General features: G+C 29.7%; 56 protein-coding genes, 2 tRNA genes, 1 rRNA gene and 1 other annotated feature. Of the genes, 48 read left to right on the top strand and 11 right to left on the bottom strand.

Annotated elements, in window-relative coordinates; all coding sequences use genetic code 11:
• Positions 1-8: 8 nt before the first annotated feature.
• From rrf to ACREV6_RS23750, 4 genes are all read left to right on the top strand, one after another.
• Positions 9-125: ribosomal RNA gene (gene rrf, locus ACREV6_RS23735) — 5S ribosomal RNA — on the top strand.
• 5 nt (positions 126-130) lie between these two features.
• Positions 131-206: transfer RNA gene (locus ACREV6_RS23740), tRNA-Phe, on the top strand.
• A gap of 6 nt (positions 207-212) precedes the next feature.
• Positions 213-287, top strand: a tRNA-Cys gene (locus tag ACREV6_RS23745).
• A gap of 663 nt (positions 288-950) precedes the next feature.
• Complete coding sequence (locus tag ACREV6_RS23750; protein WP_431580521.1) at positions 951-1,442, top strand: DUF6106 family protein; 492 nt, start codon at positions 951-953, stop codon at positions 1,440-1,442.
• Positions 1,443-1,536: 94 nt separating this feature from the next.
• Here ACREV6_RS23750 and ACREV6_RS23755 read toward each other — a convergent pair whose 3' ends face one another.
• Positions 1,537-2,682, bottom strand: a complete 1,146-nt coding sequence (locus ACREV6_RS23755) for a zinc-binding metallopeptidase family protein (protein ID WP_431580522.1) — start codon at positions 2,680-2,682, stop codon at positions 1,537-1,539.
• Positions 2,683-2,972: 290 nt separating this feature from the next.
• Here ACREV6_RS23755 and ACREV6_RS23760 point away from each other — a divergent pair, with 290 nt between their 5' ends.
• The 9 genes from ACREV6_RS23760 (at position 2,973) to ACREV6_RS23800 (ending at position 9,059) form a co-directional block, all read left to right on the top strand.
• Entirely contained in the window at positions 2,973-3,185 is a 213-nt protein-coding gene (locus tag ACREV6_RS23760) for a sigma factor G inhibitor Gin (protein WP_431580523.1), read from the top strand.
• On the top strand, positions 3,164-4,612 hold the full coding sequence (locus ACREV6_RS23765) for an aminotransferase class I/II-fold pyridoxal phosphate-dependent enzyme (protein WP_431580524.1): 1,449 nt from the start codon (positions 3,164-3,166) through the stop codon (positions 4,610-4,612). The genes ACREV6_RS23760 and ACREV6_RS23765 overlap by 22 nt, the downstream gene beginning before the upstream one ends.
• Positions 4,613-4,648: 36 nt before the next feature.
• Positions 4,649-5,269, top strand: a complete 621-nt coding sequence (gene tmk / locus ACREV6_RS23770; RefSeq protein WP_431580525.1) for a dTMP kinase — start codon at positions 4,649-4,651, stop codon at positions 5,267-5,269.
• Positions 5,270-5,283: 14 nt separating this feature from the next.
• Positions 5,284-5,613: a cyclic di-AMP receptor DarA gene (gene darA, locus ACREV6_RS23775; RefSeq protein ID WP_431580526.1), complete on the top strand. Its 330-nt coding sequence runs from the start codon at positions 5,284-5,286 to the stop codon at positions 5,611-5,613.
• Between the two features lie 57 nt (positions 5,614-5,670).
• A complete protein-coding gene (locus tag ACREV6_RS23780) occupies positions 5,671-6,615 on the top strand; it encodes a DNA polymerase III subunit delta' (protein ID WP_431580527.1) in 945 nt (314 codons plus the stop codon).
• 1 nt (position 6,616) lies between these two features.
• Positions 6,617-7,534 (top strand): PSP1 domain-containing protein, encoded by a 918-nt coding sequence (locus ACREV6_RS23785; RefSeq protein WP_431580528.1) that lies wholly within the window; start codon positions 6,617-6,619, stop codon positions 7,532-7,534.
• 10 nt (positions 7,535-7,544) lie between these two features.
• Entirely contained in the window at positions 7,545-7,748 is a 204-nt protein-coding gene (locus ACREV6_RS23790) for a heavy-metal-associated domain-containing protein (RefSeq protein WP_431580529.1), read from the top strand.
• A gap of 177 nt (positions 7,749-7,925) precedes the next feature.
• Positions 7,926-8,177 carry a YkuS family protein gene (locus ACREV6_RS23795; protein ID WP_431580530.1) on the top strand — a complete coding sequence of 84 codons (252 nt, stop codon included), beginning with the start codon at positions 7,926-7,928 and terminating at the stop codon, positions 8,175-8,177.
• A gap of 240 nt (positions 8,178-8,417) precedes the next feature.
• The gene (locus ACREV6_RS23800; RefSeq protein ID WP_431580531.1) at positions 8,418-9,059 is read left to right on the top strand and encodes a LysM peptidoglycan-binding domain-containing protein; all 642 of its coding nucleotides are present in this window, start codon (positions 8,418-8,420) and stop codon (positions 9,057-9,059) included.
• 71 nt (positions 9,060-9,130) lie between these two features.
• On the opposite strand, the gene ACREV6_RS23805 is transcribed toward ACREV6_RS23800, so the two are convergent.
• Positions 9,131-9,787, bottom strand: coding sequence for a PIN domain-containing protein (locus tag ACREV6_RS23805; RefSeq protein WP_431580532.1), 657 nt, complete (start codon positions 9,785-9,787; stop codon positions 9,131-9,133).
• 198 nt (positions 9,788-9,985) lie between these two features.
• On the opposite strand from ACREV6_RS23805, the gene ACREV6_RS23810 reads away from it, so the two are divergent.
• The 3 genes from ACREV6_RS23810 to ACREV6_RS23820 all read left to right on the top strand — a co-directional run bounded on the left by ACREV6_RS23810 (position 9,986) and on the right by ACREV6_RS23820 (position 12,908).
• Complete coding sequence (locus ACREV6_RS23810) at positions 9,986-10,729, top strand: tRNA1(Val) (adenine(37)-N6)-methyltransferase (RefSeq protein ID WP_431580533.1); 744 nt, start codon at positions 9,986-9,988, stop codon at positions 10,727-10,729.
• Positions 10,730-10,763: 34 nt separating this feature from the next.
• Entirely contained in the window at positions 10,764-11,606 is an 843-nt protein-coding gene (rsmI, locus tag ACREV6_RS23815) for a 16S rRNA (cytidine(1402)-2'-O)-methyltransferase (protein ID WP_431580534.1), read from the top strand.
• Positions 11,607-11,807: 201 nt separating this feature from the next.
• On the top strand, positions 11,808-12,908 hold the full coding sequence (locus ACREV6_RS23820) for a C40 family peptidase (protein WP_431580535.1): 1,101 nt from the start codon (positions 11,808-11,810) through the stop codon (positions 12,906-12,908).
• A gap of 112 nt (positions 12,909-13,020) precedes the next feature.
• Here ACREV6_RS23820 and ACREV6_RS23825 read toward each other — a convergent pair whose 3' ends face one another.
• Positions 13,021-13,266: an AbrB/MazE/SpoVT family DNA-binding domain-containing protein gene (locus tag ACREV6_RS23825; protein WP_124996827.1), complete on the bottom strand. Its 246-nt coding sequence runs from the start codon at positions 13,264-13,266 to the stop codon at positions 13,021-13,023.
• Between the two features lie 670 nt (positions 13,267-13,936).
• On the opposite strand from ACREV6_RS23825, the gene fsa reads away from it, so the two are divergent.
• Positions 13,937-14,581 (top strand): fructose-6-phosphate aldolase, encoded by a 645-nt coding sequence (fsa, locus tag ACREV6_RS23830; RefSeq protein ID WP_431580536.1) that lies wholly within the window; start codon positions 13,937-13,939, stop codon positions 14,579-14,581.
• Positions 14,582-14,862: 281 nt separating this feature from the next.
• On the opposite strand, the gene ACREV6_RS23835 is transcribed toward fsa, so the two are convergent.
• On the bottom strand, positions 14,863-15,507 hold the full coding sequence (locus ACREV6_RS23835) for a PspA/IM30 family protein (RefSeq protein WP_431580537.1): 645 nt from the start codon (positions 15,505-15,507) through the stop codon (positions 14,863-14,865).
• Between the two features lie 297 nt (positions 15,508-15,804).
• On the opposite strand from ACREV6_RS23835, the gene ACREV6_RS23840 reads away from it, so the two are divergent.
• Positions 15,805-16,395, top strand: a complete 591-nt coding sequence (locus ACREV6_RS23840; RefSeq protein WP_431580538.1) for a DUF1836 domain-containing protein — start codon at positions 15,805-15,807, stop codon at positions 16,393-16,395.
• Positions 16,396-16,466: 71 nt separating this feature from the next.
• On the opposite strand, the gene ACREV6_RS23845 is transcribed toward ACREV6_RS23840, so the two are convergent.
• On the bottom strand, positions 16,467-16,652 hold the full coding sequence (locus ACREV6_RS23845; RefSeq protein ID WP_431580539.1) for a hypothetical protein: 186 nt from the start codon (positions 16,650-16,652) through the stop codon (positions 16,467-16,469).
• A gap of 463 nt (positions 16,653-17,115) precedes the next feature.
• Here ACREV6_RS23845 and arcC point away from each other — a divergent pair, with 463 nt between their 5' ends.
• From arcC to ACREV6_RS23870, 5 genes are all read left to right on the top strand, one after another.
• The gene (gene arcC / locus ACREV6_RS23850; protein ID WP_431580540.1) at positions 17,116-18,060 is read left to right on the top strand and encodes a carbamate kinase; all 945 of its coding nucleotides are present in this window, start codon (positions 17,116-17,118) and stop codon (positions 18,058-18,060) included.
• Between the two features lie 27 nt (positions 18,061-18,087).
• Positions 18,088-19,296 carry an arginine deiminase gene (arcA, locus tag ACREV6_RS23855; RefSeq protein ID WP_431580541.1) on the top strand — a complete coding sequence of 403 codons (1,209 nt, stop codon included), beginning with the start codon at positions 18,088-18,090 and terminating at the stop codon, positions 19,294-19,296.
• Positions 19,297-19,336: 40 nt separating this feature from the next.
• Positions 19,337-20,335: an ornithine carbamoyltransferase gene (gene argF / locus ACREV6_RS23860; protein WP_431580542.1), complete on the top strand. Its 999-nt coding sequence runs from the start codon at positions 19,337-19,339 to the stop codon at positions 20,333-20,335.
• A gap of 227 nt (positions 20,336-20,562) precedes the next feature.
• Positions 20,563-20,769: a hypothetical protein gene (locus ACREV6_RS23865; protein WP_431580543.1), complete on the top strand. Its 207-nt coding sequence runs from the start codon at positions 20,563-20,565 to the stop codon at positions 20,767-20,769.
• 361 nt (positions 20,770-21,130) lie between these two features.
• Entirely contained in the window at positions 21,131-23,044 is a 1,914-nt protein-coding gene (locus ACREV6_RS23870; RefSeq protein ID WP_431580544.1) for an EAL domain-containing protein, read from the top strand.
• A gap of 56 nt (positions 23,045-23,100) precedes the next feature.
• Here ACREV6_RS23870 and ispF read toward each other — a convergent pair whose 3' ends face one another.
• A complete protein-coding gene (gene ispF, locus ACREV6_RS23875) occupies positions 23,101-23,568 on the bottom strand; it encodes a 2-C-methyl-D-erythritol 2,4-cyclodiphosphate synthase (RefSeq protein ID WP_431580545.1) in 468 nt (155 codons plus the stop codon).
• A gap of 242 nt (positions 23,569-23,810) precedes the next feature.
• Between ispF and ACREV6_RS23880 the strand changes: the two genes are divergently transcribed.
• Complete coding sequence (locus ACREV6_RS23880; RefSeq protein WP_431580546.1) at positions 23,811-24,407, top strand: class D sortase; 597 nt, start codon at positions 23,811-23,813, stop codon at positions 24,405-24,407.
• Between the two features lie 573 nt (positions 24,408-24,980).
• Here ACREV6_RS23880 and rluF read toward each other — a convergent pair.
• The gene (gene rluF / locus ACREV6_RS23885) at positions 24,981-25,766 is read right to left on the bottom strand and encodes a 23S rRNA pseudouridine(2604) synthase RluF (RefSeq protein WP_431580547.1); all 786 of its coding nucleotides are present in this window, start codon (positions 25,764-25,766) and stop codon (positions 24,981-24,983) included.
• A gap of 276 nt (positions 25,767-26,042) precedes the next feature.
• Between rluF and ACREV6_RS23890 the strand changes: the two genes are divergently transcribed.
• On the top strand, positions 26,043-27,212 hold the full coding sequence (locus tag ACREV6_RS23890) for an N-acetylglucosaminidase (protein WP_431580548.1): 1,170 nt from the start codon (positions 26,043-26,045) through the stop codon (positions 27,210-27,212).
• 28 nt (positions 27,213-27,240) lie between these two features.
• Here the strand turns inward: ACREV6_RS23890 and ACREV6_RS23895 are convergent, their stop codons facing one another.
• Positions 27,241-27,813, bottom strand: a complete 573-nt coding sequence (locus tag ACREV6_RS23895) for an anti-sigma-I factor RsgI family protein (protein ID WP_431580549.1) — start codon at positions 27,811-27,813, stop codon at positions 27,241-27,243.
• Between the two features lie 235 nt (positions 27,814-28,048).
• On the opposite strand from ACREV6_RS23895, the gene ACREV6_RS23900 reads away from it, so the two are divergent.
• From ACREV6_RS23900 to ACREV6_RS23930, 7 genes are all read left to right on the top strand, one after another.
• Positions 28,049-29,401: a GAF domain-containing sensor histidine kinase gene (locus tag ACREV6_RS23900; RefSeq protein WP_431580550.1), complete on the top strand. Its 1,353-nt coding sequence runs from the start codon at positions 28,049-28,051 to the stop codon at positions 29,399-29,401.
• A 199-nt stretch (positions 29,402-29,600) separates the two neighbouring features.
• Entirely contained in the window at positions 29,601-31,961 is a 2,361-nt protein-coding gene (locus tag ACREV6_RS23905) for a DUF5050 domain-containing protein (protein WP_431580551.1), read from the top strand.
• A 134-nt stretch (positions 31,962-32,095) separates the two neighbouring features.
• Complete coding sequence (locus tag ACREV6_RS23910; RefSeq protein WP_431580552.1) at positions 32,096-33,655, top strand: hypothetical protein; 1,560 nt, start codon at positions 32,096-32,098, stop codon at positions 33,653-33,655.
• A 169-nt stretch (positions 33,656-33,824) separates the two neighbouring features.
• Positions 33,825-34,799, top strand: a complete 975-nt coding sequence (locus ACREV6_RS23915; RefSeq protein ID WP_431580553.1) for a hypothetical protein — start codon at positions 33,825-33,827, stop codon at positions 34,797-34,799.
• A gap of 5 nt (positions 34,800-34,804) precedes the next feature.
• The gene (locus ACREV6_RS23920; protein WP_431580554.1) at positions 34,805-35,350 is read left to right on the top strand and encodes an RNA polymerase sigma factor; all 546 of its coding nucleotides are present in this window, start codon (positions 34,805-34,807) and stop codon (positions 35,348-35,350) included.
• The gene (locus ACREV6_RS23925) at positions 35,326-35,643 is read left to right on the top strand and encodes a hypothetical protein (protein WP_431580555.1); all 318 of its coding nucleotides are present in this window, start codon (positions 35,326-35,328) and stop codon (positions 35,641-35,643) included. Before ACREV6_RS23920 ends, ACREV6_RS23925 begins: the two co-directional genes overlap by 25 nt.
• Complete coding sequence (locus ACREV6_RS23930) at positions 35,627-36,163, top strand: hypothetical protein (protein ID WP_431580556.1); 537 nt, start codon at positions 35,627-35,629, stop codon at positions 36,161-36,163. Before ACREV6_RS23925 ends, ACREV6_RS23930 begins: the two co-directional genes overlap by 17 nt.
• An 80-nt stretch (positions 36,164-36,243) precedes the next feature.
• On the opposite strand, the gene cls is transcribed toward ACREV6_RS23930, so the two are convergent.
• Complete coding sequence (cls, locus tag ACREV6_RS23935; RefSeq protein WP_431580557.1) at positions 36,244-37,698, bottom strand: cardiolipin synthase; 1,455 nt, start codon at positions 37,696-37,698, stop codon at positions 36,244-36,246.
• A 213-nt stretch (positions 37,699-37,911) separates the two neighbouring features.
• On the opposite strand from cls, the gene ACREV6_RS23940 reads away from it, so the two are divergent.
• Both ACREV6_RS23940 and truA read left to right on the top strand, forming a co-directional pair.
• Positions 37,912-39,444, top strand: a complete 1,533-nt coding sequence (locus tag ACREV6_RS23940) for a YiiX/YebB-like N1pC/P60 family cysteine hydrolase (RefSeq protein ID WP_431580558.1) — start codon at positions 37,912-37,914, stop codon at positions 39,442-39,444.
• Between the two features lie 95 nt (positions 39,445-39,539).
• Positions 39,540-40,277, top strand: a complete 738-nt coding sequence (truA, locus tag ACREV6_RS23945) for a tRNA pseudouridine(38-40) synthase TruA (RefSeq protein WP_431580559.1) — start codon at positions 39,540-39,542, stop codon at positions 40,275-40,277.
• Between the two features lie 233 nt (positions 40,278-40,510).
• Here truA and ACREV6_RS23950 read toward each other — a convergent pair whose 3' ends face one another.
• Positions 40,511-40,696, bottom strand: coding sequence for a hypothetical protein (locus tag ACREV6_RS23950; RefSeq protein WP_431580560.1), 186 nt, complete (start codon positions 40,694-40,696; stop codon positions 40,511-40,513).
• Between the two features lie 107 nt (positions 40,697-40,803).
• The gene (locus tag ACREV6_RS23955; protein WP_431580561.1) at positions 40,804-41,664 is read right to left on the bottom strand and encodes a putative ABC transporter permease; all 861 of its coding nucleotides are present in this window, start codon (positions 41,662-41,664) and stop codon (positions 40,804-40,806) included.
• A gap of 374 nt (positions 41,665-42,038) precedes the next feature.
• On the opposite strand from ACREV6_RS23955, the gene ACREV6_RS23960 reads away from it, so the two are divergent.
• The 14 genes from ACREV6_RS23960 to ACREV6_RS24025 all read left to right on the top strand — a co-directional run bounded on the left by ACREV6_RS23960 (position 42,039) and on the right by ACREV6_RS24025 (position 57,621).
• On the top strand, positions 42,039-42,614 hold the full coding sequence (locus tag ACREV6_RS23960) for a nucleoside recognition domain-containing protein (RefSeq protein WP_431580562.1): 576 nt from the start codon (positions 42,039-42,041) through the stop codon (positions 42,612-42,614).
• 172 nt (positions 42,615-42,786) lie between these two features.
• On the top strand, positions 42,787-43,254 hold the full coding sequence (locus ACREV6_RS23965) for a spore maturation protein (RefSeq protein ID WP_431580576.1): 468 nt from the start codon (positions 42,787-42,789) through the stop codon (positions 43,252-43,254).
• Between the two features lie 190 nt (positions 43,255-43,444).
• On the top strand, positions 43,445-44,170 hold the full coding sequence (locus ACREV6_RS23970; protein WP_431580563.1) for an ABC transporter ATP-binding protein: 726 nt from the start codon (positions 43,445-43,447) through the stop codon (positions 44,168-44,170).
• Complete coding sequence (locus ACREV6_RS23975) at positions 44,163-45,827, top strand: putative ABC transporter permease subunit (protein WP_431580564.1); 1,665 nt, start codon at positions 44,163-44,165, stop codon at positions 45,825-45,827. The genes ACREV6_RS23970 and ACREV6_RS23975 overlap by 8 nt, the downstream gene beginning before the upstream one ends.
• 82 nt (positions 45,828-45,909) lie before the next feature.
• Positions 45,910-46,144: a binding site (T-box leader), on the top strand.
• A 146-nt stretch (positions 46,145-46,290) separates the two neighbouring features.
• The gene (metG, locus tag ACREV6_RS23980) at positions 46,291-48,231 is read left to right on the top strand and encodes a methionine--tRNA ligase (protein WP_431580565.1); all 1,941 of its coding nucleotides are present in this window, start codon (positions 46,291-46,293) and stop codon (positions 48,229-48,231) included.
• Between the two features lie 233 nt (positions 48,232-48,464).
• Positions 48,465-49,982 (top strand): DUF445 family protein, encoded by a 1,518-nt coding sequence (locus ACREV6_RS23985; protein ID WP_431580566.1) that lies wholly within the window; start codon positions 48,465-48,467, stop codon positions 49,980-49,982.
• Positions 49,983-50,050: 68 nt separating this feature from the next.
• Positions 50,051-50,818: a TatD family hydrolase gene (locus ACREV6_RS23990; RefSeq protein WP_431580577.1), complete on the top strand. Its 768-nt coding sequence runs from the start codon at positions 50,051-50,053 to the stop codon at positions 50,816-50,818.
• Between the two features lie 284 nt (positions 50,819-51,102).
• Entirely contained in the window at positions 51,103-52,143 is a 1,041-nt protein-coding gene (locus ACREV6_RS23995) for a resuscitation-promoting factor (protein ID WP_431580567.1), read from the top strand.
• Positions 52,144-52,342: 199 nt separating this feature from the next.
• Entirely contained in the window at positions 52,343-52,906 is a 564-nt protein-coding gene (gene rnmV / locus ACREV6_RS24000; RefSeq protein WP_431580578.1) for a ribonuclease M5, read from the top strand.
• Positions 52,887-53,723 carry a 16S rRNA (adenine(1518)-N(6)/adenine(1519)-N(6))-dimethyltransferase RsmA gene (rsmA, locus tag ACREV6_RS24005; RefSeq protein WP_431580568.1) on the top strand — a complete coding sequence of 279 codons (837 nt, stop codon included), beginning with the start codon at positions 52,887-52,889 and terminating at the stop codon, positions 53,721-53,723. The genes rnmV and rsmA overlap by 20 nt, the downstream gene beginning before the upstream one ends.
• 77 nt (positions 53,724-53,800) lie before the next feature.
• Positions 53,801-55,012, top strand: coding sequence for a DUF7922 domain-containing protein (locus ACREV6_RS24010; protein ID WP_431580569.1), 1,212 nt, complete (start codon positions 53,801-53,803; stop codon positions 55,010-55,012).
• A gap of 111 nt (positions 55,013-55,123) precedes the next feature.
• Positions 55,124-55,708 carry a hypothetical protein gene (locus tag ACREV6_RS24015; protein WP_431580570.1) on the top strand — a complete coding sequence of 195 codons (585 nt, stop codon included), beginning with the start codon at positions 55,124-55,126 and terminating at the stop codon, positions 55,706-55,708.
• Between the two features lie 254 nt (positions 55,709-55,962).
• Positions 55,963-56,721: a prolipoprotein diacylglyceryl transferase gene (locus ACREV6_RS24020; protein ID WP_431580571.1), complete on the top strand. Its 759-nt coding sequence runs from the start codon at positions 55,963-55,965 to the stop codon at positions 56,719-56,721.
• A gap of 66 nt (positions 56,722-56,787) precedes the next feature.
• Positions 56,788-57,621 (top strand): YhfM domain-containing protein, encoded by an 834-nt coding sequence (locus ACREV6_RS24025; RefSeq protein ID WP_431580572.1) that lies wholly within the window; start codon positions 56,788-56,790, stop codon positions 57,619-57,621.
• Positions 57,622-57,671: the final 50 nt, after the last annotated feature.

A 57,671-nucleotide genomic window follows, 5' to 3' on the forward strand; every position in this document is an offset into this window, starting at 1 on the left:
TTTCTCAATCTGGTGATTATGGCATGAAGGTAACACCCCTTCCCATACCGAACAGGTAGGTTAAGCTTCAATGCGCTAATGGTACTGCAGGGGCAACCTTGTGGGAGAGTAAGTCGTCGCCAGGTAATGTGGCTGGATAGCTCAGTCGGTAGAGCAGAGGACTGAAAATCCTCGTGTCCCTGGTTCGATTCCTGGTCTAGCCACCAGGTTATGGCGCTATAGCCAAGCGGTAAGGTCAAGGTCTGCAAAACCTTTATTCCCCGGTTCAAATCCGGGTGGCGCCTCCAAAACAATAGAAAAGTAGTCTAAATGCTGATATTTCAGCAGATAGACTACTTTTTTTATTTTATAATCATTTCTAACTGCTATTTTTTATACAAAACAATAAATGGGTAATGCCAATTTATCCAATATAAGAAAGTATATTCCGTCACACTTGGATAGACAGAGAATATACCTTTGAAAAAGATGATACGGGAGAGCTTTATTTTGATGGAATTAAGAAAAAGATTAAAATTTAATTTAGTTTTTATTAAAAGGTATTAATTAAGATAGTAAAGGGTACTACAGATGAATTATAAAGTAGGTAATCCTATAAAATATTGTAAAATAAGAAAATATATAATAGATAATTTTATAAGTTGAATGTATAAGTTTACATTTATATTGATACAACTATATTAAGCTCATATTTTTTAAGAACTATAAATAAATGAAATATCCATAAATCTTTATGAAAAGTAGCAATTTAGAGATAAACTTAGAAATACATATGTTGATGCATACATATTAGTATAAACAGGATATATGCTAATATACTAAGCCTATACATACTATAGGGAACTTAGTACAAGTAGATTTATATATCAAATGCTAGTATAATCACATATGTTGGACACAAAACTTTTTATGCCTAACATTTTAAATGATATTAGGGGGTCTAAAATTTTATGTATAAAGAGATGGTTCAAAGAAAAAAGTTTCCAGCTGTGGTACTGTTGTTTATTACACTAATTACGTTTATATGCCTATCAGACTTATTACCTAAGATAAGTGTAGGTAGAATAAATTTAAAAACGTTTATAAATATGTTCTTTAATACACTAATGATAGCTCTTTGTTATATTGAATTTTCAAAATGTAAGGTTAAGTATAAGTATTCTATTGTAGCAGATCAATTCATTATTCATAAAATAATAGGTGAAGAGGTTAGAATACTAGAGGATATTAAATTAAAGGATATTGAGTTTATTGGTAAATATAGTAATTGCAATGCAGATGTTCATATTACTAGCTGCAAAAAGTATATTTGTTCTACGTTTAATGGAAGTAAGTTTTGTTGTGTATATAAAACAGGAGATAAATTCAAAAAGTTTTACTTTCAACCTAGTGATGGGCTTATTAATAAGATTAGATCAATAAAAGCAAAACCATTATTTTAAAAAATAAATATTAGATATATATAAGAAGTATAATTGCATTAAGATTATACTTCTTTTTTTATTATAAAGATATTTGTCAAATATTAATTCTATGCTATTTTAATTCAACTATAATTTCTTTTAATAAATCTTGTTTTTCAATAATGTCCAGGCCAGTTATAGCAAGAGCTGTTGCAGCTTTTATAGTATTATTTTTACAAAAGTCTGTTTGAGTTTCTAAAGCAAATGCTGGCGACGGACAACTTATTAGTGATTTATCTGTAATAGATATTGATGGGTATATGCATGGCGTAATATGGCTTATAGAGCCTATTCCGAGGCCATAGGTTGCATTTTTATGAGTAGCAATATTAATAATGCCACATTCTTTTAAGTTATGTGTAAATATCCTTGATAGTGATTTATTAGTCAGAAGTTCTTCTGAAGGTAATTCAAATAGGCTAAAGTCTGCAGTCATATTGGTTATTTCAGACATTGACTGGATAAAATCCACCATAGTTTTTTCTAATACTTTAGCTTCAGTTAATTTAGCAGCTGTCAAATAAAGTTTAGCCTCAGATTGGGAACGTAAGTTAGGGCAAGAGGAAGCATTATTTATAGAGATAGCATCAATAGAACAATTGTTGTTTAATCCTTTTAACAATTGACTGAATGTATTAAGTATAAACAAATAGGCATCTAAAGATGAAAAATTACCAATATCTTTATTCTTGGTATTAGTATCTTGCTTATACACAATTTTAATTGGGATGGTAGCCATGGAAGTACCACTCTCCGCATTGCTTATATCGCAGTGAGGTGCAAATATAACATCCATATCCTCCAAGCATTTTTCTTTCGCTAAAGTAAGTTCTGATCCATTGGAGTAACCACCTGGACATCCTAGTAAAATTACACTTCCTCCAATTTTAGATATTACCTTTGATAAACCTAATGCTGCAGCAGTAGAAATACTTGCATTCACGTTATTACCAAAAATATGACCTACATTTTCAGTTGATGTGTATTTGCATATATAACATATCTTAGGGTGACCACTACCATATTTGGCATAAAAGGAAGTAGGAATATTACAATAGCTTTCTTGTATTTCAAAATCATGATCTTTTAACATATTTATTATATAAGAACAACCTTTATATTCTTTATAACTTGTTTCTGGATTATCATAAAGATATTTAGATAAACTATATATATCTTCTTTTATAGTGCTTAAATAACTTATAATTTTTTGTTTCATGGAACGACCTCCTCTCAAATTTTTGTTATTAATAACACAGTTAGTATAACCTAAGGTACATAAATATATTGATAAGAACAAATAAAGTTTTATAAGGTCATATAACAATTTTTAATAGAGTGTTTTGACTTAAAATGTAGATAAATATATTTCCAATAATTATGTGGACAAAATAAGAAATCGTACTTACTTGAATAAAATATATTATAAGAGGCTATACTTTAGGTAGTTTTAACGACGTTTTAGTACCATAAGTTATGATTTAAGAGAGCAAGTTTAAGGGGGAAAATATGAAAAAAGAAAAATGTATTATATGTAGAAAGCCTCTAAATGATGGTATAATGATAAATGGAAGAGGAATTTGTGTGAATTGCGAAGGAAGAATCATAAAGGCAAAGGCTAATACGGATTTCTATGAATATTACAAGAACTGTATAAGAAAGACTTTGATACAGTGCTTGCCAAGAGGAGTGACTAAGGATTGCCAAGACTACCACTTGTAGAAGGAGTGTTAAAATATATAAAAGAAAAAAATATTCCCTTTTCTATGCCAGGTCATAAGGGGGGGCTCGGGTTTTTAAAAACGTTGCAAGGCAAGGAGCTTTATGAAAATCTTATAAAAGGAGATATTACTGAGGTTGATGGATTAGATAATCTTCATTGTGCAGAAGGAATAATAAAAGAATCTCAAAAGTTATTGAGTGAATACTATGGAAGTATTAAATCATATTTTCTAGTGAATGGTAGTACTAGTGGGAATTTAGCTATGATTTTTTCATGTTTTAATGAGGGTGACAAAATTATTGTAGAGAGAAATTGTCATCGTTCTATATTTAATGCCATTATCATGAGAAAATTGAAACCAGTATATATTAAAAATAAAATTAATTCGAAATATGATGCTCCTTTTCCCTTAGATAAGGAGCATTTTTTCTATTTAATTAATAAAAATAAAGATGCTAAAGGGATTATTGTTACCTACCCTAATTATTATGGTATATGCTTAGATTTACCATATGTAATTGAAACAGCTAGAAAATATGACATGAAGGTATTAGTAGATGCTGCACATGGTGCTCATTTTGGGGCATCTGTGTTATTACCTCAAAATCCTTTGAAAATGGGAGCGGATATGGTAGTTATGAGCGCACATAAAACACTACCTAGCTTAACACAAACAGCTTTTTTACATGTAGGAGAAGGCATTGATATTAGTAAGGTGGATTTTTATGTAAGTGCTTTTTTAAGTACAAGTCCCTCCTATATGCTTTTATGCTCTATGGATTATGCAAGATTTTATATGGAGGAGTATGGTGAAAATGACTATGAAAAGTTAATTGAACTCTGCCAGTTTTATAGAGAAAAAATTAATAGCCTTAAAAAAATTTATGTTTTAGGACCTGAAGATTTACGTGAGATGTCAGAAAATTATGATGAAGATATTAATAAGTATACTATGGATTTAACTAGGTATATACTAAATGTACCTAAAGGGTACAGTGGGCATAAGTTATTAGAATATTTAAGAGTAAATAAAATTCAAGCTGAAATGAGTGATAGTAGAAATGTAGTTTTAATATTTTCTCCCTTTAATTCGCAGCAAGAGTTTCAGTCCTTATACATAGCGCTTAAAGACTGTGATATGAATAATTTAAAGCAGGAATATGTAGATTTAATAGGTTACGGTATTCCCATTCCCCTTATGTACCCATATGAAGTAATGGATAGAGAAAAAACTATGATAGAATTAAGGGATTCAGAGGGTAAAATAAGTGCAGTAGCAATAGTTCCATATCCACCAGGAATACCTATTGTAATGCCTGGAGAAAGACTAGAGGAGCATACGATAGCGGTCATAGAATATTACATGCAGTGCAATGTAACAGTGATTGGAATTAATGAAGGAAAAGTAGCAATAGTAGAGAAATAGACATTATTATATATACATATTGGTGGAGGGGATTGCATGGAAATAGGTCGTCTAATAGCATTAGAAGGTCCAGATGGTTCAGGAAAAACTACTCAAATAGAATTACTAGAACAGTATCTAAAAGAATCGGGGTATGAGGTAGTAAGAACAAGAGAGCCAGGAGGAACAGAAATTAGCGAGAAAATCAGAGATATAATACTAGACAATGATAATTCTAGTATGAGCTATATGTGTGAAGCATTACTATATGCTGCATCTCGTGCACAGCTAGTTAATGAGGTTATAAAGCCAGCATTAGCGCTTGGTAAGATGGTTATATGTGATCGGTTTGTTTATTCTTCAATGGTGTATCAAGGGATTGGTAGAGGACTTGGTATGGAAAGAATAAGAGGTATTAATCAAGCGGCATTAGAGGGACTAGAGGCAGATTTAACTTTTATGATTACCATCCCCTATGAAGAAGGGCTAAAGAGAAAAAAAATGCAAGGGACTTTAGATCGTTTAGAAAACAGTGGAAATGAGTTTCATAAAAAAGTTTTTGAAGGTTACTTAGATATTTGTAAAAAATATGATAAAATAGAAGTAATCAATGGTAATAGAAATGTAGATGAAATACATAAAGATATAATAAGAACTATTAAAAAAATAAAATTATAAAAGGATGGGATTATATGAAATTAGTAATTGCAATAGTACAAGATGATGATGCAGGTGATTTAATTGAGGTATTAACAGATAAAGGCTTTAGAGTTACAAAACTTGCGACTACTGGCGGGTTTTTAAAGTCAGGAAATACAACATTGCTAATAGGTGTAGATAAAGAAAAGGTAGATGAAGTTTTGGCTATTATCAAGGATGTATGTAAGTCAAGAAAGCAAATAGTAACATCACCTTCACCTGTAGCAGGATCCACAGGAGTATACATGCCATTTCCTATTGAAGTGGATGCAGGTGGAGCCAATGTATTTGTAGTTGACGTAGATAAGTATATAAAGATATAACTATTTATAAGCAAGTATATAAATCTATACTTGCTTATATGTTTATGGAGGACTAAAATGAGTTTTGAGAGCATAATAGGTCATAATAATATAAAGAATCAAATAAGTAAATCTATAAATTCAGATAAGCTATCACATGCTCATCTTTTAGTTGGAGAGGATGGAATAGGGAAAAGTAAACTCGCCAGGGATATAGGGTTTAAAATTTTAGGAAAGAATAAAGACATGCAATATGTTGATTTAGTGGAATGGCACGTAGAAAAAAATAAAAGTACAATAGGTGTAAGTTCTATAAGAACTCTAATTGAAGAAATTAATAAAAAACCCTATGAAGGGGATAAGAAAGTTATAATTATTTACGGAGCTGATAAAATGACGGCGCAAGCCCAAAATGCATTCTTAAAAACAATTGAGGAGCCACCTAAGAATGTGACTATACTTTTATTATGTGAAAATCTAGAAGTTATATTAGACACAATAAAATCAAGATGCCAAATACATAAACTGAAAAGCTTAACTGTAGATGAGATGAAAAAATTTTTAAAAATAAATTATCCGAATTTATCTTTAGAGGAAATAAAAGTTATTGTGGCTTTTAGTGATGGAATACCTGGGAAAGCAGAAAAATTTCTTTACGATAATAATTTCAAGGATATTAGAAATATTACCTTGGAAATATTACTCCAGCTTAATAAAGTGGGAACTGAAGAATTAATAAAATATGAAAAGAAATTATCGAATCAAAAGGAAAATTTCAAAGAAATATTAACTGCATTTCTTTCTTATATTAGGGATACTATAATATATAAAGAAATTGAAGAAGAGAATATAATTATTAACATAGATAAGTTATTAAGTATAAAAGAATTAGCTAATATATTTTCATTTAACAAATTGAATGGTATTATAAATATAATAAATGATACTAGAGAAAATCTAGATAGGAACGTTAATCCAGGGCTTACGTTTCAAGTAATGCTACTTAAAATGCAGGAGGTTTAAAATGGTTACAGTCATAGGAGTAAGATTTAAAAAAGCAGGTAAAATATATTATTTTAGCCCAAACGATATAGATATTCAAAAGGGAAATAAGGTTATTGTTGAAACAGTAAGAGGTATAGAATTTGGAGAATGCGTTATTGGCATAAAGGAAATAAAAGAAGATGATATAGTATCTCCTCTAAAATGCGTTATTAGAAAGGCTACAGATGCAGATGCAGAAAAGGATTCGGAAAATAAAAGAAAAGAAACGGAAGCCTATGATGTTTGCTTAGATAAAATTCATAAACATGAACTTGATATGAAACTTATAGATGTAGAATATACTTTTGATAATAATAAAGTTATATTTTACTTCACAGCGGATGGAAGAGTAGATTTCCGAGAACTGGTAAAGGATCTTGCGGCAGTATTTAGAACAAGAATAGAACTTAGACAAATAGGAGTTAGAGATGAAGCAAAAATGATAGGTGGCCTTGGACCATGTGGTAGACCTATGTGTTGTTCAACTTTTTTAGGAGAATTTGCACCGGTGTCTATAAAAATGGCCAAAGAGCAAAATCTATCATTAAACCCTACAAAAATTTCAGGTATATGTGGAAGGCTAATGTGTTGCTTAAATTATGAGCAGGATACATATGAAAAAATAAGAAAAACATTACCGACTTTAGGGTCCATAGTTGATACACCTTATGGCAGAGCGGAAGTTATAGGAAATAGTGTAGTAAAAGAAGCTGTTAAAATTAAGATAAAACTTAATGGTAGCGATGAAGAAATAGTGGAGGTTAAAATTGAAGACCTAACATTAATTTCAGGAAGCTATGAAGATGCTGTAGTTGTGGAGGATATTAAATTAAAATTAGAATTGGTTGGAAATGAAGAAGATTCATATATAATAAAAGAATTATTTAAAGAGAACTAGGGGGATAGAGATGAAGTCAGTTATAAAAGTATGCAATATGAATACTTCAAATGATATTAGTAACGTTAATGTAGCAATATCAAATAACCAAGGAGTTATTGCTTGCCAAATAAATAGTGAAAGCAAAGAAATAGAAATAATATACGATGATTATTTTGTTTCATTAGATAATTTAATTGAGTCCATTGAAGACGCTGGGTACGCAGTTATATAAAAAACAGAAAAGACCCACAATTAGAATTTTGTAAATACTGAGTAGATAGTTTAAATAACTATTTATTTGGTATTTTTTTATTTGATTTTTTATAATGTTAAAGCCTTAAGTATAATAACTCCCTGTGAATACTCTTTTTTTTATTGGAGATAATAATTTTGAAGGGAGGCATGAAATATGAAGAAAGTGGCAGTACAAAATGGGTTGAGCATAATTAGTGATTACTTATGCAAAGAAGGATATATAGTGAAAGAGTTTGATAACAGAAAAAAAAATGCAGGCAATTTTTTAAATAAGTATGATGCAATTGTTGTTACAGGTGAAAATCAAAACATTATGGGAATAGAGGATACTATCTCAAGTACTCCAATTATTGATGCAACTGGAATGACAGCCCAGGAAGTTATTCAGAGAATAGAAGCTAAGTAATAGATAGTCAACTGCCCTAAAGGGATAGTGGGTACGTTAAAAATTTATAAAATAGGGAATATGGAGGTTGTTAACTTATATGCAAAGTTAACAACCTATTTTTGTTTGCAAAGGCCCTTTTAATTATATTTTAAAAAGATTAATTCAAATAAAAAATATATTTTATGTATGAGATTTTTAAATTTTGTCAATAATTTAAATGTAAATAATTTACTAATAAATATGAAAGGGGTTATAAATATGAGGATGAAAAAAGGAATAATTACTGTATCTACTATTGCTGTAGTAATCTTAGGAGTATTTTTTGCATTAAGGTTTATTGGAGGAAGAGAAACTGCTACTAATGTAAAAACAAAGAATGATAGCATAGTTCAAAAAAATAATGAGGTATTAACAAAAGGAAATGAAGAAAGTAAACTAAGTGTTAGTGAACCAGAGCAAGAAATTGAAAATACTGAGGAACAAAGTACTAATGAAATGGACGCTGCTTATATAAATGACAAAAGTAATGTTGGAATTTATACTGTTAAAAAAGATGATACAGTGTTCAGCATAGCAAAAACATATATGCCTAGTCAGGATAAAAGCAAAATTGTTGGGTTTATTAAAAATAGAAACAGTATAAATGAATCTTATAAGATTTCAGAGGGGCAGAAGATAGTGATTCCTTATGAAAAAGCAGTAAAAACAGCAAAGGCTTTAGAGTCAGACGTTATTACTAAGGAATACATTATTAAAAAGCAAGATACCTTAACTTCAATTGCTAAAAATAATATGCCTTCTTATGGTGTAAAACAGGCTATAGAAATGATAAAACAAACAAATGAAATTACAGATGAGAATAAGATTAAAGAAGGTACACAAATTTATATTCCAAAATAATAGTTAAAAAAGAAGCGTATTTTGACACAATCAAAATACGCTTCTTTTTTAGCTTAATTAATTTAAATGATCTAAATCTTAAGTATTTTCATTTTACTACTTTCAGCAAAAAGAAAATCACCGTCCAAAGTCAGTAAAAAATCTATATTATTGTACTCCGCAGTAGCTAGGTGGAAGGCATCATTCACAGACAATAAGTTTTCGCACATAAAATTTTTAACTAGAGATATACATTCTTCAGAAATGTTGAGATATTTTATATTTATAATTTTTTCTAGTTCTGAAATTATTTCCACGGACTTATTATAATAGATATTCAATAAATTTCGTCTCATAGAATTTTTAGAAATATTATCAAAATATCTTTTATATGGAATATGAATAAGCCTATCTTCTTTCCTTTGTTTCAAAATTTTGGTGTCATGGCGACTAAAGCTACTTGTTATGGATCTAATGTTGTCAATTGAGTTATAGGGGCTAGTATTATTTATTTTAGATTCAATGTCACTAATGAATAATTTATAAAGTATTTGATTTAAGACTTCAGCAGATATTATACTGGTAGTGTAAAATTGGGAACTTCCTTCAGAGAGTTGTTTTAAGCATGATAGACAATCACTATGTTTAATATCATCATCATATATCAAGCTAAGCACGAAAGAAGCATCTAATAATACGGAATTTTTATTGAAAACTATATTTTTAAAAGGGTATAATATTAATTCCATTTTAACCTCATTAAAATCAATTATTCTATAATTAATATATATTCAGCAATAGTTACTAATAGTAGTTTTATAAAGTATGAATAATGAATTTATTATTTTATAAATAGTATCCCCTTGATTTAGCAATAAAAATTGAGGTATACTTCTTTTAATGCTATTTATATAGTTAACATAAATTTCATAGAGAGGAGATACATAATGGAGTTTTTAAGAAGTGATGAAACTTTGGATGATCTTCAACTAAAGGGTATTCGGGTTATTCAAAAAAAAGACGCTTTTAGGTTTGGTGTGGATGCAGTACTACTTGCTAATTTTGCTAAAGTAAGAAAAAATGCCAAAGTTGTTGATTTATGCAGTGGCACGGGAATAATTCCTTTCATATTAGCAGGTAAAACCTACGCAAGTGATTTAATTGGTGTAGAGCTTCAAGAAGAACTTGTTGATATGGCAAACCGTTCCATAGAGTTTAATAAATTAGAAGATAAAATGAAATTTATATGTGGAGACTTAAAGGATATAAAACTTATTAAAACCATTCCTAAAGTAGACATTGTTACAGTTAATCCACCATATAAACTTCATAACTCAGGTTTAATAAATTTAAACGATAAAAATGCCATAGCAAGGCATGAGATTTGTTGCACATTAGAAGACGTAATTATTGCAACTAGAATTCTACTAAGGGATAGCGGAAGGGTTTATATGGTACATAGACCTGATAGATTAGTTGATATTCTATGTACTATGAGAAAGCATAGAATTGAGCCTAAACGTATAAGAATGGTTCATCCTAGTGTGAATAAGGCACCAAATATTGTGCTTATAGAGGGGCAAAGAGATGGGGGAACCTTTTTAAAATGGGAGACACCGCTTTATGTTCACAGGGAAGATGGTGGGTATACTCAGGAGATTGTTGATATGTACAGTTCGGATACAATTTAAATTAATGCAAATATCAAAGTAAAGGGTGATAAGAATGGTAGGAAAATTATACTTAGTTCCAACTCCTATAGGAAATCTAAAGGATATTACACTAAGAGCATTAGAAGTGCTACAAAATGTAGATATAATAGCAGCAGAAGATACAAGGCAAAGCTTAAAACTATTAAATCATTTTAATATAAAAAAAACACTTATAAGTTATCATCAACATAATGAGCAAGGGAAAAGTGAAAATTTAATTGATCAGATTAAAGCGGGTAAAAATATAGCTATTATTAGTGACGCTGGTACACCGGGAATATCAGACCCTGGAAGTGTCATAGTTCAAAAGTGCATAGAGCAGAATATAAAATTTGAAGTGTTGCCTGGAGCCACAGCAATTACTACTGCGCTTGTATATTCAGGGCTTGATACTACAAAATTTATATTTAGAGGATTTTTGCCTAGAGAGAATAAAGAAAGAAAGCCTATTATTGATGACTTATTAAATAGGAGCGAAACTTTAATTTTTTACGAGGCTCCTCATAGACTTTTAAGTACATTAGAATTTTTATATGAAAATATTGGTAATAGAAAAATATCAATGTGTAGAGAACTTACAAAATTGTATGAAGAAATAATTAGAATGAATTTAGAACAAGCTATAGAATACTATAAAGGAAAAGCTCCAAGAGGAGAATATGTATTAGTGATTGAAGGTAAGAGTAAGGAAGATATAGAGAAAGATGAAAAAGCAAAATGGGATACACTAACTATAGAAGAACATATAGAAAAATATATGAAGGTGGGAATGGATAAAAAAGATGCCATGAAAAAGGTTGCAAAGGATAGAGGTATGGCTAAATCTGAAATATACAAGCATTCATTGAACATATAATATACAAATAAAGGGAATAAAGTGCTATTTTTACAATAATTTTAAAAATATATGCTAAAATTTAAAGAAGTGTCAAAAAGTTTACATTTTAATGTAAACTTTTCATTGAGGTTGGTATAAAGTAGTGTTATAATAAAATTGTTGATTTAAGAAGGCTTAAATTATTTAAATACATATATATACATATAAGGGGGAATTACATTGCGTAGAAGGATGATATCATTGATAGTAACACTTGGACTAGTTACTACAATAAGTATGCCAATATTTGCAGACCCATTATCAGACAAGCTTAAAAACCAAAAGACACAGCTTGAGCAGCAAAAGAGCGCATATAAGCAAGCTCAAAGTAAGATTGATAACATAGAAGCTTCTATTGAAAAAATGGATGCAAACATAGAAAAAATTTATGCAGAAGTAGATAAAGCAAAAGCGAAAATAGGAAAAACACAAGGGCAAATAGAAAAAACTACAAAAGATATAGGAGTTGCAGAGGAAAGTATTAAAGAAGAGGAAGACTTATTTAATAAGAGAATGCGAAGCATGTATATAAATGGTGTGGATAGCTATGTAGAAGTTTTATTAGATTCAGAGGGAATATCAGATTTTATTTCAAGAGTTGAGAACATTAAAAAAATTGTTGAATATGATAATAAAATTATCGGAGAATTAACAGATAAAAAGAGTAAAATTGAAGATACGAAGATAACGCTTGAAAATGAAAAGACTAAATTAGTACTTTTGAAAACTGATAATGAAAATAAAATAGCCAACATTAAAGTAAAAAGAAAAGAACAAGAAATATTAATTACAGAAGCTGACAAGCAAAAACAATTATATTCTGGCAAAATAGGTGATGCAGAGGCAATTGTAAATGCTACTATGAAGAAAATACAGGCATCAATAGCTAAGACACCTAAGTATACGCCATCTAGAGGATCTTCATCACTTAGCTCTGATTCTGTAGTTGCATATGCAAGTAATTTTTTGGGAGTAGCGTATGTTTGGGGTGCCGCAGGTCCTACAAATTTTGATTGTTCTGGTTTTATGCAATATGTATATAATCATTTTGGTGTTTCATTAAGTAGAACTACCTTTACACAGATAAATGAAGGATCATATGTTGCTAGAGAAAATTTACAAGCGGGAGATTTAATTTTCTTTGGTTCAGATTCAAATCCACATCATGTGGGAATGTATGTAGGTAATAATTCATATATTCATGCGCCGCGTACCGGAGATGTTATTAAAATATCAGCATTGACGAGAGGCGATTATCTTACTGCAAGAAGAGTTAAATAACTTTAAAATTGGACAGGCTATTTTTAATAGCCTGTTTTTAATAATATAATTTCTATGGTAAATAAAAAAGAATCCTATAATTTATAGGATTCTTTTTTATTAGTTATTTGATTTATTTTTCTTGTTTAAGTTGTTCAAGGCAAGGTTTGCAGATATTTTTACCTCTGTAGTTAACTACATCTCTAGCATCACCACAGAAAATACAAGCTGGTTGATATTTTTTTAGAATAATTAGCTCGCCATCAACGTAAATTTCTAAAGCATCCTTTTCAGCAATATCTAGAGTTCTTCTAAGTTCTATAGGGATAACAATTCTTCCAAGTTCATCGACTCTTCTTACAACACCTGTTGATTTCATAATAATTCCTCCTTAGGATAACAATTTACGACATCTTAATATTGAAATATTAATAAATTGACGTATAAAGTCAAAATTTCGCTTGATTAATTTAGTTAATATTACAAAATTAATATTTAATTCCATCTAAAGTTAATATACTACCATATAATACAAATGTCAATATGTTTTTTTAAAAAAATACAAATTTTTACTATAGTTGCTAAGTCTTTAAAATCAATAAATAAAACTAGAAAAACCTTGTGAAGCCATAAAATTCAATGGGAAAAACAGTTTTTATAATATAGAAATATATCAAAAGTAAAATAGTAATTTTATGGATATATTTATTAATATATGTCGAAGGGTTGTACTACCAATTGTTTATATAATAAATTATTACTTGTAAAAAGCAAAATGAAATATAAATCATTAAAAAAATTTGACTATTTTAACATTAGTGGATATAATTATAAAATTAAAATTAAAAATAAAGTACAAAATCATTTTAGAATATTGGATTGTAAAAAAAAAGAAAATTTATTGTAAATACAATATTTAAAAAATAAAATTTATAAAAAAAGATAAAAGGCATAGTGGATTAAGAAATTTTTGTTAAATTTAGTGTGTTCATACAAATAAAGTGCTATAGTTATGAAGTGAATATTTTTAAAATGAAGGAGAGGATAACATGAAAATTTTTATCGATACTGCCAATGTAAACGAAATTAAAAAAATTGCAGAATTAGGAATAATAGATGGAGTAACTACAAATCCTTCTTTGATAGCAAAAGAAGGAAGAAATATAAAAGAAGTAATAGAAGAGATATGTACTATTGTTGACGGACCAATAAGTGCAGAAGTTATAAATATGACTGCTAGTAAAATGGTGGAAGAAGGTAGAGAGCTTTCAAAATTTCATAAGAATGTAGTTGTTAAAATACCTATGTGCCAGGAGGGGCTGAAAGCTGTTAATATTCTTTCAAAAGAAAACATAAAAACAAATGTTACTTTAATATTTTCACCCCAACAAGCATTATTGGCTTCCAAAGCAGGCGCAAATTATGTAAGTCCTTTTATGGGAAGATTAGATGATATAGGATCTTCTAGTTCTCAAGTAATTTCAGATATAGTTCAAATTTTTAAAATGTATAATATAAATACAGAAATTATAGCTGCTAGCATTAGAAATCCTATACATATTTTAGACTGTGCAAAAGTTGGGGTTAATATAGCTACAATTCCTTATAAACTAATAATGGATATGATTAAGCACCCTCTTACTGATAAAGGCATAGCAAAATTTTTAGAGGACTACAATAATTCATTGAGATAATACAAAAAACAAATAGCAGAAAAAGATAAAAATTGAAGGTAGATAAGAAATATGGTACTATTTATTCCACACAAGGATTAACAAGTTATGCACAGTCAGTAATAGACAATGTGGATAATAAACTTGTCAGAATTACTTTTAATATCAAAAAGCCTCTAAATAGTGCTTTTCAATATAACTTAAGTTATCAACAGCTTCTGTTGATTAAATGTTAAAAACTGTGGATAACTTAATTTTAATATTTAGGATTTGCCTCTTTGCAATATTAACTGTGAGTTAAATCACATGTATTTTTTTAGTTCTAAGCTTAAGTCTAGACTAGTAAGGCTTGCTATTTCATTATATAATTCATTATCAAAATTCAAGTCTGTCATGGCGGATATAAAGCATTCTCTCTTTTGTATAATCGCTTCAACATTTGAAATGCACAAAGAACTATTTTTAGTTGATATATTACCAATGAGTTCATTTATTTTTTTATGAGCTTCAGCTGCAGTGTATCTTGCGAATGCTTCATTTCTGTATATTTTTATATCATATATATTTTGCTGTAGTTGCCTTAGTTGTAATTTTAAAGCTTCACCTTTGGAAGTTGCATGATTATAACTTGTGTTTAATGAGGTAAAATATTTATCATTGTCTAATTTTTTTTCAAGGATTTTTTTAGCTAGTTCTTCATTACCCTTATTTAGTGCAAGTTTAATTGTGACCATATATTCATCAGATTCTTTAGATAGGCTTTCCAGTTTTCTCTCAATTTCATGTATATTACCTAAAATTTTAGCGGATGAAATCCTAGCATCATTTAAAATGCATTCCATATCCCATATTTTTTTATCTAGCAGTTCTAAGGGGTTCTCTAATTCATCTAAAATGCTGCTTATTTTAGATTTTATAAGATAAAATAGTCTACTAAGTATTGTCATAGCAACCTCCTTAATTATACACTTTTGTACAATATTCAAAACATTTTAATATAATCTATAGCTTACAGATGAAAATTCTATTAATATTATTATGGTAATATATTTCTTTATATATACAATATTTTATAAATACACTTTTATATTTAACTGATTAAAGAAAACGCAAAAAAATATCATATATATAATAACTTGTAATAGGTTTATATTTACCTTATAATACAAATATAATTGTATTGTATTTGACAGATTAGAAAGCATATTTTATTTAAGATACTAATTTTGGGAAGGTGATAAAACTTGGATAAGGCTAGATTTACCCTGGAAAGTATAAATTTATTAGCAAAATCAATATCAGAAAATAGTATAATTCCCTATGAGGAATTACCTCAATATGACTTATTTTTATCTCAAGTTATTGATTATTTAAATGATAAATTTGAGGCTGATAATTATACTAATAATATAGTACAGAATTATATAAAGAGCGAAGTTATATCAAAACCAGAAGACAGTAAAAAAAGAGGCTATACAAAATTGCATCTTGCACAGTTAGTATTGGTTAGCCACATGAGACCTGTACTTACAGCAGAAGAGATTAAAAAAGTTTTTAGATTAGCATTTAATGAAATCAATGATAGAGATGATGATATTATTTCATGGGAAAACGCTTATAAATTCTTTTCAGATATGCAAAAGGAGAGTTTTGATGATTTTTCTGAAAGGCAGTTTTGTGATAAAGAAAAATTAGAAAAAATAATTAATTCACTAGATTTAAAAGAAAGTGACGAGGAAAGAATATCAGTTTTTTTGATTGTAATGAACTTAGTATCACAAGCAAGTGCCATAAAAAAATTAGTTCAAAAAATTGTAGAAGGCTATGAATCTTAAAGGGCAAAATATTCTAAAAAAAATAAAAGATCCTATTAAATATAGGTCTTTTATTTTTTTATAGGTAATTATTATCTACAAGAACTATCTGAAGTATTCGTAGTTGTTATTTTAAAGGATTCGCCAAATATGCTTTTAGCGTACATGATTTTTGTATCTTCAAAAACAAATGAAGATTCATTATCTACTATAAAATTTATTCCGTTTACTGATTCTAAAATATCATCTTCTTGTTGCTCATCCAGAACAACACCCAATATTGGGCCTCCTCAACCAAAGCCTTTTATAAGTAACCTAACTGAAGATTTACCCTTTTGTAATAGTTGTTTGTTTAAAGCATTTTTAGTAACCTCATCAAATGAAATATTCATATCTTATCCTCCTTGTACCCACCGGGGGTATGTACTAATATATATTATATGCTTTAAATATTATTATGTCAAATAAAATGTAAAAATATAAAATAAATTTTATAAAATTTATTCACTTAATGTATATATTTATACAGGTAAGACAATAGTTTCTTTTATATTTAATAAGTTTATAAAGAGTTTTGACTATTGCAGGTGATAATTTAATAAATCCATGGGAAATGGGCAGAATACTTATGCAAGTATAATGAAATTCCAGTGGTTGACAAGGATTGTATAAGAGGATAGTATAAAAATATGGATAATATAAAATTATTGTAAAAATTAAAAATATTTTGGGGGTTTAGTTATGAAAATAGTATTAGCATTAGGCGGAAATGCACTTCAATCAGATCCTAAAGACAGAAGCCCAGAGGCACAGCTTAACACTTGCAAGGAAACAGCTAAGTCAATAGTGGATCTTATAGAAGATGGACACAGGATATCAATAGTTCATGGAAATGGGCCTCAAGTAGGTCAAATTGTTGCAGCAGTAGAAGCCGCCCAAAAGTTTGATGAGGGAAATGTATTGTTCCCATTTGATGTATGTGGTGCTTTTTCACAAGGATACATAGGATATCATCTTCAAAATGCTATAGGTGAAGAATTAAGAAATAGAAGCATAGATAAGACTGTAGGAACAATAGTAACTCAAGTAGTAGTTGATAAAGAGGACGGAGGTTTTCAAAATCCTACTAAACCAATAGGTTCTTTTTATACTGCAGAGGAAGCAGAAAAGTTAAAAGTGGGACATGGTTATATAATGAAAGAAGATGCCGGTAGAGGTTATAGAAGAGTAGTTGCATCTCCAAAGCCTATTGATATTATAGAAAAAGATTTAATAAAAGAATTAGTGGATATGGGAAATGTGGTTATATCTTGTGGTGGCGGGGGAATACCTGTTATTCGTGAAGGTGGAATGGTTAAAGGAGTTGCAGCAGTTATAGATAAGGATTTTGCTGCTGAGAAACTGGCAGAAATACTAGATGCAGATGTGCTTTTAATATTAACAGGAGTAGATAGGGTTTGTGTAAATTATAATAAGCCGGATCAAAAGGAACTTAAGCAAATTAATCTTGATGAGCTTAATAACTATATTACTGAAGGTCAATTTGCTCCAGGGAGTATGCTACCCAAAGTGGAGGCTTGCAAGAAATTCATAATGAATAATAAAGACAAAACAGCTATTATAGCATCATTGTCAAAAGCAAAAGAAGCTTTAAAAGGATTATCTGGCACAAAGATTGTATATTAATTATTTCAAATAGGAGGTTAAGATAATATGGATAAGAGAAAAATCAATATATATTCGGAAATAGGCAATTTAAAGACTGTTCTTATACATAGACCTGGAGAAGAAATTGAAAATCTTATACCAGAGTATTTAGAAAGACTTTTATTTGATGATATTCCATTCCTAAAGGTAGCAAGGGAAGAACATGATAATTTTGCTAAGATATTGCAGGAGAATGGTGTGGAAACATTGTATCTTGAAGATTTAGCTGTAGAAGCAGTAAAAGATCCTAAAGTTAAGGAATTATTTTTAGACGAAGTTATAGATGAATGTGGTATAAATGAAATTAAAATCATAACATCACTAAAGGATTATTTATATTCATTGTCAGAAAAACAAATGATTGATAAGGTGATGTCAGGAATAAGAAAAAAAGAAATTGAGATTAAAGAACATTATGATGAGTATCCATTTATAATGGATCCTATGCCTAATTTATATTTTACAAGAGATCCATTTGCATGTATTGGCAATGGAATAAGCTTAAATTCTATGAAAACTAAAACTAGAAGGCGTGAAACAGTGTTTGGAAAATATATTTTTAAGTATCATCCAGAACTGAAGGATTCAGGCATTCCATTGTGGTATGATAGAAATGAGGTATATAATATTGAAGGTGGCGATGAATTAATTTTATCAAAAGAGGTTATTGCCATTGGACATAGTGAAAGAACTGATAAAGAAGCAGTTATAAGTATGGCTAAAAATATATTTGAAAAGGGCGAGTGTTTTAAAACAATTTTAATTTTTGATATCCCTAAAACTAGAGCGTTCATGCATCTAGATACTGTATTTACAATGATCGACTATGATAAATTTACTGTTCATCCAGGAATAGAAGGTACCTTAAAGGTAACAGCAGTAACTTATGATCATAAGAATAAAGAATTGATAACCAAAGAAGAAGAAGGTAGTTTGGAAAAAATACTTTCTAATCATTTAAAAAAAGATATTACTTTAATACGCTGTGGTGGCGGAGATAAGGTTATATCAGGAAGAGAACAATGGAATGATGGATCAAATACACTAGCTATATCTCCTGGTACCGTAATAACCTATGAGAGGAATTATGTTACTAATGAGATTTTAGATAAAAACAACATAAAGGTACTTCAAATGCCTTCTGGTGAACTATCAAGAGGTAGAGGTGGTCCTAGATGTATGTCTATGCCATTCTATAGGGAAGATTTAGTATAACTATAAAAAATCGAGTAAAGATAAGAGAGGGGAATTTATTATGTTTAACTTAAGAAATAGAAACTTTTTAACGCTTATGGATTTTTCACCAAAAGAGATTAATTATTTTCTTGATTTAGCTAGAGATTTAAAAAGAGCTAAATATGCAGGTACAGAGAGGCAAACATTAAAGGGTAAAAACATTGCATTAATATTTGAAAAGAGTTCCACAAGAACAAGGTGTGCTTTTGAAGTAGGAGCACTAGACCAAGGAGCACATGTAACTTACCTTGGACCTACAGGGACTCAAATTGGTAAAAAGGAATCTGTAGCAGATACAGCGAGAGTTCTTGGAAGAATGTATGATGGAATAGAATATAGAGGATACGGCCAAGAAGTAGTTGAAGAACTAGCAAAATATGCAGGAGTTCCAGTATGGAATGGATTAACTACTGAAGATCACCCTACTCAAATTCTTGCTGACTTTTTAACTATACAAGAACATTTTTCTAAACCATTAAATGAAATTAAATTTGTTTATGCTGGTGATGGAAGAAATAATATGGCAAATGCTCTTATGATAGGAGCTGCCAAGATGGGTATGGACTTTAGAATAGTTGCTCCAAATTCATTATTCCCTGAAGATGCGCTAGTTAATAAATGTAGAGAAGTAGCCAGTGGTACAGGAGCAAAAATCACTATTACGGATGATGTAGCACAGGGAGTTAAGGATGCAGATGTTATATACACTGATGTTTGGGTATCGATGGGAGAAGCAGATGAGGTTTGGCAGCAAAGGATTAGTGTATTAAAACCATATCAAGTTAATAAAGAAATGATGGATTTGACTGGAAATAAAGATACTAAATTTATGCACTGTCTGCCAGCATATCATGATTTGAAGACTGGAGTTGGTAGAGAAGTATTTGAAAAATTTGGAATGAATGGTGTTGAAGTTACAGATGAGGTATTTGAAAGTGAAGCTTCCATAGTATTTGATGAAGCTGAAAATAGAATGCATACTATAAAAGCAGTTATGGTGGCAACATTAGGAGATTAATATGGCATCTCAGTAGGTGATGATTTAATTATATGATATATTTTACTAATAAAAACTTTCGGATTAACTCCGAAAGTTTTTTGGTTTGTTATTCCATGTTTTTGTACATTGTCTTTTAATAAAATATAAAATAATAAATCAAAGTTATCAAAAATTTAAGCATAAATAACGGTATACCATAATATTTATTAATTTATAGTTATTAAATATAAAAGGGGTAGATATATATGCTAAGTAAGATACCGTTATTAATTTATGATACTTTCGGGGACAAAGTAGAAGTTATGAATTATACGAAAGTTTATTTCCTAAATAAGAATGAGGAAGGCTATGTGCTTCATGTAGAGCAGCATGATAGAATTACATCTATAAGTGAGTTTGACTTAGAAAAAAGAGAAGATAAGTACTATTGTACTAGGAAGTTATTTAGTTAACTAGAGTTTAAGCATAGTTTTTAATAGGAAAATTTTAAAATCATACAGGATTTATAAAGCATAAAACTTGTGTGATTTTTTGTACTTATAGCAATATAATATATTTGTAGTATAATCAAATTACAAAGAATATATTTTGCACGCCAGAAAAAATATCTATAAATATAATTGAGAATTAACCTATAATTAGTGTAAACCATAAAGTTTACAGAAGTTAATAGTTTATACACTGTTAAATTCACTAGAAATGGTTTATAATTTTATAAATTAGCATGCGAAGAATAATAGGCCTTGCGAAAGGTATGTTTATCTATATTATAAATAGTAACATAATCACAATAACCGATATAGGGGGTAAAATATGCTAAGCCAGCAGGAAAAGATAATGGTTTTAGAAAAGTTTAAAGAAGAAAATCAACCTATAGAAATAATAAATGAACTAAACGATGGAGAATCTGGTGCAGCAGTATACACTGTGGAATTTGGTGAATCTCGAAAACTCGGAGTTTTAAAGATTCAAGAAATGAATGAAAGTGGATTACATAATAAAGCCTTTTTACAATCAAGGGAGAATTCTGTTGAAGGATATATACCTAAAATTATTGACGAAGTGGAAATACAATGCCAAAATAATTTAAAAAGATTTGGAGTGCTATATGAACTGGGGGGAGATAACGTACTAGGAATTAAAACCCTAAAATATTCATTGGAAAATGAATTAGCATTAGTTAAGCAAACTTCAGAACAAGTAGCTAAATTTTTATATACTTGGAATAAACCACATACGTCAGAAATTAAATCTCCCATTGATATAATGAAAACCTCCTTAGGTTATAGATTTATGGATGAAAAACTTATAAGGGCTTTTGAGACATTAATGATTGATGAGGATAAAAAATGGTTAGTTATTGATGGAGCAGATAAATTTTTTCCCAATCCCTATAGATTCTTTACAGATGAAGAGGTTTGGGGCGGTAGTGAGATAAAATATTTACATTCCTGTATACATGGAGATTTTCATGGAGGGAATATAATTGTTTCGGTGAAGAAACCATCTATTATTGATTTTGGAAGTTACCAAACACATAGTAATATTTTTTATGATACAAGGTATTTAGAATTACATTCACTAATGGACTATTTAAAATTTGATAACAATAAGCAAAGAAAATTTTGGATTACTTTATGTGAAGAATTAACAAAAAATGTAAAATACGTTGATATACCGGATGGAGATGGAGCTAGTATATTGAGGGATATAATACCAGAATTAAGACATGGGATAGACTATTTGCTTTCTGATTCTAGAAATAAACTATATGAGCCATCTTTTTATTTAGCTGGAGTTTCTGCAGGACTTAACTTTATTCGTAAGACAAAGGATGAAAATAAAAGAATGGCAGCAATGATATATACAATGTATAACTTAAGAGCTGTTTTAAAGCATGAACTTATAGATTTATATAATCCTAGCCTATCCTCATGCACCAGTATTCAATGGTTTTTAGACGAAACTTCAATAAGTGAGTATTTAGATAAGGATTCAATATATAAGATTGATCAAAAGGCATATCATATTTCAGGTATAATAAAAAATAAATCTATAGAGCTTACGGTGGAGCCTATTATAAACTTAAACAGTGGAAAAGTTAAATCCTTAGAAATATTAGTTAGGGATTCAAGATTAGAATTTTTTCCTGATGAAATGTTTGAAAAGGCTAGGCTTACTGGGGACTTAGAAAAGCTTACATTGCTTGCTTGCGACAAATTGTGTAATTATCTAGATAAACTCCAACCATTTATTGAAGAAGGATTATTTTTTAAACTTCAATCAGATACAACAAGGCACACTATTAAAAAAGTTATAAATAAATTACAAGGGACAAACTTAGTTTTAGAAATTACTCAACGTATACCACGAAGCGCATTTTGGCGTAATTTTGCTCATGAGCTAAAATTTAAATTAGCTATGGAAAATTTTGGGGAAGGTAACTCTAATATGGTGGAATTAATAAAGATGAAGCCACATTTTATAAAAATTTCTCAGCAAATTGTTAGAGATGTTCATAAAGATGAAATAAAAGCATTAATGGTAGAGCACATGGTTAAAATGGCTATGAAAACTGATATGAAAATTATAGCTGAGGGAATACGAACTATAGAAGAAAAGAAAAAGCTAATAGAACTAGGTGTTGAATACGGACAGGGGGCATATTTTTCTTCTGCTATGCTTATTGACCATGCAGATTATGAAATTTGGAAAAAAGGGTTTTAAAATTTATAATTTAAGGACATTTCTTTTATAAGAAATGTCCTTAGCTTTTCTATATTCTATTTTAAAAGGCATATGGAGCTGGAAGAAATTCCCTCGCAGCGGCCAGTAAAACCAAGACCTTCCTCTGTAGTAGCTTTAATATTTACTTTATCTATAGGCAATTGTAGTGCCAATGCAATATTCTTTACCATATAGGGGATGTGTGGTGCCATTTTAGGTCTTTGTGCAATAATTGTTGCGTCAATATTTTCAATTATATAATCCTTAGCTTTTATTAAAGTTCCTACATGTTTAAGGAGAAGAATGCTTGAGGCACCTTTATATTTAGCATCAGTATCAGGGAAATGCTTCCCAATGTCACCAAGAGCCGCAGCGCCTAATAGAGAGTCCATAATAGCATGAATAAGAACATCTGCATCTGAATGACCTAGCAATCCAGTTTCGTGGGGTATGTTTACTCCGCCAAGTATTAAATTTCTATCCTTAACTAATCTATGAACATCGTATCCCATTCCAATTCTCAAGTGAATTACCTCTTTTCAATTTTATTTATAAATATTTTAAATAGATATGCATCTTTGACTTATTAATTATTTTCATGTGCCTAATATAGCATTTTCTAAGGTGGTAATCAAGAAATTTTATTATGGTCAGTCAAATTCAAATAAACAACAAGTATATAAGCATAGGTTTAACTAGCATATTTAAATATGATATAATGTTTAGATATATTGAAAAAAATTACAAAATGGATGGGGGGAATATTGTGAAAAAGGGTTGGATTGGAATACTTATGATGATTATAGGAGTAGCTATTATCATTTCTGCACTAGCTATGAGATATACTGCTAATAAAACACAAAAGGTTATGATTGAAGACTTTAAGAAAAACATTCAAAAGGCTGATGAAAAGTTAGGTGTTAGTGAAAATATAAAGACTGTTGATAAAAAGCCTTCAGCTACAACAAAAGGTACCATTGGAATTATTTCCATTTCTAAAATCCAGCTAACTGTAGCACTTAGCGAAGGTGTTGATGCAGATATATTAAAATATGCAGTGGGTCATTTTACTGGAACGCCAATGCCGGGAGCTAAAGGCAATTTTTGTGTTGCAGGTCATAGGAGTTATACATATAATCAATATTTTAATAGATTAGATGAATTAAATATAGGTGATAAAATAATGGTTACTACTATGGACGGAGAGTTCGAATATATTGTTTATGAAAGTAAAGTGGTAAAACCAGAAGAAATATCTGTTCTAGATAATACCGAAGGCGCAGAAATAACATTAGTAACATGTACTCCAATAAGAGTAGCTACCCATAGACTCATAATTAAAGGAAGAATTGTAAACAAATAGGTTAAAAGTTATCAACATGTTATCAACAAAACTGTGGATAATGTGCATAACTTAAAAATAAAATTTAAAATAATTTTCATTAAAATGAAAAAAATGCAAATTTTTTTTAATAATTTCTCTAATTAATACTAATAATCACTCCATAACATCAATTCCACAACTTATACACAGATAAATTGTGGATAATGTGCATAAGTCTTGAATAGTATATAATAATTTTTAAAAAGGCTACATAGTTTTAATACATTTGTGGACTAGTAAATTTTAATGTGTATAATCTGTTAGTCTAAATAAAAAACAATAAAAAAATTAAATTATCAACAAATTAATAAAAATAATAATAAATAATTAAGTAAAGGATATTTGTATAAAACATAAAACTTATTATGTATATATAAAGAATAAAAATGAAACTACAGAATCGACTAAGAATTAGAGTCAAATAAAATAGTTATTGTTAGTTAAGATTAACAAGTTATCCACAGTGCAGCTGTGGATAATGTTGATAACTCTATATTAAAAAAGCACACAATTTTGTGCGCTTTTTTAATATAGAAGAAAGCTATAGTAATATTATTTTGAGGCATTTTCAGTTTTAATGGAATTAGAAATTAAATCATTAATACCTACTAGTTCATCTTGTGTTAGGTATCTCCACTTACCAATTGGTAGTCTATCTATAGAAACATTCATAATTCTAAGCCTTTCAAGTCTTACAACTGCATAGCCTAAGTACTCACACATTCTTCGTATTTGACGGTTAAGCCCTTCTGTTAAAATTATTCTAAAAACATATTTACCTTCTTTTTTTATAAAACACTTTTTAGTTACAGTATTAAGTATAGGTAAACCATTTGCCATATTTTTTATAAAATCATGAGATATAGGTTTATCCACAGTAACGATATACTCTTTTTCATGGTTATTACCTGATCTTAGAATCTTATTTACAATGTCTCCATCATTTGTTAAAAATATAAGACCTTGTGAAGGTTTATCAAGGCGGCCTATGGGGAAAATTCTCTTTGGAAAATTAATAAAGTCTATAATATTTCCCCTAATCTTATGCTCTGTAGTGCAGGTTATTCCAACAGGTTTATTGAAAGCTAAATAAACTAATTCTTCTTTATTTTTCAACGGTTTACCATTTATTTCAATTAAATCTGTTGAAGATACTTGAGTGCCCATTTCAGGGATTTTACCATTTACTTTGACCTTACCTTCGTCAATCATTTTATCTGCTCCGCGCCTAGAGCAAAAACCCGTTTCGCTTATAAATTTGTTTAATCTAGTTTTTGAAGCACTATTTTCACAGTGCTGAATAATATTTTTTTCTTTATCATTATTTATGGTTTTCATTTCACACCGTCCTTTGGAATTGTATAGTAAAATTAAGTTGAATAATTAATGATATATGGTAAAATAGTTATAACATATTGGTTAAATATTCACATCAATATAAATAATGGAACAATTATGGACAAGCTATCCATTAACAAAAGTAATGTTTCATTTCATTATATTAAATAATCATCCAAACATAAAGGGAAATGGCAAATTAATTACATTTTGGAGTGAAGTTGTTGAATAAACCACGTTAGTGAATTTCAATAAAAAGTATAGGGGGAAGATAAAATGATAAATAGAATTATTTTAAATAAGTTAAAATTATTCCTAATTATAATGTGCGGTTTATTTATATTTATTCCGAATACTGTTAGAGCAGCCACGGGTCCTATTCAAATGGAACATAAGACAAATGTGTCAGCTAATAAAGTGTGGAAGATTAAGTTTAATCAAGGAATTAATGTGGACAACCTTACTAAAAGTGTTAAGGTCTATAATCCAGTAGCGATTCCAGCAGAAGTAAAGATATCCTATGACTCTATAAATAATACCATAATAGTAAAACCACCAACTGATGGTTATATAGAGGGACAAACTTATTCACTGCAAATTTCTAAAACTATAACGGGCTTAAATAGTAATTCGCTTAAGGCAGCTGTAAATATGAATTTTACTATAGCAGTAACAGATAATGTGCCGTTAATGAATACTGTTAATAAGAAATATGTTTATAAGCCATATGATACCACATTAGATAAAATGCTAGTTATACAAAGTAAACTAAGTCCTAAATATGGCATAGCTAATTATGAATTGATTCCTAGTAATAAAGATATTTATGAATATTTGAATCCTGAAAATTTTGAAAAGCATAATTATGCGGTATATCAATTTTTAACATTAAATTATATTCAGGGAATCACTGCAGAGGAGCTCGATAATGTATTAGAAGGCGAGGGAATACTAGAAGGTCAAGGTAAAACGTTTTTGAATGCTTGTAAGAAATATAATATTAACCCAGCATATGTTATTGCTCATAGTATTTTAGAAACCGGTCATGGTGGATCAGTATTAGCTAATGGTATAGTAGTTAATGTAGTTGCTGGGAGCCCAGTTGAGAGCAAAAAAACTTATAATATGTTCGGGATTGGAGCAAGAGATATAAATGCTAATAAATTAGGTTCGGAAAAAGCTTATACGGAGGGGTGGTTTACTCCAGAGGCTGCTATTGAAGGTGGAATTAAATGGATTTCTACTCAATATATAAACAATAATGATTATAAACAAAATACACTGTATAAAATGAAATGGAACCCAGCCATTCCAGCAAGTGTAGATTATCGTCATCAATATGCTACAGACATAGCTTGGGCATATAAGCAAAGTTATAAAATTAAAGAAATCTTAGATAAATGTAGTAATGCATCTTTAGTATTTGAAATACCTCAGTATAAATAGAACTAAGGGTATCCTATATAGGATACCCTTAGTCTATTTTAACTTGTCCATTATTATTTACTAATACCTTGAAATTATGAGCATCAGCATATTTTATAAACTCAGTTAAGTTAATGGTTGTATTACCTTTATTTCCAGAAATGAATATAGAAATTTTAAAACCATCATCAGCATGTGCTTTAGTTAGATATTTTTGCTTAATAGATTCATCTAGAATTAATTTTAAGGCCTCATCCAATGACTTATTTTCTAAAGGAAGAAGTCGCTTGATTTTATAGCCTCCAGAGCTTACTCCTTCGACTTTTTTAATTTTATCTGTACCCGTTACCTCCATCTTTATAGAAGAATTCATGTCTACAATAATGGAATAATTATTTTTATTATCTAAATATAATTTTTTTATTGAAAATAAAAGTACTGCCATGCATGCAATTACTAATAAATATTTCCAAATGGCAGCATTACGAAATTCTTCACCTGCATATGGTTCACCTATTTTAGGTTCAGTCGCATGCTTTTCAAGAGTAGCAAATTCATTCTTTGTGGTTATGATATACACTTTATTTTTTTCGATATTGATTACTTTACCAGCTTTTCGCATAAAGGCACCTCTTTCATATGATAATAAAGATAGAATATATTAAGCATATTTTATTATATATTAATGATTAGGTATATGAAATACTTATTAATACTTGACATAAGGTGAAAAAATTGGTATTTTCATTGTAGTTAAGTATTAAATTGTGTATTGATGTAGAAATATATAAAATATTTAATAGCATCGAAGATGATTAATAGCATCGAAGATGATTAATGATAAATAGAGGTATATTATGATAGAAGTATTAGGCATAAAGTTTTACGTATATATAGGCATTGTATTTATAGCCAACATTACAGTTATTCATATAAAAATGAAGATGGTAATGATTAGAAAATCTAAAGAATTTGATAAAAAAATTAATGCTACTACTAGTATATTTAGTTCTACAACAGACATTAATGATATTTTTAATAGGTTACTCGAAAATTTATATGAAATTCTAGATTATGATACTGCTATAAGCTTATTTAAAAATGGTAATAAATTTGAACTTATGGCTTGTCATGGGCATGAAGAGGAAACAAATCTAAGTAGTTATTTGCAGGATAATAAATGTATTGAACTATTAAAAAAAATCACAGAGTCTGGAGCAACCTATTATATTAAGGATTTAAAGAAGGTAGATTATATAAAGTATAGCACAGAGATTCAATTACTATTATACCATATGAGAAGTTTATTTATAATTCCTATAATTTATAAAGAGGGGATATATGGGGTAGTGATAATGCTAAACCATAAAAAGTCAGCCTATAATGAAAACGAGAGGACTAATGTTTTTTCCTTTGTCAGTCAAGTAGCCGTAGCTATAGAAAATGCTATGCTTTTTCAAAAACTGAAGGATATGGATAAGATGAAAACAGATTTTTTATCTACTGTTTCTCATGAACTTAGAACGCCCTTAACTTCAATTATTGGTTTTGCAGAAATGGTTAAACGAAAGTTTGAAGGAGCTATAGTGGAAGAACTAGATCTTGAAAATGAAAAAAATAAAAGATCAGTTGTTAAGATAAAGAGAGATATAAATATAATTTTATCAGAGGGTGAGAGATTATCCTGTCTTATAAATGATTTGTTAGATATATCAAGAATGGAAGCGGGAAAAGTTAGTTTGAATATGAGAGAAATTGACGTAGAAAAAATTATAACCCAGGTAATAACCTTAACCAATCCAATTATTAGAGACAAATCGCTTCAAGTTATACAAAATGTAAGAGAACCTCTTCCCAAAATTATGGCAGATAAAGATAAATTAATGCAGGTAATAATTAACCTTATTTCTAATGCTATAAAATTCACGCAGCAAGGGTGTATAGTTTGCACAGCTAGAGCAGTGGAGGAAAGTATAATAGTAAGTATTAGTGATACAGGGGTAGGTATTAGAGAGGAAGATAAAAAATATATATTTGAAAAATTCAGCCAAGTTGGTGATACTCTTACCAATAAACCTAGAGGCACGGGACTTGGATTAGCTATATGTAAGTATATTATTGAAGAACATGGTGGGGAGATATGGGTTGAAAGTGAAATAGGAAAAGGAACTGATTTTTCATTTAGTATACCTATTTCAAGGAAAAAATAAATAAATATCATAGCTTTTATATATAGAATAAAAAAAGTATTTCGTGTATAATATATTCATTGGAAACTTATATTAAGTTTACCAACTATAGTAATTAATGTTATAATAAAATATTAATAAGTTTTTTGTAAACTGTAAAATACATACTAACATTATATTTATAAGACTTGTGGTTTTGAAATCAAAGGGGGGTGGATTTTTGAGGAAAGATTCAGGAGTATTCAAAGTTCTGTTACTTATATTCCTTACTATTATTTTGTGTGGGAATTTTAAATATGTAATGGCAGTAGAAAAAACTGTCAAGATAGCGTTTGTGGGAGTAGACCATTCTCCATTAGTTGCAGGGGATAGTGAAAGTTTTTATTTAACCTCTGTGGGAGCTGAAAAAGTTAAATATAGAGTTTTTTTAATTAATGTTAATATGAATAAAAAAATAGAAATTACTAAGGGTTATACAGAGTCATTAGATGCTACTAAACCCTATATAGTTAGGCCCAATGAAGACTTTAAATTAGGTAAATACAAGCTTATAGTTTGGGTTAAAGAAGAAAATTCTGTAAAAAATTATGATAGTGAGTATATAGCTAGTTTAAACTGTGTAAATAGAGATGATAATAATAGAGTGTATTCAGCAGGAGATATGGACATTGATAGAGATGTTTATACAGTAGGCGAAAAGGTAACAATAAATGGAATTAAAAATATTAGTGGCATGAAAGGTCCATATACATATAAGCTTCATGTATACGATACTGAAACTAATGAATGGATATTAGATAATAAGGGTTATAGAAATAATTTAGAATGGGTGCCTACCAAAGCTGGAACTTATGTTTTAGTGGTTTGGGATATGTCTTATAATTCTACACTTTGGAAGAGCTTAATGAAGAATCCACAAAGCAAGTTATATGAAGGCTGGAAACTTAAAGTTATTACAGTAAAAGATACAGAAAAAAAGGTACAAGTATCTTTTGTGGGCGTTGGACATTCACCGCTAGTAGCAGGAGAAAAAGAGAAATTTTACATTACTTCAAAGTATGCAAAAAAGGTTCAATATAGAGCATGGATATATAGTGAAAACACAAAAACCTACGAAGATATTACTAATGGGTATACTCCTTTAGTTGACTCAGACAAACCTTACGAGATTTCTCCAGACAAGAAGTTTTGGGTTGGCAAATATAAACTTTGGATACAGGTGAGGGAAGAAAAATCTTTGAAGAAATATGATAATAGTTATGGAGCTTATCTAAATTGTGTTGAAAAAAATGCTAGCAATAGAGTGTATACCATAAATGATATGGATATAGAGAAAAGTACTTTCAAAGTAGGGGAAAAAGTAACAATAGGCGGAATTAAAGATATAAATGGAATGGCTGGACCATATACTTACAAACTTCACATTCTTAATACTACAACAGATAAGTGGATAAAAGACAATAAGGAATATAGAGGACAAATAGAATGGACGCCAACTGTTCCTGGTACATACATTTTAGATTTATGGACAATGTCTTCTAATTCTACACTATGGAAAGTTATGAAAAGTGATCCTAGTAAAAAACTCTATGAAGGTTGGAAATTAAAAGTTATAAAAGTTATCCCTGAAAACGATGAGGGTAATGAAGTAGAGCCAGTCAGGCCTTGCACTGAAGTTATTAGTTTTGATGAATTGTATGCTGCTATAGAAAACAAGTATGATGTAATAATAAATGATGTTAAGGTAGCTGCAGCATATAATAAAGCGAAAGACATTGTAAATAATATAACTAATAACAATATGGGGGATTTAGAAAAGGAATTAGCAATACATCAATATGTTGTGAAAAATACAGCATATGATTATGAAAATTATAAAATGGGGACATTGCCAAAAGATTCTTATACGGCTTATGGAACATTAATTATTGGTAAGGCTGTTTGCCAAGGATATGCTGATACAATGAAGTTATTATTAAATTTAGCTGGAATAGAAGCTAAAGTAGTAAAAGATGATGCCAATGTAAAAAAAGAACTTCATGCTTGGAATATGGTGAAAATAGATGGTGAATATTATCATCTAGATGCCACCTTGAATGATCCAGTTCCAGATGAGGGTGATAAGGTTAAATATACTTATTTTAATTTATCTGATGAAGAAATCGCTAATAAAGACCATGAGTGGAACAGAAAAAAATATCCAATAAGTGTAAGTGGAAAATTTCAATATCTACAATCAATGGAACATGCGGTTATTGATGGAACTTGGATATATTTCAGTAATGCATTTAAAGAACATAGATTATATAAAATGTCATCAGACGGAACAATACAAGCGAAACTTGTTGATTCCGAATGTTGGTTTATAGCAATGGATGAACAATGGATTTATTACAGTAATTGGTCTAATGGGGGATATTTATATAAGATTAGAAAAGATGCCCTTGGTAAGACTATGTTAAATAAAGATGTGACTATGGACACCAAGGTACAGGGTGATTGGATATTATATAAAAATGGGACAGATAACAAAAACTATAAAATAAAAAAAGATGGAAGTGAGCGACAATTAGTAAATTAGGCATGTGAAAAAACACCAAAAATATTAATGAGGTGGTTAATTTTTAAAAAAAACTTAACCATCCCATTAGTGATTAATTTTTTTATGGGGGTAAAAATCTAAAGGTTTACAAAAAACATTAATGGGGGCAAAAAATGAAAAAGAAAATGTACATAATAAGTTTTATAGTATTGTTTTTCGCAATAATAGGATTTCAATACAAAGTGGAATATGATATAAGGAGGCAACCACCATCTACTAAGTGGAGCAAGGAGGTTGCTATATCTAAAGGGAATATAACATGCTTTCCTAGAATATTAAAAAATGATAAAAATAACATTGTAGCTTTCAATGATGGGGGTAAGTTACAGGTTGTAGTTACAGATGATTTAGGGAAAAAAATAGTGGAAAAAAGCTTTGAAACTAAAGATACTTTGGTTAAAGAGGTGAATTTATTAAAAGGGCAAGGTTTTTTTTATCTTAGTTACAATTCCTATGATAATGGTGCCAACAGTTTAAAAATTATAAAATTGGATAAAGAACTAAAGGAATTAGATAGGACGAAAATAGAAAACATAACGCAGACCTATCAAATAGGTGAAGATATTTTAATAGTGGGTTATAAAGACAAAATTCAAGTATTAGATGTGGCTAAAAATTCTAAGATCAATTTTAATATAAAGGGTGCAACCTTATTTTCAGGTGTTAAAACTGAAAGTGGGTGTATGTTTACATATTGCAATGGAGAAGAAGGCTTTAGTTATATAACAGTGCAGGATGGAGTAGCATCATTGCCTAAAGTAGCAGGGGTACTTAACAAAAGTGCATCTATGACATTTAATAATACCGCTACTGCAAGCGATAGCAAAAATGGATATTTATTAATTGAATACAGTGTGCAAGGAGAAATTGTAGGGACTAGGATTCTAGAATTTGCCTTGGATGGAAGCAGTAAAAACTCTAGTGAATTGTATATTGATAATAATAGAAATATTTTTAACGTTGTTGGAACCTATTCCAAAGAAGGGGCTAGATTTTTTGCCACAGCTGATAGAATATTTGGAACTAAAGATAGCCAGCAGAGTATAGTTGATTTTATTTTAAAGGATAATAAGGTAGCTAGCTATAGCTTTGCATCTAGACTATCAGGCCTTACGACTTATCCTGCAATAAGCGGAGATACAATTGCATACGCCAGTTATAATAAAGAAGATGAGTATGGAATATATCTAGGATCACAAAATGAGCAGTTTAAGAAAGTTAATAATGTCCATTTAGCAATAGAAACAAAGCAGGCCCAATTAAATACTCTTCAGGGGTTTGTATATAGTTTTGTTTACGTACTATATTCTATTAAATGGATAATACCTGTAGTCCTCCTAATATCTATTATGACTTTTTTTTCTTATTGTCTTTCGGATAAGAAAAAGAAAGTATATTTCATACTTATTTCCATTGGAAGCTTTGCATTAAAAACCGCAGTTGTATTGAGCAACTCCTATGGAGATAAGATGTATTTACTTCCACAAATTTTAGCACACAAATGGGTTTCAGTATTGATTGGTGTTGTTATAAGTACAATATGCTATTCCTTTGGATATAAACTTTACGAAAAAGATTTAGAAGCAATGCCAATTAGTAAATTTGGTATAGCTTTAGTATTGGATACAATATTAACTATGATGGTATTTGTACCTTTCTTTATTACATTTTAACAATATCCTTCTGAAGTCGTTGCAGCTTCGCAGGTGATGATTTAATAGCCTAATAAAGTATGTTAGGCACTCTTAAATAAAAAATCCCACAAACATTAAAAAAGTTTGTGGGATTTTCTATATTGTATACGTCTAAATATATGAGAACTAAATTTAAGGAGGGATTTTTATGAGAAAAATAGGTACAATTACTTCTTCAGTAGGTCTAATCTTTCTAGGTATCTGGATGATTATAAATATGAATAATCCAGAGCTGGGAACTCAATTACTTATATGGTGGCCTGCAATTTTCATTTTACTTGGAGTAGAGATATTAATACGGGTTACTAGAAGAAAAGAGGGAGATAGAATCCAATTTAACTACTTTACTATTTTAATTATATTTCTGTATTTAGGTATAAATACATTTAGTAATTTGTCTGGAAACTTTGGAAACCTAATAGACAGAATTGGATCTGGTATTGAATTTAACGGCGGAGATTTTAAGTTAGGATCCTTAAATGATACAAAAAAAATAAGTGTATCTAAAACCTTATCTATTAGTGGCAATAGACTTGTATTTAAAGCTTCCAATGCAGATATTAAGATTTGTAAATCAGAAGACAAAAATATAAGAGTTGAAGCAGATGTCTATGTGAAAGAAAATAGCTCAGTTAATGATTATAAAATAGTTGAAGAGAAAACTATGGAGGGGTATGAGGTTAATATTAAAGAAAGTTATATTAAACGGGTTAAGGCATATATATATGTACCTGATGGATACAATTTGAAAATTGATGTTGCTAATTGTCAAGTAAAGACTATTGATACAAATATAAAATCAGATATAGATATAGATGCAAGCAATGCAAATATTTCCTTACAGGGAGACATTAAAAAAAGTAATATAAATGTTTCTAATGCTAATATATTTTTTAGAAATAAACTTTGTACCGATATAAATATAGATGCAAGTAATGGTAAAATTACTGTATACACAGAGGATAAAAACTTAAATGTAGAAGCAGATATAAATAGTGGCGTATGTACAGTAAATGGAGATAAAAAAATAAACAGAGGAATATCAACAAAGATTGGAAATGGTCAAGGGAAAATTAAAGTTGATGTTAATAATGGCGTAGTGAGTGTCGATAGTCAGGAGTGATATATTTGGAAGATCATCAAATAGTAGAGAGACTAAGAAATAAAGACAATGAGTGCTTTATTGAAACAATAAATAAGTATAAAAGAAAAGTTATATCTTTGTGTTATGCATATACGCAGGATTACTTTGAAGCTGAAGACTTGTCTCAAGAAGTATTTATTGCTTTGTATAATAATATAGTGAAGTTTAGAGAAGAATGTTCACTATCCACATATATCTATAAAATATCAATGTCAAAAGCCTTAGATTATAAGAGAAAGAGGAGTATAAAGGGTTTTTTAACTGGACTATTTAATACTAATATTCAGCATAATGAATGTGACATAGATGAGAAAAATCATATTAGACAATGTATTAATAGTCTTCCACGAGATTTGAAACAAGTAATAGTATTATATTATTATATAGGTTTAAGCCAAAAGGAAATAGCTAGCGTTATAAATATATCTCAAAAAACTGTAGAGGGAAGAGTTTATAGGGCAAAACAAAAACTGAAGATAGAAATTCAAAGGGGGGATATCACAGTATGCAAGAAAATTGGGATGATCTAGATAGGCTTATACTAAATTCCTTTGAAGAATGTGAAACGACTAACAATTATAATGAAAAGCTAATGAGTAAATTGCAAAAAACTAAAAAAAATTCAATAGACATACCTGCTATGTCATTAATTGTTGCAGGGCTCACTATGATAATGATAATTAGTACGAACTTACAATATAAAATAATTAATACACAATATAAATTAAAAACAGAAATTATGGTTGTTCAATATAAATATAATGAAAAAATGGATATTTTAAAACATTTGATAGGAGATGGGTATAATGCAAAAAAGAAGTAGTTTTTTAACCTTTATGTCGTCCTTAGTTCCTGGACTCGGGTATATGTACTTAGGACTTATGAAAAAAGGAATACAAGCAATGGTTATATTTTTTCTGATAGAGCCCTTATTTAACTTTATTGGGTTAGGTGGATTAGCAAGAATAATAATAATACCACTTTGGTTCTATTTGTGCTTTGACACATTCAATATAGCTCACAGACTTGATAGAGGAGAAAATGTACGTGACTCTGATTTTATATTTAATCAATATCACAATTCAAATAATAGTGAAACTTTTAATAATAGTGAAAATTCAAGTAATAGTAAAAATTTAAATGATGATATAATAAAAAACATGAAGGGGAAGGGTGGGTTAATAGTAGGCTATGGATTAGTAATAATAGGTTTTCTTTCAATTATTAATAAATTATTTCCAGATAATACAATATATTATTTTATAAGACACAGCATAGGAGCATACTTTGTACCAGTACTTTTTGTATTTGTGGGAGTATATCTTCTAGTTAAAAAGAAATAGTATAAGGCACCTATTAAAATAAATTAAAAGAGCTGTCTCAAAATAGAGAGTAATTTCTATTTTGAGACAGCCCTTTTTCATTATAGTATAGGAGAAAGTAACCTTGAAACAGATTCCTTGAACTTAACAATAAAACTTCTATTAGTATATTTTTGGAGAGTTAGCTCCTCACAAAACTTTAAATCATTATTAAAAAAATCATCTAACTTAGAAGTTATGTCTTTATCATATATAAAAGCATTAATTTCGAAGTTCAAAGTAAAACTTCTAATATCCAGATTAGCAGTTCCTACAGAGCTTATAGAGCCATCAATAGAAAGAAATTTACTATGGAGAAAGCCCTTAGTGTAGGTATAACATTTGACACCAGATTCTAATAGCTCTCCCATATATGATGTGGAAGCCCAATACACAAAGGGATGATCTGGCTTACTAGGTATCATAATACGCACATCTACTCCAGACAGCGAGGCTATTCTTAAAGCTTCCAATATACTGTCATCTGGAATAAAATAAGGAGTTTCAATATAAATATTTTTTTCTGCTTTACTAATCATTTTTAAATAACCATTTTTAATAGAATTGAAAGTGGAATCAGGACCGCTTGAAACCATTTGAAGACCGGTTTTACCAAGGTGGGTTCTATGAGGGAAATATTTGCTATCAAAAACAGAGTCTTCATTGGAAGCAAATCTCCAATCCATTAGGAAGTGCAATTCCAATGCATCTATTGCATCTCCTTGTATGAATAAATGGGTATCTCTCCAAAAACCAAACCTTTTAGAAAGTCCTAAATATTCATCACCAATATTAAAACCACCGATAAAGGCGTACTTACCATCAATAGTGCAAATTTTACGGTGATTTCTAAAGTTTACTCTAAGATTTATATAAGGAAGAAAGGGAGGAAAGAAACAAGCAACCTTTCCTCCAGCCTTAGTTAAAGAAGCGAAAAAAGACTTAGGAACTTTGAGGCATCCCATACCATCATAGAGTAAATTTACCTCTACTCCTTCTTTAGCTTTTCTACATAAAATATCAAGAATAGTATTTCCTAAATTATCATTTTGAAATATATAATACTCCATATGAATGTATAGCTTTGCATTTTCAAGGGTTTCTTTAAGTTGATCGAACTTTGACTTACCATCAGTAAATATAGTTACTTGGTTATTATTAGTGTAAAAGGCATTATCACTACAAAGATTAAGCTCCATCATATCAGAATATTTACTTAAAAAAGGATTACTTTTAACTAAAGAGTCATTGCTTAAAAATTCCTTTTGTTTATCAATAATTGAGGTGAGATTTTCTTTTTCTTCTTTTTTCAATGAAAACAATTTTTTTTTCTTCAAATTTTGACCAAGAAATAAGTATATAATAAACCCTATACTAGGTAAAAATAGTAATACCATAAGCCAAGTCCAAGTGCTTGCAGGGTTTTTTCGTTCAAAAAACACAACTACTAAGGCGAAGAGGATATTAATAATAAACAATAAATTCAAAAAATGTAATAATAGTTCAGGTGTAAACATATGAACCTCCAAAAAATTTATTATATATGATATATATTATACATATAAAAGTGTGTAAAAAACATGTAAAAAATAAAACATACATGAAATTATTCAATATATTAAAATAAAATAGAAATATTTTAATTTTATAATTTATATTAGTAAAGGAATAGTGAGTTATATGATATAATAATATTAAATTGCTAAAGTCAATTTATGGGGGATAGGGGTATGGGCGTAGTTCATAGAAAAGTTAATGAGGAAATAAGCCAATCCTTAGAACTTATAAAAGAATTAGAGTATGTGGTGAATGAAATCCAAAAAAACAAAGTTTTGTTTAATTCTGATATTCAAAATATGTCCTTAGCGAGCAAACTGTGTATATTAGAAAAATGGGTTAGTTATGTAGGATGCTACAATGGACTTAATGAAATTAGGAAAAAATATAAAAATAAACTTATATTAAAAAGTGCAGAAGATTCACACACTAAATTTAAAAATATATTGTTGATTTATGTTACTACCATAGCAATACGTAAAAACTCTATATTATTGGTGAGCATCATAGATAAAAACAGGTATCTTGAGTCAATGTTAAATGAAAGTAGGCCTGAATACAATATCAATAAAAAACAATATTATTACATTACACAAGAAATTACAGAAATTTCTTATATGATATCTTTATTTAGAAATAAACATTACTTTGATTTTATGGTAAATGACTATGAAGTTTCTGGTTACCTGCGAGATAAAATTGAAAGAGAATTATTAGATTATGCAAGTTGTAATTATTCAAATGTACTAAAACTTGTTAAAAATCATAAAAATATTGTCTTCAACAATGTAATTCAATTTTTGGGAAAAAATGTTTTTGATTTTTGGTTCCCATTTCAAAGATGGGTTGCTATAAGTATTACTGGAGTTGATTATTCTAGTAGAAAAGAAAAGTATGTTAGCAATGAAGATATTAATATTATCAAAGGTGAATTGCTGCCAGGTGATATACTTTTAAAGAAAAACAATTATCAATTAACAAACTTGGGATTACCTGGATTCTGGACCCATTCTGCTATTTATATAGGTTGCTTAGAAGAATTAGATAAGTACTTTGAGGACATGCCACTAGGGGATTACTTGTGTGTTTCGGAGTATTTAAAAGTAATATATCCTAAGGTATACCATAGTTTATGTGAAAAAAATAATAGACTATATATTATAGAAGCTATTGCCGCCGGTGTGGTAATAAATTCTCTAGATGTTATTGCAAAAGTCGATTATTTTTCTGCACTACGTCCTAAACTATCAAAGGAAGACAAATTAAAAGCACTATTTGTAGCCTTTGAATATTTAGGAAAGGCATACGATTATAATTTTGATATTATGACAGATAACGCTTTGTTTTGTAGTGAACTAATTTATAAGTCTTATTTATCTTCAAGCAATAAGAGAGGGCTTACATTTACATTAGAGCCAAAAGCAGGTAGGTTATTACTTTCACCTAATAGTATTATTAAAAAATTTGATGAAGAATTTAATAGTGAAGATGCAGAATTCGATTTTGTACTATTTTATGATGGTAGTGAAAGAGAAAGAAAAGCGGTAAGGAAAAGTGCAAAGGATTTAAAGACAACTTGGAAATTGACTAAGTGGACAATCATAAAGCGTAGGGTTATTTTAAATACAGAAACAAGGTATCCTGTAGTGAAATTTCATTCAGCATTATCAAAGTTAAGAATTATTTTATATGGTATGTTTTATTAATCGTGATATATGTATATAATATAAGGTATGTATTAAAAAAAATAGTTAAAAAATTAGATTAAACTCTAAAATAGAAAGTAGGATAAATAATAAATATGAGAAATATAAAAATTGTAATAGAATATGATGGTACTAAGTATAAAGGATGGCAAAGACTTGGAGATAGTGACAATACAATTCAACACAAAATAGAAACCGTTTTAAGTAAAATGGCTGGAGAAAATATCGAAATTACAGCTTCAGGCAGAACAGATGCAGGAGTTCATGCAACAAATCAAGTAGCAAACTTTAGAACAGAAGCTGCAATGCCTACACATAAGATGCGTAGTTATTGCTATGAATATTTACCTGACGACATTGTAGTTAAGACAGTGGAAGAAGTAGATTTGAATTTCCATGCTAGATACAATGCCAAGGTTAAAAAATACGTATATAATATATGTAATAACAAAGCACACAATGTATTTAATAGAAAATATGAGTACCATATACCACAACCTCTAAATGTTGAAAAAATGAGAAAAGCAGCAGGATATTTAATAGGGGAACATGACTTTCAAAGTTTTACAACACTTAAAACTAAGAAAAAATCTACTGTCAGAAACATTTACACTATAAATATTGTGGATGAAGATGGAAATATAGAAATTAGTATTCAAGGAAATGGATTTATGAAAAATATGGTACGATTAATAGTTGGAACCCTTGTTGAAGTAGGGCTGGGTGAAAGACCTGCAGACGGAATCAACGATATTTTAGATAAAAAAGAAAGAAAATATTCAGGACACATTGCACCAGCTAAAGGATTATTCCTAGAAGAAGTTAATTATTAAAAACTTAGCGGCTGCTAGGTCATAATATGAACAATGCATTAAATAACTCTAAATGTTGTTTAGTGGCTATAAAAAACAAATATAATATTAATACCTTGCCTCCTAATATGTTAAAATATGGAGGTAAGGTATTTTTTATAATTACGCATAAAAGCCATTAAGAGACCAATACTATTAGTCTCTTAATGGCTTTTATGCAAATAAATATAAACTATATGTTTACATAGGTCAAATTACAGTATACCTTCATTTTTCAATATATCTTCAATTTCATCAACTTTTTTAGAAAGAATATAAAAACTTTCTTTTAATATATTTTTTGGAAGAGGAGTTTCTTTTATAGTTTTTTCTAGGGCGTCTATAGTTTCTAGTGCATCATCAATTCCCTTTTGTGCTAGCTTTATGTTGTTCTCTTTCATTTTTTAATCTCCTTTAACTTATGTTATTTTTTAGTATACCTATGTTTTAATGTTAGTAACCACTAATTTGAAATCAACAAGGAATTTTTTTATGGAAAAGCATAAGATTACATTTTCTTATTCTTATAAACCTTATTTTTAACATCTTTTAAAATAGAATCTAGTCCCTTGAATCTTAAGTCAGGAAAGGCTTTTATAAGTCTTGAATAATCAGGATATTTTTTAATAACCAAGGAGTCATATTTTAATTTCAATTCTTTTATAATATTTTCAATTTCAGACTTCTTCTTACTAACTTTCATTTCGGCACTTTCTATTAAACTATCCAACTTAATTTTAAGTTCAGACATATCCTTAGTATTTCCTAAATTCAACTTAAAATCTGATAGTTTCTCAGTTAATTCTGAATATACTGTATTTAACTGGGTTAACAGACATCGCAATTTATATACAGTTATTACAGTAGTTGTAAAATCCATAATAAAATAGAGGAGAGTAATATAAAAAAGTATTATGCCGGGTGTAGGTGGTATTGAATTTACTATATAAACAATATATGGATGAACTACCTTCAAAATGAACATGGAAACAAGCCCCCATATTATAGAAAAGGACAAGCAAATTCTTCCATGAAGATTATAGGGTTCATCACTGTAATCCCACCAAGTACTATTAAACGTAGTCTCTAGAATATATCCTGTCATGTATTCTAGAAAAGAAGTTAAGATTATTGAACCTAAAAAGAGAAAAATATAATTAGACTCTATAGGTTTTAGCAAAACAATTATGGATAGTGTACCAAAACCATAAATAGGGCAAAAAGGACCATGGAGGAAGCCTCTATTAACAAATTCACTTTTCTTTATTGTGGCGTAGACTGTTTCAAGACACCAGCCCATAAAGGAATAGATAATAAAATAACAAAAAAGTGTAAATACACTAGAGTTTAATAAAGGTACATTAATCATATAGTAACTCCTTTTTTTATTGTTAACGACATTTCAGAAGGATAGTCGCCCACTTTTATAAGTAGGGGAATATATATAATAACAAAGATAAAACTTTAGTGGGAGGATAACAATTGATAATTGTTATCTGCACCAGAGGTCTACAAAGAGGGGAATTTCCTTTTGAAGTCGTTAATATTGCAACTTTGAAGATGATGATTAATTGTATATGCAACAAGAAAATAATAACACAAAAAATGTTTTTTTTATAGTATATGTAGTGAATAAACTATTAATAGATGAAATGAATAAAATATAAATACATGCAATTATATATAAATAGCTACATATATATTAATGAACCACTGATAATTTAAATGCTAGGGGGAAAATGTATGATAAATATTATTTGGTTTTTAATTCTATTCTTAGGTATAATTATTGGGATTTTTACAGGGAAAGCAGAAGTCCTATCAAAGGCTGTTGTTTTAGGAGCAGCTGGTTCTGTTGAACTTGTAATAGGTCTGGTTGGAATGATATGTCTTTGGTGTGGCATAATGAAAATTGCTGAAAAAAGTGGACTAACTGATAAATTGGCAAATATACTTAGGCCAATTTTAAAAATTATATTTAAAGGTGCTGGAAAAAACCAGAAGGTAATGTCTAGTATTACTATGAATTTAACAGCCAATATGATGGGGTTATCTAATGCTGCTACTCCTTTTGGTATAAAAGCTATGGAAGAGATGCAGAAAAATAATAAGGTCAAAGATACAGCTAGCAATGATATGGCATTATTTTTAGTTTTAAATGCTGCCTGTATTCAATTTCTGCCTACAACAGTGATATCTATAAGAGCTGCTTATAATTCACAAAATCCAGCAATTATTATACTGCCAGCTATAATTGCAACAGGTACTGCTGCAATTTTAGGGGTAGTTTATTGTAAAATTTTACAACGTTATTTTTAACGACATTTAAGATTCAAAGAAGATGAGCAGCTGCGAGGATAATGATTTAATGTAAAAATATTAAAAATTGATATTGAAATTTAAATGGGGTAGGTGAAATAGAGTGATTGTAGGTAATTTACTATCATATATTTTAAAGGGAATAATTCCAATTATCATTGGATTTGTAGTAATGTATGGAGTTATTAAGAAAGTAAAGGTATACGAGTGCTTTGTTGAAGGCGCAAAGGATGGAATAAGCATTTGTCTTAGAATTTTTCCATACCTTCTAGCTATGATTATAGCTGTTAATGTATTTAGGGCTTCCGGTGCTTTAGACTTATTTATTTATTTGGTAAAACCAGTTGTTATGTTTATTGGCCTTCCACCAGAGGTTGTCCCTTTAGTTTTAATAAAACCCCTTTCAGGAAGTGGAGCCCTGGGAGTATTTACTGATATCATAAAACAATATGGTGCAGATAGTTACATAGGACTCGTGGCATCTATAATAATGGGCTCCACGGAAACCATCTTTTATACCTTGACAGTATATTTTGGAGCAGTAAGTATAAAGAAAATTAGACACACATTAGTGGCAGCTATACTAGCAGATATTACAGCAATTATAATGGCGGTTAACTTAGCCAAGTTTTTCTTTTAGTAGAATTTCAGGAAAATACAAAATATACACATTAAGGGGATGGGTATAGAATATATTGTAAAAAAAGAGAAAGTATGATAATGTTAATGTGTATATTAGTTTGCTAAAAAATTAGTAAGCTAAAAAAACATATCATAAGAGTAGATAACAATTGTTGTCTACTCTTATGGAATAGTGGGAGGGTTAAGATATGATTGAAATTACAAATGTAAACAAAAGTTATAACGGCAAGAATAAAGCCGTAGACAACATAAGTCTAACTATAAGAGATGGGGAAATATTTGGATTTTTAGGTCCAAATGGAGCAGGTAAAACTACTACTATAAAAATGATTACGGGTATATTAAGTGCCGATAGCGGAAAAATCACTATCAATGGAATTGATATAGAAAAAAATGATTTAGAGGCTAAAAAACAATTTGGATTTGTACCAGATAATCCGGACATGTTCTTAAGACTTAAAGGTATTGAGTATTTGAACTTTATGGCGGATATTTATGATGTACCTAGTAACCTTAGAAAAGAAAGAGTCGAAGCCTTAGGAAATAGATTTGAAATGAGCAATGCGTTAACAGACCAAATTCAAAGTTATTCTCATGGTATGAGACAAAAAATAATCATTATGGGTGTACTCATTCATGAGCCAGAAGTTTGGATTTTAGATGAGCCAATGACGGGGCTTGATCCCAAATCTTCCTATGTTTTAAAAGAAATGATGAAGGAACATGCAAATAATGGGAAAAGTGTATTTTTCTCAACTCATGTTCTAGAAGTAGCTGAAAAACTATGTGATAGGGTTGCTGTAATAAACAAGGGGAAAATATTATTCTGTGGAACACTAGATGAACTAAGGGAACATTTTAAAGCCAGCGGGTCCCTTGAAAAAATCTTCTTGGAGATGACTGAAAATGAGTAAATTTATAGCGCTAACTAAGGTGCTATTAAAAACAGGAACTGGATCATCTAGTAGCAAGAAAAATAAAAAGAAAATAAAAGGGCTATTGCTTGGACTGCTTTTAGTACTAGCATTCACACCTATGGCAATAATGTTTGGAGAGTTTATATTTACGGCCTATGATGCATTACATCAAATTGGACAAGAAGCAATTATATTGGGATTTGGACTATCTATTGTTAGTGTTGTTATTTTCTTCTTTGGTATTTTTTATGCTATGAGTGTATTTTATTTTTCTATGGATGTAGAAAATTTATTACCACTACCTTTTAAGCCTTGGCACATCATGGGGGCTAAATTTGCTGTAGTATTAATTTATGAATACCTGACAGAAATTATATTTTTTGCGCCTACACTAATTGCTTATGGGATAAAGAGCGGTGGAGGGGTATTGTATTATGTTTATGGAGTTATTATATTTTTACTTTTGCCTATAGTTCCACTAGTAATTGCCTCTGTAATTAATATGATTATAATGAGATTTACTAATATTGCAAAAAATAAGGATAGGTTTAGATTAGTAGGTGGACTTATAGCTATGGTATTTGGTGTAGGAATGAACATATATATCCAAAAGTTTTCACAAGATTTAAGCGGAGCAGAAATTACTGAAATGTTTTCAAAAGGAAACAACTCCCTAGTTGATTTGGCTACAAAGATGTTTCCAAGTACTAAGATAGCTGTAAACAGTTTAATTAATACTAGTAATGTTAAGGGTATTATTAATTTAATATTATTTATAGTTGTAACAGTAGCTGCATTAATGATATTTATAATATTAGGTCAAGCATTGTATTTTAAAGGGGTTATGGGGGTATCTGAAACATCCTCAAAGAGAAAAACTCTTAGTAGTAACGAGCTTATAAAAAATACAACACAAAATTCTTCTCAAAAGATATATATATTAAAAGAATTAAAGATTTTATTTAGAACGCCAATTTATTTTATGAATTGTGTACTTATGAATTTTTTATGGCCTATATTTTTACTTATACCAATTTTCGCTCAAAAGGGAGGTTCAGGGCAACTTAAGCAATTATCTGGGTTTTTACAAGGTGGTAAGAGTACAGGAATAACATTAGGCGCTTTCTTTGCATTTATGATTTTTTCCTCTTGTAGTAATGCTATTGCTACTACAGCAATATCAAGAGAAGGTAAAAATCTATTTATGTTAAAATATATACCTATGAAATATAAAGATCAGCTTATGGCAAAGGCATTAGCTGCAGTAGTACTCGGAGTAGCTGGGATGCTTATGATAAGTATAGTTGCGTTGGTATTACTTAAATTGCCATTGGATTTAGTTTTATTAATGATTATAGTTGGTTTTTTAGGAATACTATTTACATCCTTTATAGGGATATTTATTGATTTGAATTTTCCGAAACTTCAGTGGGATACAGAGCAGGAGGCAGTAAAGCGAAACTTTAACGTTATGATTAGTATGATTATTTGCATAGCTTTAGGTGGGCTTACGGTATTTATAATTATTAACTTTGAACTAACTAAATGGATTGTATTTGCCTTAATAGTAGGTTCATATGGGATTTTGGATTTACTGCTATATTATCTACTAGGTACAAAAGGCGTAAAAATGTTAAAAAAAATAGAATCATAAAATATTATGCTCTAAGTATAATTTTAGGATTTTAGGATAAAATGTTGACATAGTGATTTATTTGCAATATAATTATCATTAAACAAATGCAATGATGAGAAGAGTAATAAGCTTAAATGCTAAAAGAGAGCTGAGATAGGTGAAAATCAGTAGCAGGCCAGCTTATGAACATGGTCTTTAAGCTGATTATCTGAATTTAATTATTAGGATAATACGGGCGCAACCGTTATATTGACAGGTGATGATGGTCACTAAGTGAGATTTTTATAGTGATATAAAGATGAATTAGAGTGGTAAAACGTTAATACGTCTCTAAACAGAAAGGTTTTTCTGTTTAGAGACTTTTTTTTATTCCCTAGAAAATTCTAATGTTTGGGGATCACTATAACAAAAACAATATATTTTATTGTGGCTAAAATCAACAACTATAAATAATTTTAAGTATGAGAGGTAGGAGAAAACTATGACTAAAAAAACTTATTACATTACTACACCAATTTATTATCCATCAGCAAATTTGCACATAGGGAATACCTATACAACAGTTGCGGCGGATGCAATTGCTAGATTTAAGAGACTTACAGGCTATGATGTAATGTTCTTAACAGGAACAGATGAGCACGGTCAAAAGATTCAAACAATAGCGCAGGAAAAAGGGGTTACTCCAAAAGCCTATGTAGATGAAATAGTAGCAGGTATACAAGAGTTATGGAAAATGATGGATATAAGTTATGATAAATTTATAAGAACTACAGATGATTATCATAAAAAGGCTGTTCAAAAACTATTTAAGCAGTTGTACGATCAGGGAGACATATACAAAGGTGCATATGAAGGTTGGTACTGCACTCCTTGTGAATCTTTTTGGACAGAAACCCAAGCCGTAGATGGAAAATGTCCTGATTGTGGAAGACCAGTAGAAAAGGCAAAGGAAGAAGCATATTTCTTCAAAATGTCAAAATATGCTGACAGACTGATAGAGTACATTGAATCTCATCCAGAGTTTATTCAACCAGAATCAAGAAAAAATGAAATGTTAAATAACTTCTTAAGACCAGGTCTTCAAGATTTATGCGTTTCAAGAACAACCTTTAATTGGGGTATACCAGTGGAATTTGATCCAGGCCATGTTATATATGTATGGGTAGATGCCTTATCTAACTATATAACGGCTCTAGGATATAATGGAGAGGACACTTCTCTTTATGAAAAATTCTGGCCGGCAGATGTGCATTTAATAGGCAAGGATATACTAAGATTTCATACTATCTATTGGCCAATTATGCTAATGGCATTAGAGCTACCTCTCCCTAAACAGGTATTTGGTCATGGATGGCTTCTTGTTGATGGTGGAGTAAGAATGGCAAAATCTAGAGGGAATGTAGTAGACCCCGTAGTATTAGTTAATCATTTTGGAGTGGATGCTGTAAGATACTACTTACTTCATGAAATACCATTTGGTTCTGATGGAACATTTACTAGTGAAATATTTATAAAGAAAACAAATTCAGACCTGGCTAATGATTTAGGAAATTTATTATCAAGAACTGTAACAATGATAGAAAAATATTTTGATGGAATTATTCCAGTGCCTAAAGATACAGCAGATGTTGATAATGAACTTATAGAACTAGCACTTGCAGCACCAGGAAAAGTAGAAAAAGCTATTGATGAGTTAAAAATACCTGAAGCATTGGACCATGTTTGGGCGCTTATAAGACGAACTAACAAGTATGTAGATGAAACAACTCCATGGATACTTGGAAAGGATGATACTCAAAAGGGAAGACTAGGTACAGTATTGTACAATTTAGCAGAATCCTTAAGAATGACATCAGTGTTAATATCAGCATTTTTACCAACTACAAGTGGCAAAATAAACCTTCAACTAAATGTAGAGGTAGCTACTTGGGATAGCTTATCATCCTTCAATGGAACGATTGCAGGAACAAAAGTTAATAAAGGTGAAGTAATGTTCCCAAGAATAGATGTGGAAGCTAAAATAGAAGAACTTAACAAACTTGTAGAAGAGACTAGGAAAGCAGCACAAAAACCTACTATGGAGAAAATAAAAGAAGAAATTACTATAGAAGATTTTGAAAAAATAGATATGAGAGTTGTTAAAGTATTAGAATGCGTGCCAATGAAGAAATCCAAAAAGCTTCTAAAGTTAAAAGTAGATTTAGGTGGAGAAATAAGGCAGGTAGTTTCAGGAATAGCTCAAAACTATAAACCAGAAGATTTAATTGGAAAGTATGTAGTATTAGTGGCTAATTTAAAGCCTGTTACACTTAGAGGTGAATTATCCCAGGGAATGATAATTGCAGCAGCTACGCAGGACGATAGCAAGCTATTTGCAGTATCAATACCAGGTGAGTTACCTACTGGAAGTATAGTAAGGTAATTCTAATAAGAAAGCATGAAGTGCTACTAAATTGGCTTCATGCTTTTATATTTAATTATATTGTAGCATCGAAGATTAAGATTGATTGTACCTTGTTTAAAATAAAACAGTCTATTGAATTTTGTGAAGGTTAGATTTATAATTAGTAATTGTGACTATTTCAGAGAACTACAAAGGGCAAAACAATTAATAATTGTTTTGTACTACAAAGAACTACAAGGGGGTAAAATAATATGAAATTTCTTATTGGTTCCTTAGTTGGAGCTATTATCGGGTACATAACCAACTGGTTAGCTATAAAAATGTTGTTTAAGCCACATAAAGAAATTAGAATTGGTAAATTTAAAGTTCCATTTACTCCAGGTCTTATTCCAAAAGAAAAGTCTAGAATTGCTAAAAGTGTAGGTGAGTCTATAGGGCAACATCTTTTGACAAAGGAAACAATTCTGCAGTCATTGTGCAGTGAAAATATGAATGAACAATTAGACTTTTGGGTGCAAAGTAAAATTTCTGATATAGAGAATAGTCAAGATACAGTAGAAAATGAGATAAAGGCTTTACTCGGCGATGAATATTGTGATTTTATACAAAATACCAACAGTAATATTTCTAAATTATTTATTGATTATATAAATGAAGAAGGAGTTAAACAAGCTATTGGTACATATGCAAATGGGCAAATAATGTTAGAATTAGCGACTACACCAGGAGTCATTTGTCAAAGCGAGTTATATAATTCAATAAAAAACAAAGTGTTAGATGTGGCTATTGAGTATAAAGATACAGAAAAATTTTATGGGGAAATTGAAAATATACTAGAAGAAAAAGTAAATGGGCTAAAGGTTTTAGATAAGAACTTTGAAGATGTTATACCTAAAGGGATAACAGATAATATAAAAGTATATGTTTATGGCAAAAGATATGATATTTCCATGGCAATAAAGAGAATGATGAAGGAAGAAAAGACTAAAAAGAAATTGAGACAAATTGTAGGAGAAACAATAACAACTAAACTAAATCCTATGGTAGCAATGTTTGTGAATGCTGACAGCACTTATGAAAAAGTTGTTACGGGTATAAATGAGTTCTTAGATGAAGACGAAAACCATAATGATATTGCATTAATGATTAATGATATAATAGATAAATTTTTGAAGAGTTCAGTTTCTAGCCTATTCTCTGAATTTTCTAAAGAAGGAATTCATGATGGCATAAAGCCTTTAATTAAGTTACTTACTACAGAGGTTGTAGATGAAAAACTTATTAGAAATACCTTAGATAAGCTTGAGGATAAGTTTAATAGTTATGTATCTATTGAGGCGATGCTTGAAAAATCAGGTATAAATTATAAAAATGAGATAGAAAAGATTATAAAGGGTCGTATAGAAGCTATGGCAGAAAGCAATTCTGTAAAAATAAAAATAGCAGAAATAGTTTCAGTAATTATTAATAGATTGCTAAATGTAGAGATGAAATCAATATTTGAGGGTGAAGGGGATAAATTATCTAAGTCCATTTCTAAAGTAGTTAAAGAGTTATACAATAAATTTATAGAGAATAAGGCAGCTGACGTAATTGAAGTCTTAGATATAGCTAAGATAGTTGAAGATAAAATCAATGAATTTGATGTAGCTTTTTCAGAAAAAATTATACTAGATATTGCTAGCAAAGAGCTAAATGCTATAACAAGGCTCGGAGCGGTACTGGGTGCAATTATGGGGTTATTGTCTCCTATATTGGGTTCACTGTAAAATAATGAAAGGAAGGTGAAAACTGTAATTAAACTTTTTAATAATTGAGTTTAATTACAGTGTTTATTATGATATTTGATTCACATGCACATTATGATGATGAGTCTTTTAATGAAGATAGAGAAAAAGTAATACTTGGATTAAAGGACAAAGGTGTAATAGGGGTTTTAAACTGTGGCGCATCACTGGAAGGCGCAAGAATGTCAGTAGAATTATCCGGAAAATATGATTTTATATATTCGGCAGTAGGAATACATCCTGAGTATGCAAATATTGTTAATGAGGAAATTATTGAAGAATTAAGAAATTTAGCGCAAAATCCAAAGGTTAGAGCTATAGGAGAAATAGGATTAGATTATTATTATGAAGAAAATCCACCTAGAGATATTCAAAAGGCGGCATTTAAACTTCAAATGGAGCTTGCAAGGGAACTAAAATTACCAGTGGTTATCCATGATAGAGATGCTCATAGTGATACTTTAGAAATATTAAAACAATTTCCAGAGGTTATAGGTACCGTTCATTGCTTCTCAGGAAGTGTTGAATTTGCCCAGGAATGTTTAAAACTCGGATATTATATAGGGTTTACTGGGGTTATAACCTTTAAAAATGCAAAAAGAATAGGGGAGGTTGCAAAAGTTGTACCAATGGATAGGATACTTGTAGAAACGGATTGTCCATACATGACACCAGAACCAAATAGAGGTAAAAGAAATGAATCCCCTTATATTAAATACATAATTGAAAAGATATCAGAAATCAAGGGAAATACCATACAAGAAATTGAAAATATAACAATTTATAACATTAAAAGCTTGCTAAAAATAAATAAATAGTGTAAAATGATTATTAATTCTATTTATTGGAAAAAATATAAATATACATATATGTAATTAAAATTATGTAAAGCACATATAATTTTAATGGTAAATACTATTTTACTAATTTACCCTGAAAGACTGGATTAGTTGTTTTATTTTGAAATTATAATTTAATATTATAATTGTATGCACAATGATGCATTAACAGTCAAAACTAAGAGTGGTGGGTTTAAAATTTGACATATTTCTTGCTTCAAGGTATAATACCCAAGTACTCTTGACTAAGGGAGGGAATCTCTATGATGAAAAACGTGAAAAATAATTTGAAGTACTATTTTTCAAATGGGCCCAAGACAGTTTTTGTAGTAATGCTGTTATTAACATGTATTACGGTGACTATATTTAACATGAAAAAAGTTATATCTGTTATTGTTGATGGTAAATCCATACAAGTTATAACACTAAAAAGTAATGTTAATCAAATACTAAAAACTAATAATATAGCACTAGGGGCAAAAGATCAAATTACAGTTAGTTTAGACAGTGAAGTAAAAGACGGAGACAAAATATATATAAAAAAAGCTGTAAATGTTAAAGTAAAAGTTGATGGGAAAGAACTGAATATTCAAACTGCTGAAAATACAGTAGCAGATATGCTGAAAGCAGAAAATATTGTATTAAAGGATGAAGATAAGATTATCCCATTAAAAAGTAATTCGCTAAAATCAGGGTTACAAGTACAAATAACAAGAGTAAACACTGATATTCTTCAAGAAACTAAAGCGATTGACTTTGCAACTGAATTTAAAAGTAGCAATGAAATGAATAAGGGTGTAAAAAAAGTTGTTCAACCGGGAAAAGTAGGCCTAAAGGTTATTACTTCATCTATTGTCTATGAAAATGGCAAAGAGGTATCTAGAAATTTAGTAAGTGAAAAAATTAAATCACAGCCGGTTAAACAAATAGTTGCACTAGGTACTGTTAATGTATATACTCCATCCCGCGGAGGTGACATTCGTTATACTAAGAAGATTAAGGTTAGGGCAACAGCATATACTGCTGATTATAATTGCACAAGTAAAGGTCCTGACGATCCTTACTTAGGTATAACTTCCACAGGGGCAAGAGCAAAAAGAAATCCTGATGGCTATAGTACTATAGCTGTGGATCCTAGGGTTATACCAATGGGAAGCAAAGTTTGGGTAGATGGCTATGGATATGCCATTGCAGAAGATGTAGGTGGAGCTATAAAGGGTAATATAATAGATTTATATTTCCATTCCAGTGATGAAATGTGGGACTGGGGATCACGTAATGTAGATGTATATATTTTAAAGTAGGAGCATTAGCTCCTTTTTTTTGCTTTACAGGTCACTAATAATTAGTGTTCACTATTAATAGTGTTCACTATTAATAAGTAAAATGATATTATAGATACAGCAATAAAAAGAAATACTAAAGGATATCTTTCTTTTTTATTAATATATAATAGTAAGTGCCTTACAATAGTATAGTATGGAGGATAATATGAATAATAATATGATTAAAGAAGTAATAGTAGTTGAAGGAAGAGATGATGTTACAGCGGTTAAAAGGGCAGTAGATGCTGAACTGATTTCTGTAAGTGGTTTTGGAATCAACGAAAAGATAATTAACAAAATAAGAGAAGCTCAAAAGCGAAAAGGTGTAATAATCTTTACTGATCCAGATTTTGCTGGAGAAAAAATAAGAAGAATTATTTCTAAAAGAGTAGCTAATGTAAAACATGCATACATATCTCAAAAAGAAGGAACTAAAGATGGAGATATTGGTGTTGAAAATGCATCACCTGAAACAATATTAAGAGCTCTTGAAGCTGCAAAATTTGAAGTCCAGGAGAAAAGAAAAGAATTTAATGTGCAGGATATGATATATTTTAAGTTGACAGCTGATAGCCGCGCAAAGGAAAGACGGGATGCCTTAGGAAATAAATTAGGGATAGGATATGGTAATTCATCACAATTTATAACTAGGTTAAACAATTACGGGATTATAAAGGAAGAATTTATAGAGGCCCTTAAAGAAATAGATAAGGAGATGAATTATGGAAAATTTAACTATTAGCGAGGTTGCAAAGAAATATAATTTTAGGTTTAAAAAAGGTCTGGGTCAAAACTTTTTGATAGATGACTCTGTGCTCGACGATGTGGTTGATGGGGCAGAGGTTAATGAAGAAGATTTTGTTATTGAAATAGGACCAGGTTTTGGAACATTAACTAGAGCGCTTTTAAAAAGAGCTAAAAGTGTTTGTGCTATAGAATTGGATGAAAAACTTTTTCCTATTTTAGAAGAGGAACTTAAAGATTTCAATAATTTTGAGCTTATTCATAAGGATGCACTTAAAGTAGATTTTAATGAGTTAATGGGAGATGAAAAATCCGTAAAACTCGTGGCTAATTTACCCTATTATCTCACTACTCCAATAATCGTTAACTTACTTACTAAAGGTTATGATTTTAAATCACTAACTATAATGATACAAAAAGAAGTTGGGGTAAGAATAGATTCTGAGCCAAATTGCAAGGCTTATGGGGCTTTTTCAATATTAGTTCAATACTATTGTGATACGAAAATTTTACGATTAGTGCCACCAACAGCATTTATACCGCAGCCAAAGGTAGAATCTATAGTTATTAGATTAGATAGATTAAAGGAGCCTAAAGTTAAGGTTAAAGACGAGGCCCTATTTTTTTCTATAGTAAGAAAATCTTTTAATATGAGAAGGAAAACATTGTGGAATGGTCTTAAAGATATAGGAATTGATAAAGAAAACTTGCTAAAATGCTTTGAAAGAGCAAACATTGATCCGGGTAGAAGAGGGGAAACCTTATCACTTCAAGAATTTGCGTTGCTTTCAGACGAAATAGGGTCTGTAAAATAAATTTTCAAATGTTGTTCACTTTCTAATATATACTTCATATAGTATAATGAATAAGTTTTATATGGAGGTAAAAGAAGGTGACACCTAAAAAAAATTATAGTAGGTACTTTATTATATTACAAGAAGATGAAAAAGGTTATTCTTTAGACTCTGATAAAATTCCTTCTGGATATGCAAAGTTAGAGATGAAAAATAATAAATGTAAGATTTCATACTACGTGCAAAACCTAAGGAAAGAAAAACAACCTTATTACATGATTTTAATATGTGGTAAAAAAGATGTAAATAAAATTATAAAACTGGGTAAATTGAACATAGACGACTATGGTAGGGTAGACATTTCTAATGAATACGAAATGGAAAATATAGGGGGCACTGGTATATCTGCTGAAAAGATTGTTGGGGCTGCAATTGTAAAATTTTTAGATACCAACGTGGTTTCAATAATGAGTGGATTCTCAACAACAGACAAACCAAATGAATGGAGAAACTATAAACTCGCGGATGTCAAAAATGAAAACAAAGAGACGAGAACGGATGATATAATTAATGAATTTGATGAATATGAACAAAACATTGAATTAATTAAAATAAAAAGTGATGAAGTAGAGGCTTCAGGACGCGTCAAAGCTGAAGATGTTGAAACGATAGGTGAATTGGAAGAGATTAAAACTAGAAATCTTAAATCCAAAGAACCTGAAGCTAAAGAGCCAGAAGTCAAAGAATGTGAAGATAGAGAGCCTGAAGTTAAAGAGCCCGAGGCTAGAGAGTTTGAAGATGTTTTAGGCGGAAATAGAAACAAGGATAAGAAACAAGATGAAGAAGATAAGTGTCATGATAAGAAAGATGATTATGATAAAGGTGAATATCCTAAAGGTGCCATGGGAGATTTCTTTAAGACTGTAGCACTAGGTTTAGATGAAGTACCTAATTTTTCTAAAGAAATTAAATGGTGTAAATGGTACAAAATACCTGTAAGTAGCTTAGAGAACATGTATGATTTCAGTGACTATAATAAGTATACAATAGCATATTATCCTATGATTTGTTACTATCCATACATTAAAAACCATAAATATTTTATGCTTGGATATAAATGTGACTCCGCTGGAAAAATGAAATATATTGTTTATGGAATACCTGGAAGCAGAGCTAAAGCTCATCAGCCCTATGGAGGTAAAACTGGTTTTGTAACTTGGATTTCAAATAGTAAGAATGATGAAATGGGACATTGGCTGATGTTTTATGATTTTAAAAAATCTACAATTGTTGTTCCTTTAAAGAAATAATATATATGAAATTAAGTGTGCTACTAAATAATTTAGTGGCACATTTAATTTTTTAATATTATTTTAATATGTATCATATAGTATATTGATATTAATATACGGAGGGGTACATTGAGGGTTATATTTATAAATAGAAAAAAAGTTGGAATTATAGTAATACTAATGGGACTTATGATAACACTTTTGAGGATATCAAAAGGATTTGATAAACAGTTAAAAACTACCATTCTTGTGGAACATAATATTAATTTGCTAAATGATTATGCTGCTCTAAACGGAAAAGTAAATTATAAATTACCAGAAGGATGGACAACTAAAGAAAAAAAATTTTCCGGTGGAGAAATTATATATCACAATGATTTTCAATCATCGGATGCAATAATTCATGGATTTGTAGAAGTATGGAAGAATAAACAGGATTTGAAAACATTTTTAGAGAACAGTAAAAAAATATCTCAGGAGCAAAATGTAATTAAGAATTATAAATTAGACAGTATTATTATAAATGGTAAAAAAACATATTTAGTGCAATACCTAATTAGTGTAACTGATAATAATTGGTACAAGGCCTATGAATATTTTATTGATGATGGGAGTGAATTTTATAGGTTTTCATTTTTTACAAGGGATGTTAATTTTAAAGAGGCTTATGGAGCTATTTATGAAAGTATATTAGAGACTTTTAAAATTAATTAAAGTTGCTTAATACTTTTTAAAGTATTATAATTTAGCTAATGTTATTTTGGAAGAAGGATACATAGCTACATTATGGGTGAAAAAAGCGTCTTTAACGAGCTTTTAACGAGTTTTTAACTAAGAGGAGCATTATGGCTTCTCTTAATGTTTTATTGCATTAGGTAGCTTAAATAATGTGTTAAGGCATCTTCGGACAATTAACTAGTAAATCTACGATGTAAAAGGATAGCTATTATTAATAGGGGGGCATACAAATGAAGCTAGTATTATTTCAAATTTTTGGTGTGAAAATTTACGGTTACGGATTAATGATAATGCTAGGAATTATTTCAGCACTTTTTCTTTTATCTTATAGAAGTAAGAAAAAACAGTACAATGAAGATAATATTTGGGACATGGCTATAATAGCAATCATCTGTGGGATAATAGGTGGGAAACTATTGTACATAATAACGGACATCAAACATATAATAGATGAGCCATCAGTATTAAAGAATATTGGAAATGGATTTGTTATTTATGGAGCTATTTTTGGAGGTATACTGGCAGTATATTTTTATAGTGTTAAAAAAGGCTGGGATATATTTAGTGTATTTGACTTAGTAATTCCAAGTTTACCCTTAGCACAAGGATTTGGCAGGTTAGGATGTTTCCTGGCGGGATGTTGTTATGGTAGGGTTACATCGCTACCAATAGGAGTCGAATTTAAAAATTCGCCTTTTGCACCTGCAAATATGCACGTGATTCCAACGCAAATATATTCCTCACTATTTGATTTTTTGTTGGCGTTTTTTTTATTGTGGTATGATAGAAAAGAAAGAAAGAAAGGAAGAGTATTTTCTCTTTATCTTATTATATACAGTATAGGCAGATTTTTTATAGAGTATTTAAGAGATGACCCTAGAGGGCACGTATTTATATTCTCTACATCTCAATTTATAAGTTTATTTATTGTGCTTATTGGGATTGCATTATTTAATTTTGAGAGAATAAAGAAAACATTATGGAAATAACATTGAAAGTTAGGATAATAATTGATAATAGTTATTTCCAGAAGAGAAAAGCGAGGAGGATAACAAATGTATAAAAATAAAAATAGGCTCCTGATATTTTCTTTTATAATTATAGCTGCATTTATATTTACGGGATGTAAAAGCTTTGATGGAATTAAAGTAAAGCTTGGACTAAAAAATAATGATTTCGAATATATTAAGATGGGTAGAATTAAAAAGATAATAATACAAAGTACTAGGGATAAAAGCTTTAGATTCGTGGTTACAGATGAAATAGCCATAAAGGATTTGTATGAAATTTTATCAACATCTAAGGAAGTTAGTGAAAAATCAACACTAGAGTCTGATTATATATTTGAAATGTATGAGGGTGTAGATAAAGTTCATAAATTCAACTATATAGCAGGGTTGGATGAAAAAGATGGAGCTAACTTGTACAGTTTAGATAAGAGCTATATTGTATCTAAAAGAATTGATAATGATATAATACAAAACTTTTGGAATATAAGAAAGCCAATAGATTTTAAAACTGTGTATTATGATTCAATTTCACAGGTGCTAGATAAGTATGTAAAGGGTGAGGGCAAGGGCAAAAAAATAGGCCTTGATATAAGTGAAGATAACAGTGCAGCTAAATTTATACTATCAACTGATTTAGAATCCTTTAAAAGTAAATTGCTAAATGATTATAATGCTGTATTAGTAAAAGGTAAAAGTACAGGTTATGATGTGTTAGTAAAGATTAAAACAGAAGGGTATAAAGCTACTATTTACAAGTCCTCTGCTACAATTAAGACTACACTTAGCGAGAAAGAAAAGGTGTATTACGTAGTAGCTAAATATGATAAAGGACTATGGAATATTGAAACTTTCGAGGATAAAAAACCTGCTAAATTTTAAGGCATCTTGAAATATATCAAGTGATCATGTTATTATATTTTTGGGATATC

It is taken from the genome of Clostridium sp., from assembly GCF_050717515.1.
Taxonomy (GTDB): domain Bacteria; phylum Bacillota; class Clostridia; order Clostridiales; family Clostridiaceae; genus Clostridium_AD.

Bases quoted from the DNA above. Each gene is read 5' to 3' on its own strand.
- ACREV6_RS23940 (WP_431580558.1), top strand. From the start codon at position 37,912: ATGGGCGTAGTTCATAGAAAAGTTAATGAGGAAATAAGCCAATCCTTA.
- ACREV6_RS23805 (WP_431580532.1), bottom strand. From the start codon at position 9,787: ATGGAATTAATATTATACCCTTTTAAAAATATAGTTTTCAATAAAAAT.
- ACREV6_RS23780 (WP_431580527.1), top strand. From the start codon at position 5,671: ATGAGTTTTGAGAGCATAATAGGTCATAATAATATAAAGAATCAAATA.
- ACREV6_RS23795 (WP_431580530.1), top strand. From the start codon at position 7,926: ATGAAGAAAGTGGCAGTACAAAATGGGTTGAGCATAATTAGTGATTAC.
- ACREV6_RS23790 (WP_431580529.1), top strand. From the start codon at position 7,545: ATGAAGTCAGTTATAAAAGTATGCAATATGAATACTTCAAATGATATT.
- ACREV6_RS23785 (WP_431580528.1), top strand. From the start codon at position 6,617: ATGGTTACAGTCATAGGAGTAAGATTTAAAAAAGCAGGTAAAATATAT.
- rsmA (WP_431580568.1), top strand. From the start codon at position 52,887: ATGGAAAATTTAACTATTAGCGAGGTTGCAAAGAAATATAATTTTAGG.
- ACREV6_RS23835 (WP_431580537.1), bottom strand. From the start codon at position 15,507: ATGACAATACTTAGTAGACTATTTTATCTTATAAAATCTAAAATAAGC.
- ACREV6_RS23870 (WP_431580544.1), top strand. From the start codon at position 21,131: ATGCTAAGCCAGCAGGAAAAGATAATGGTTTTAGAAAAGTTTAAAGAA.
- ACREV6_RS23890 (WP_431580548.1), top strand. From the start codon at position 26,043: ATGATAAATAGAATTATTTTAAATAAGTTAAAATTATTCCTAATTATA.
- cls (WP_431580557.1), bottom strand. From the start codon at position 37,698: ATGTTTACACCTGAACTATTATTACATTTTTTGAATTTATTGTTTATT.
- argF (WP_431580542.1), top strand. From the start codon at position 19,337: ATGTTTAACTTAAGAAATAGAAACTTTTTAACGCTTATGGATTTTTCA.
- rluF (WP_431580547.1), bottom strand. From the start codon at position 25,766: ATGAAAACCATAAATAATGATAAAGAAAAAAATATTATTCAGCACTGT.
- ACREV6_RS23910 (WP_431580552.1), top strand. From the start codon at position 32,096: ATGAAAAAGAAAATGTACATAATAAGTTTTATAGTATTGTTTTTCGCA.
- ACREV6_RS23930 (WP_431580556.1), top strand. From the start codon at position 35,627: ATGCAAAAAAGAAGTAGTTTTTTAACCTTTATGTCGTCCTTAGTTCCT.
- ACREV6_RS23995 (WP_431580567.1), top strand. From the start codon at position 51,103: ATGATGAAAAACGTGAAAAATAATTTGAAGTACTATTTTTCAAATGGG.
- ACREV6_RS23975 (WP_431580564.1), top strand. From the start codon at position 44,163: ATGAGTAAATTTATAGCGCTAACTAAGGTGCTATTAAAAACAGGAACT.
- ACREV6_RS23825 (WP_124996827.1), bottom strand. From the start codon at position 13,266: ATGAAATCAACAGGTGTTGTAAGAAGAGTCGATGAACTTGGAAGAATT.
- ACREV6_RS23955 (WP_431580561.1), bottom strand. From the start codon at position 41,664: ATGATTAATGTACCTTTATTAAACTCTAGTGTATTTACACTTTTTTGT.
- arcA (WP_431580541.1), top strand. From the start codon at position 18,088: ATGGATAAGAGAAAAATCAATATATATTCGGAAATAGGCAATTTAAAG.
- metG (WP_431580565.1), top strand. From the start codon at position 46,291: ATGACTAAAAAAACTTATTACATTACTACACCAATTTATTATCCATCA.
- ACREV6_RS23965 (WP_431580576.1), top strand. From the start codon at position 42,787: ATGTATGGAGTTATTAAGAAAGTAAAGGTATACGAGTGCTTTGTTGAA.
- tmk (WP_431580525.1), top strand. From the start codon at position 4,649: ATGGAAATAGGTCGTCTAATAGCATTAGAAGGTCCAGATGGTTCAGGA.
- ACREV6_RS23755 (WP_431580522.1), bottom strand. From the start codon at position 2,682: ATGAAACAAAAAATTATAAGTTATTTAAGCACTATAAAAGAAGATATA.
- ACREV6_RS23970 (WP_431580563.1), top strand. From the start codon at position 43,445: ATGATTGAAATTACAAATGTAAACAAAAGTTATAACGGCAAGAATAAA.
- ACREV6_RS23985 (WP_431580566.1), top strand. From the start codon at position 48,465: ATGAAATTTCTTATTGGTTCCTTAGTTGGAGCTATTATCGGGTACATA.
- ACREV6_RS23760 (WP_431580523.1), top strand. From the start codon at position 2,973: ATGAAAAAAGAAAAATGTATTATATGTAGAAAGCCTCTAAATGATGGT.
- ACREV6_RS23865 (WP_431580543.1), top strand. From the start codon at position 20,563: ATGCTAAGTAAGATACCGTTATTAATTTATGATACTTTCGGGGACAAA.
- rsmI (WP_431580534.1), top strand. From the start codon at position 10,764: ATGGTAGGAAAATTATACTTAGTTCCAACTCCTATAGGAAATCTAAAG.
- ACREV6_RS23950 (WP_431580560.1), bottom strand. From the start codon at position 40,696: ATGAAAGAGAACAACATAAAGCTAGCACAAAAGGGAATTGATGATGCA.
- ACREV6_RS23900 (WP_431580550.1), top strand. From the start codon at position 28,049: ATGATAGAAGTATTAGGCATAAAGTTTTACGTATATATAGGCATTGTA.
- ACREV6_RS23990 (WP_431580577.1), top strand. From the start codon at position 50,051: ATGATATTTGATTCACATGCACATTATGATGATGAGTCTTTTAATGAA.
- ACREV6_RS24020 (WP_431580571.1), top strand. From the start codon at position 55,963: ATGAAGCTAGTATTATTTCAAATTTTTGGTGTGAAAATTTACGGTTAC.
- ACREV6_RS24025 (WP_431580572.1), top strand. From the start codon at position 56,788: ATGTATAAAAATAAAAATAGGCTCCTGATATTTTCTTTTATAATTATA.
- ACREV6_RS23960 (WP_431580562.1), top strand. From the start codon at position 42,039: ATGATAAATATTATTTGGTTTTTAATTCTATTCTTAGGTATAATTATT.
- ACREV6_RS23915 (WP_431580553.1), top strand. From the start codon at position 33,825: ATGAGAAAAATAGGTACAATTACTTCTTCAGTAGGTCTAATCTTTCTA.
- ACREV6_RS23925 (WP_431580555.1), top strand. From the start codon at position 35,326: ATGCAAGAAAATTGGGATGATCTAGATAGGCTTATACTAAATTCCTTT.
- ACREV6_RS23895 (WP_431580549.1), bottom strand. From the start codon at position 27,813: ATGCGAAAAGCTGGTAAAGTAATCAATATCGAAAAAAATAAAGTGTAT.
- rnmV (WP_431580578.1), top strand. From the start codon at position 52,343: ATGATTAAAGAAGTAATAGTAGTTGAAGGAAGAGATGATGTTACAGCG.
- ACREV6_RS23800 (WP_431580531.1), top strand. From the start codon at position 8,418: ATGAGGATGAAAAAAGGAATAATTACTGTATCTACTATTGCTGTAGTA.
- truA (WP_431580559.1), top strand. From the start codon at position 39,540: ATGAGAAATATAAAAATTGTAATAGAATATGATGGTACTAAGTATAAA.
- fsa (WP_431580536.1), top strand. From the start codon at position 13,937: ATGAAAATTTTTATCGATACTGCCAATGTAAACGAAATTAAAAAAATT.
- ACREV6_RS23810 (WP_431580533.1), top strand. From the start codon at position 9,986: ATGGAGTTTTTAAGAAGTGATGAAACTTTGGATGATCTTCAACTAAAG.
- ACREV6_RS23750 (WP_431580521.1), top strand. From the start codon at position 951: ATGTATAAAGAGATGGTTCAAAGAAAAAAGTTTCCAGCTGTGGTACTG.
- arcC (WP_431580540.1), top strand. From the start codon at position 17,116: ATGAAAATAGTATTAGCATTAGGCGGAAATGCACTTCAATCAGATCCT.
- darA (WP_431580526.1), top strand. From the start codon at position 5,284: ATGAAATTAGTAATTGCAATAGTACAAGATGATGATGCAGGTGATTTA.